This window comes from Lentzea tibetensis, assembly GCF_007845675.1.
In the GTDB taxonomy this organism is placed as follows: domain Bacteria; phylum Actinomycetota; class Actinomycetes; order Mycobacteriales; family Pseudonocardiaceae; genus Lentzea; species Lentzea tibetensis.
In genome coordinates this window covers 100,611-141,938 of the sequence record NZ_VOBR01000025.1, presented here as the reverse complement: position 1 = coordinate 141,938, position 41,328 = coordinate 100,611, and the positions used below count along the sequence as shown (strand labels likewise).

General features: G+C 71.8%; 32 protein-coding genes (1 of these 32 cut by a window edge). 17 read left to right on the top strand and 15 right to left on the bottom strand.

All coding sequences use genetic code 11. The features are described 5' to 3' along the window. Positions 1-767 precede the first annotated feature (767 nt). Complete coding sequence (locus tag FKR81_RS32075) at positions 768-3,512, bottom strand: sensor domain-containing protein (RefSeq protein WP_235921879.1); 2,745 nt, start codon at positions 3,510-3,512, stop codon at positions 768-770. A gap of 236 nt (positions 3,513-3,748) precedes the next feature. Between FKR81_RS32075 and FKR81_RS32070 the strand changes: the two genes are divergently transcribed. After that, a complete protein-coding gene (locus FKR81_RS32070) occupies positions 3,749-4,909 on the top strand; it encodes a beta-ketoacyl synthase N-terminal-like domain-containing protein (RefSeq protein ID WP_146357714.1) in 1,161 nt (386 codons plus the stop codon). A 15-nt stretch (positions 4,910-4,924) separates the two neighbouring features. Here FKR81_RS32070 and FKR81_RS32065 read toward each other — a convergent pair whose 3' ends face one another. Then, on the bottom strand, positions 4,925-8,182 hold the full coding sequence (locus FKR81_RS32065) for an AfsR/SARP family transcriptional regulator (protein ID WP_146357712.1): 3,258 nt from the start codon (positions 8,180-8,182) through the stop codon (positions 4,925-4,927). A gap of 158 nt (positions 8,183-8,340) precedes the next feature. Between FKR81_RS32065 and FKR81_RS32060 the strand changes: the two genes are divergently transcribed. Genes FKR81_RS32060 through FKR81_RS32050 form a run of 3 tightly spaced genes read left to right on the top strand, consistent with a single transcriptional unit; the run spans position 8,341 to position 10,131 of the window. Further along, positions 8,341-8,769, top strand: coding sequence for a hypothetical protein (locus FKR81_RS32060; protein WP_146357710.1), 429 nt, complete (start codon positions 8,341-8,343; stop codon positions 8,767-8,769). Between the two features lie 52 nt (positions 8,770-8,821). Next, a complete protein-coding gene (locus FKR81_RS32055) occupies positions 8,822-9,652 on the top strand; it encodes a hypothetical protein (protein WP_146357708.1) in 831 nt (276 codons plus the stop codon). Between the two features lie 8 nt (positions 9,653-9,660). Continuing rightward, entirely contained in the window at positions 9,661-10,131 is a 471-nt protein-coding gene (locus FKR81_RS32050) for a GNAT family N-acetyltransferase (protein ID WP_146357706.1), read from the top strand. A 55-nt stretch (positions 10,132-10,186) separates the two neighbouring features. On the opposite strand, the gene FKR81_RS32045 is transcribed toward FKR81_RS32050, so the two are convergent. After that, positions 10,187-13,276: a M14 family metallopeptidase gene (locus FKR81_RS32045; RefSeq protein WP_146357704.1), complete on the bottom strand. Its 3,090-nt coding sequence runs from the start codon at positions 13,274-13,276 to the stop codon at positions 10,187-10,189. 206 nt (positions 13,277-13,482) lie between these two features. On the opposite strand from FKR81_RS32045, the gene FKR81_RS32040 reads away from it, so the two are divergent. The 4 genes from FKR81_RS32040 to FKR81_RS32025 all read left to right on the top strand — a co-directional run bounded on the left by FKR81_RS32040 (position 13,483) and on the right by FKR81_RS32025 (position 18,306). Beyond that, positions 13,483-13,974, top strand: coding sequence for an ankyrin repeat domain-containing protein (locus tag FKR81_RS32040; RefSeq protein ID WP_146357702.1), 492 nt, complete (start codon positions 13,483-13,485; stop codon positions 13,972-13,974). A 35-nt stretch (positions 13,975-14,009) separates the two neighbouring features. Beyond that, positions 14,010-15,881, top strand: a complete 1,872-nt coding sequence (locus tag FKR81_RS32035) for a S9 family peptidase (RefSeq protein ID WP_235921878.1) — start codon at positions 14,010-14,012, stop codon at positions 15,879-15,881. A gap of 93 nt (positions 15,882-15,974) precedes the next feature. Then, on the top strand, positions 15,975-17,345 hold the full coding sequence (gene mycP / locus FKR81_RS32030) for a type VII secretion-associated serine protease mycosin (protein WP_186763291.1): 1,371 nt from the start codon (positions 15,975-15,977) through the stop codon (positions 17,343-17,345). A 76-nt stretch (positions 17,346-17,421) separates the two neighbouring features. Next, complete coding sequence (locus FKR81_RS32025; RefSeq protein ID WP_146357698.1) at positions 17,422-18,306, top strand: phosphatase PAP2 family protein; 885 nt, start codon at positions 17,422-17,424, stop codon at positions 18,304-18,306. Here FKR81_RS32025 and FKR81_RS32020 read toward each other — a convergent pair. Continuing rightward, positions 18,210-19,595, bottom strand: a complete 1,386-nt coding sequence (locus FKR81_RS32020; protein WP_146357696.1) for a serine hydroxymethyltransferase — start codon at positions 19,593-19,595, stop codon at positions 18,210-18,212. The genes FKR81_RS32025 and FKR81_RS32020 overlap by 97 nt on opposite strands. Positions 19,596-19,702: 107 nt before the next feature. On the opposite strand from FKR81_RS32020, the gene FKR81_RS32015 reads away from it, so the two are divergent. Next, positions 19,703-20,827, top strand: coding sequence for a PucR family transcriptional regulator (locus FKR81_RS32015; RefSeq protein WP_146357694.1), 1,125 nt, complete (start codon positions 19,703-19,705; stop codon positions 20,825-20,827). 3 nt (positions 20,828-20,830) lie between these two features. On the opposite strand, the gene FKR81_RS32010 is transcribed toward FKR81_RS32015, so the two are convergent. Further along, positions 20,831-23,626: an nSTAND1 domain-containing NTPase gene (locus FKR81_RS32010; protein WP_146357692.1), complete on the bottom strand. Its 2,796-nt coding sequence runs from the start codon at positions 23,624-23,626 to the stop codon at positions 20,831-20,833. A gap of 33 nt (positions 23,627-23,659) precedes the next feature. Here FKR81_RS32010 and FKR81_RS32005 point away from each other — a divergent pair, with 33 nt between their 5' ends. Continuing rightward, positions 23,660-23,866, top strand: a complete 207-nt coding sequence (locus tag FKR81_RS32005; protein WP_146357690.1) for a hypothetical protein — start codon at positions 23,660-23,662, stop codon at positions 23,864-23,866. Positions 23,867-23,876: 10 nt separating this feature from the next. After that, complete coding sequence (locus FKR81_RS32000) at positions 23,877-24,833, top strand: glycosyltransferase (RefSeq protein WP_146357688.1); 957 nt, start codon at positions 23,877-23,879, stop codon at positions 24,831-24,833. 3 nt (positions 24,834-24,836) lie between these two features. Here FKR81_RS32000 and FKR81_RS31995 read toward each other — a convergent pair whose 3' ends face one another. Genes FKR81_RS31995 through FKR81_RS31985 form a run of 3 tightly spaced genes read right to left on the bottom strand, consistent with a single transcriptional unit; the run spans position 24,837 to position 28,623 of the window. Beyond that, positions 24,837-25,610: an ANTAR domain-containing protein gene (locus FKR81_RS31995; protein ID WP_146357686.1), complete on the bottom strand. Its 774-nt coding sequence runs from the start codon at positions 25,608-25,610 to the stop codon at positions 24,837-24,839. Between the two features lie 13 nt (positions 25,611-25,623). Further along, positions 25,624-28,257 (bottom strand): LuxR C-terminal-related transcriptional regulator, encoded by a 2,634-nt coding sequence (locus tag FKR81_RS31990; RefSeq protein ID WP_186763290.1) that lies wholly within the window; start codon positions 28,255-28,257, stop codon positions 25,624-25,626. Between the two features lie 42 nt (positions 28,258-28,299). Then, on the bottom strand, positions 28,300-28,623 hold the full coding sequence (locus FKR81_RS31985; RefSeq protein ID WP_146357682.1) for a hypothetical protein: 324 nt from the start codon (positions 28,621-28,623) through the stop codon (positions 28,300-28,302). 176 nt (positions 28,624-28,799) lie between these two features. Between FKR81_RS31985 and FKR81_RS31980 the strand changes: the two genes are divergently transcribed. Genes FKR81_RS31980 through FKR81_RS31965 form a run of 4 tightly spaced genes read left to right on the top strand, consistent with a single transcriptional unit; the run spans position 28,800 to position 32,074 of the window. Then, positions 28,800-29,858 carry a baeRF2 domain-containing protein gene (locus FKR81_RS31980; RefSeq protein ID WP_146357680.1) on the top strand — a complete coding sequence of 353 codons (1,059 nt, stop codon included), beginning with the start codon at positions 28,800-28,802 and terminating at the stop codon, positions 29,856-29,858. Next, positions 29,855-30,805 (top strand): coiled-coil domain-containing protein, encoded by a 951-nt coding sequence (locus tag FKR81_RS31975; RefSeq protein ID WP_146357678.1) that lies wholly within the window; start codon positions 29,855-29,857, stop codon positions 30,803-30,805. Before FKR81_RS31980 ends, FKR81_RS31975 begins: the two co-directional genes overlap by 4 nt. Continuing rightward, positions 30,747-31,205 carry a DUF7144 family membrane protein gene (locus tag FKR81_RS31970; protein ID WP_146357676.1) on the top strand — a complete coding sequence of 153 codons (459 nt, stop codon included), beginning with the start codon at positions 30,747-30,749 and terminating at the stop codon, positions 31,203-31,205. The genes FKR81_RS31975 and FKR81_RS31970 overlap by 59 nt, the downstream gene beginning before the upstream one ends. Positions 31,206-31,252: 47 nt before the next feature. Further along, positions 31,253-32,074: a patatin-like phospholipase family protein gene (locus FKR81_RS31965; protein ID WP_146357674.1), complete on the top strand. Its 822-nt coding sequence runs from the start codon at positions 31,253-31,255 to the stop codon at positions 32,072-32,074. A 3-nt stretch (positions 32,075-32,077) separates the two neighbouring features. Here the strand turns inward: FKR81_RS31965 and FKR81_RS31960 are convergent, their stop codons facing one another. Together FKR81_RS31960 and FKR81_RS31955 are read right to left on the bottom strand one after the other, a co-directional pair. Then, entirely contained in the window at positions 32,078-32,353 is a 276-nt protein-coding gene (locus FKR81_RS31960) for a hypothetical protein (protein WP_146357672.1), read from the bottom strand. A gap of 113 nt (positions 32,354-32,466) precedes the next feature. Further along, entirely contained in the window at positions 32,467-32,973 is a 507-nt protein-coding gene (locus FKR81_RS31955; protein ID WP_146357670.1) for a CGNR zinc finger domain-containing protein, read from the bottom strand. A 90-nt stretch (positions 32,974-33,063) separates the two neighbouring features. Here FKR81_RS31955 and FKR81_RS31950 point away from each other — a divergent pair, with 90 nt between their 5' ends. Then, positions 33,064-34,278 carry an MFS transporter gene (locus FKR81_RS31950; RefSeq protein WP_146357668.1) on the top strand — a complete coding sequence of 405 codons (1,215 nt, stop codon included), beginning with the start codon at positions 33,064-33,066 and terminating at the stop codon, positions 34,276-34,278. On the opposite strand, the gene FKR81_RS31945 is transcribed toward FKR81_RS31950, so the two are convergent. The 5 genes from FKR81_RS31945 to FKR81_RS31925 form a co-directional block, all read right to left on the bottom strand. Beyond that, positions 34,279-35,034, bottom strand: coding sequence for an FHA domain-containing protein (locus FKR81_RS31945; RefSeq protein ID WP_146357666.1), 756 nt, complete (start codon positions 35,032-35,034; stop codon positions 34,279-34,281). 96 nt (positions 35,035-35,130) lie between these two features. After that, entirely contained in the window at positions 35,131-35,943 is an 813-nt protein-coding gene (locus FKR81_RS31940) for an SAM-dependent methyltransferase (RefSeq protein ID WP_146357664.1), read from the bottom strand. Between the two features lie 68 nt (positions 35,944-36,011). Next, positions 36,012-36,584, bottom strand: coding sequence for a helix-turn-helix transcriptional regulator (locus FKR81_RS31935; protein WP_146357662.1), 573 nt, complete (start codon positions 36,582-36,584; stop codon positions 36,012-36,014). 22 nt (positions 36,585-36,606) lie between these two features. Continuing rightward, positions 36,607-38,184: an AfsR/SARP family transcriptional regulator gene (locus FKR81_RS31930; protein ID WP_186763289.1), complete on the bottom strand. Its 1,578-nt coding sequence runs from the start codon at positions 38,182-38,184 to the stop codon at positions 36,607-36,609. Positions 38,185-38,267: 83 nt separating this feature from the next. Next, on the bottom strand, positions 38,268-38,936 hold the full coding sequence (locus FKR81_RS31925; protein WP_146357659.1) for a CHAP domain-containing protein: 669 nt from the start codon (positions 38,934-38,936) through the stop codon (positions 38,268-38,270). 87 nt (positions 38,937-39,023) lie between these two features. Here FKR81_RS31925 and FKR81_RS31920 point away from each other — a divergent pair, with 87 nt between their 5' ends. Continuing rightward, positions 39,024-41,328, top strand: partial view of an AAA family ATPase gene (locus FKR81_RS31920; protein ID WP_186763288.1) — the 5' portion only. It continues 221 nt past the right edge of the window; only the first 2,305 of its 2,526 coding nucleotides appear in the window; it begins with the start codon at positions 39,024-39,026; the stop codon falls past the right edge of the window.

Below are 41,328 nucleotides of genomic sequence, written 5' to 3'. Positions count from 1 at the left end.
GGGCCTTGACATGGGGCCCCTCGCGGCGTGGTGGGCCGGCTCCGCCGGCAGGGAAGGGAACCTGCCGGCCGTTGAGGTGTACCACGCCGCACCCCATGTCAAGGCCCAATCGCGCGGTGCCCACCACGAGGTGACTGCGGATACGCACACTCCTTGCCTGATCACACCGGCCCGCCTGCCGCCGGGCCCGCCAGCCCGGCCCACCTGCGGCTGGGCCTGCCTTCCGCCCGATGCGACACACCCCTGGCCCTGCCGGGCCGCCGCTCGCGGCCGCGAGTGTGCTCACGCGGGCGTCCCCCCGCACCCGAGAACCCCCCGAACCGATGCTGCCAGCCAACACCGACAATCCCCGGCCCCACCGGCAAGTCAGCCGCGAAAACCGGGGGTGCGACAGCCCGCAACATCCACAGCGCAGCGTGGACCCGGCGAGCGAAGCGACGCCGGCACACCAAGCAGCCCACCACGAAACCGGCAGCAACGAAGGCGGGCCACACCCCGACCGGCAGGTACCAAAGAAAGAGCGCCCGCCGCACTCCCAACCCCCGCACTGCCAACCGAGCGCGGCCCCCGAACACAAACCGGCAGCCGAACAATCCCAAGCATCCGGACGGCCGGGGGTGGGGAGGGGCTCGCGGATCAGGCGCAGCCTTGCCATATTTTCGGTTGGGGGTCAAGACGTCTTTTTGTCTTGACCCCCAACCGAAAATATGGCCACCGTGAGGTGATCCGCGGGCCCCTCCCCACCCCACACCGCAAAGCCCCGACGCTCAAAAAGACCGCCGCAACACCAGATCCACCTCAGCAGCGGGAACAGGCCGCCCCACGAGATACCCCTGAGCCTGGTCGCACTTCAACCCGCGCAGGATGTCGAGCTGGAACTCCTGCTCAACCCCTTCAGCCACCACGGTCAGATCAACGGCGTGGGCCATCGCGATGATGCTGGTGACAATCGCTTTGGCGTCCTCGGACTCGCCGAGCCCGGCGATGAACGACCGGTCGATCTTGAGCATGTCCAACGGCAACGTGAGCAACTGGGCGAGCGACGAGTACCCGGTACCGAAGTCGTCGATCGCGAGCTGCACACCGAGCTCGCGCAACGCGGCGAGCGTGCGCCCGGCGACCACGGGGTCTCGCATGAGTGCGCTTTCGGTGATCTCCAGGCACACGGCCTGAGCGGGCAGGCCGGTGGACCGCAGCACGTTGCGCACGGTGTGCACCAGCAGGGGATCGTCGAGCTGCCGGGCGGACAGGTTGACGGTGAGCTGGAGGTCGGGAAGTCCCGCGCGCAGGGCGACGATCTCGCACGCCGCGGTGTGCAGCATGTGGACGCCGATGCGGTTGATGAGGTCGCTCTCCTCGGCGATCGGGATGAACTCGGCCGGCGAGATCAGCCCGTGCTCGGGATGCGCCCAGCGGAGCAGGCCCTCGACGGTGGACGTGGTGCCCGTGCGCAGGTCGGTGATCGGCTGGTAGGCCATCCACAGCTGGCCGGTGCGCGGCGCCTCGCGCAGGTCCTGTTCGAGGCGCAGCCTGCGGTGGGTGCGTTCGCGCAGGTCGACGTCGAAGAACGCGTGGCGTCCGCGGCCCTGGGTCTTCGCCTGGTACATGGCCAGGTCGGCGTCGCGCAGCAGGTCGGCGCCGTCGCGGGTGTCGTGCTGGTCGGCGATCACGATGCCGATGCTCGCGTCGACGTAGAGGTTGCGGCCGTCGGCGCTGATGGGCTTGTTCAGCTCGCTGCGGATGTGGTCGGCGAGCGCGGTGGCCTCGTCGGTGGTGGTGATGCCGTACGCGACGACGACGAACTCGTCGCCGCCGAGTCTGCCGACCACGTCGCCGCGGCGCGCGCTGTTGCTCAACCGGGTGCCGACGACCTTCAGCACCTCGTCGCCCGCGCTGTGGCCGAGCGAGTCGTTGATGACCTTGAACTTGTCCAGGTCGATGAACAGCACGGCGGTGTGGCCCGAGCGGTGGCCGCGGGCGGTCGGGCTGAGCCGGTCGATGGTGACGGTGCGGTTGAACAACCCGGTGAGCGCGTCGTGCGTCGCCTCGTGCTCCAGTTGCCCGTCGATCATGCGGCGCTCGGTGATGTCGGTGAACGACACGACCACGGCCGTCGGTGGCGTGCCGTCGGCGTTGATGGCGCGGCTGCTCACCGAGAGCCAGATGCTGGGCTTGTGCGCCCGGTCGACGCGGACGATCCGGCCGTGCTGCGGCTCGCCGGTGAGCCGGGTGTGCGCCGACGGGTAGTCCGCCTCCGGGATGCGGCCACCGGCCTCGTCGAAGAACTGCGCGGCGGTGATGGGCGTGCCGACCGCGACGTGCTCCTGGATGGTGAGGATCCGCTCGGCGGCCGGGTTGACGGACTCGACCAGGCCGCTGGGCCCGATCACCATGACGCCCTCTTCGATGGCCGCGACCACCGCGGTGAAGTGCTGCTCGGCACGTCTGCGCGCGGTCTCGTCCGCGCAGATCAGCACGTACCCGTCGGTCATCGGGGCCACCGACACCCGCACCGCGAGCGCGCTGCCGTCGGATCTGTAGTGCACGGCCTGCGCCACGCCGCCGGACTCGAGGATGGCCGCCGGGTCGAGTGACGCGCCGACGGCGTGCTGGATCGGCTGGCCGATCGCGTCCGCCGCCGAGCGGCTGTAGACCGTCTCCGCGCTCGGGTTCCAGCTGGTGACGACGCCGTCCGCGGTGGTCGCGATCAACGCGTCGCTGACGTGCGCGACCAGCGTGGCCTGGTAGTTCACCGCCGCGGCGGCGGCCTTCTGCTCGGTGACGTCCCGCATGATCACCTGGAACGCGGGACGACCCTCCCAGGTGGTGCGGACGGACACGGACTCGACCTCGACCGTGCCGCCGTCGAACCGCAGCAGGACCGCGTCGGCGGGTTCGCTCGCCGCGCCCGGCTCGCCCAGCTCCGCGATGCGGCGCTGCATCGCGATCACCGAGTCCGGGTGCACGAAGTCCGTGATGGGACGGTGCAGGATCTCGGCGTCCGACGACGCGCGCACGAACCGGACCGCGGCGGGGTTCGCGTAGACGACGCGCCCGGCTTCGTGGACCACGATCGCGTCGGGGGACAGGTCGACGAGCAACCGGTACCGGTCGGCCAGGTCCGTCATGGCCTGTTGCTGGAGGTGCTGGCCCGTCACGTCTATCGCGACGCCGACGAGGCTGCGGCCGCCGTTCTGCTCGGAGACGCGGGCCCGCAGCTGGATCCAGCGGATGTCACCGGTGGCGAGCCGGCACGGTTGTTCGAGCTCGAAGTCCTGCCACACGGGCGCCGCCTGCGCGGCGACGGTCAGCGGAGCGATCAGCTCCGCGATGCTGCTGCGCAGCTGTTCCTCGTCCGCACCGGCCATGCCCAGCATCTGGTCCAGACCGGACAACCAGGCGAAATTGCCGGTGGCGAAGTCGAACCACCACACGACAGCTGCCCCGACCGACAGCGCGAGGTCGACCACCAACTCGTGGTCGAACTCGGCGTCGCCCATGAGCTCCTTCACGACGACAGGTCCGTTTCGCGGTGGCGCCACCGTGGAGTCCTACTACATCTGCGACGTAATTCCCACCCGTCTGATGCACACACGGTGTGCCGTTATATCGGATCACGTCCACCGTGGACCATGTTTCGATCCTGTTACCCGGTGGCGGCGGAAGGCGGTTTCCGCAGCAGATCCGCCCATTACGATGGTGGTGCCGCTGTCGTGACTCGGCTCTCGAGTTGGAGGGGAGCGAAAATATGGCTGCGAAAGGCGTGGCGATCTGCGGGATCGGCGTCGTCAGCGGGTACGGCTGGGGCCGCGAAGCCTTGTGGGACGGGCTGATGAGCGGTAAACCAGCCGCCACGGTGGTGTCCGGGCTCGGGCAGCACCCCGGTGACGAGGTCTGGGCCGCGTGCGTGTCGGACGCGGGCAACCCCGCGGACGGACCCAGCAGATTCGCCAGAGCCATGCGCGCGGCCGCCCGCGAGGCGATCGGTGACGCCGGCGACCGCGGCTGGCAGCCGGGTCGCCGAGTCGGTCTGCTGCACGCCGTTGTACTGGGCGAAGTCGACCTGTGGCGCGACTTCTACCGGGCCCGCGGCGGTGCGCTGCCGATGCGCGACTACCTCGCGATGATGCCGTCCACGCCGATGTCGACGGTGATGCAGGAATACGGTTTCCACGGCCCTGCGATGAACGTTTCGGCCATGTGCGCGTCCGGGAACGCGGGGTTGATCACCGCGAAGTCCTGGCTGGACGCGGGCATCGTCGACGACGTCGTGTTCGTGGCGACCGACCTGTCGCTCACGCCCGAGAACGTCTCGCACTTCGTCCGGCTCGGCGTCGCGATCGTCGACGCGGAACCGCTGGACGCGTGCCGTCCGTTCCAAAGCGGCAGCAGGGGCTTCATCATGGGTGAAGCGTCTGTGGCATTCGTACTGTCCTCCAGGGCCGAACGGCCGTACGCGCTGACGCTCGGTGGCGCCATGTCGCACGACGCGTACCACGTGACGTCCATCGACCCGGACCTCGGACAGATCACCGGCTGCTTCCAGGACGCACTGGCCAACGCGGGCGTCCCCGCCTCCGCCGTGCGCTACCTCAACGCGCACGGACCGGGCACCGTGCAGTGCGACCGCGCCGAAGCCGCGGTGCTCGACCACCTGTTCCCGGCGAACACCGAGGTGTACTCGGTGAAACCGCTCACCGGGCACTGCCAGGGCGCGGCGTCCGCGGTGGAGGTGGCGGTGACCGCACTGGGCTACGACCGCGGTCTGGTGCCCGCACCACCCGTGGTCGCGACCGGCCACCCGCGGCTGCTGGACGGCCCCTCCCGGATCACCGACGGCATCACCATCAAGTCGTCGCTGGGCATGGGCGGGCACAACTCGGCGGTGGTGCTCGCACCGCCCGCATGAGTCCGATGTGGACGGTCAGCGCGGGCTGCGCGTCCGCTGGGTGAGGAGCGCGCGGACCTCCGCGGTTTCGGGTGCGCCGATGTCGGCGAACAGGTCGAGCGCGTCGCGGAACCGCGCACAGGCGGTGGCGGGATCGGCCTTGCCCAGCACCACGAGCGTGCGCGCCTCGCCGAGGCGGTGCCCGGTCTCGCGGTGGATCGCGAGCGCCAGCCGCGCGTCGTGGATCGCCTCGTCCACCCGGTTCAGCGCGAGCCGCAGCCGGGCGAGCGCGGTGAGCGCCTGGCCCTTCAGCAGCAGGTAGCCGTGCTGGCAGGCCATCGCGACCGCCTGTTCGGCGTGACAGACGGCGCTGTCGAACGACCTCAGGTGCCCGTGCGCGACCGCGAGTCCGATCATCGCCTCGATCTGCGGGTCGGGCGCACCGATGTGCCTGCCGATCCGCAACGCCCGCGTGGCCTGCTCCACCGCCTGCTCGTGCTGCCCCAGGTGGTCGTGGATGGTCGCCGCCGTCGCGAGTGCGATGGCCTCGAGCAACCGGTTGCCGGTCTCGCGGGTCAGCGGCAGTGCCGCGCGCGCCGCGTCCAGCGCGTCGGCGTAGCGGCCGGCGTCGCGGTGGACCACCGCGAGCTGGCGCAGCGTGGCGCCCTCCAGGTGCCTGTTGCCGAGCGCGCGCTGGATCGCCAGCCCCTCGGTGTGCAGGGCGAGCGCGGTGTCGAGCCGCCCTCGCAGGCACGCGACCAGGCCGATGTGGACCAGGTCGACGCCTTCGCTGGCGTGCATCCCGAGCTCCCGGTCCATCGCCAGCGCCCTGGTGAACAGCTCCTCGGCCCGCTCGAACCGCCCGAGCTGCCGGTACGTGAGGCCCAGGTTGCTCAGCTTCGACGCGTACCCGGCGCGCCATCCGTGCCGTTGGTCGATCTCGGCCGCGCGGGTGAAGTGCTCGGCGGCGCGTTCGAGGCAGCCCATCTCCCAGTGCGTGACGCCCAGGTTCCCGAGCGCGGCCGCTTCGCCTTCCAGCCAGCCGGTCTGCCCGCTCAGCGCGATCGAGCGGGTGTAGAGCTCGACGGCACGCGGGTAGACGTTGCGGCACCGGTACGCGTCGGCCAGACCGAAGTACGCGCACGCCATCGCTTGCCGGTCACCGGTCGCTTCGGCGGCGGCGAGGCCGGCCTCTGCGGTCGTCATCCAGTCCGCCCGGTGGCCGCAACCCCAGAAGTAGCCGCGCAGCGCGTCGGCCAGCTGCCACGCGTTGACCAGTGGCCCGTGGGCGGCGGCGTGCCGGATCGCGGCGACGAGGCACGCCCGCTCGGCGTCCAGCCAGCGCACCGCTGCCGAGTCGTCGGCGAACGAGGTCACCGGTAGCGCGGCGGTGTCGATCGCGGGCAGCGGCACGCGCAGCTTCTCGGGGTACAGCTGGTGGGCCGCGCGATCGGCGGTGACCAGGTACCAGTCGTGCAGGCGCTGGAGCGTGGCGCGCCGCTCGGCGGCAGGCAGGCACGCCTCGGCGCGTTCGGCGGCGTAGGCGCGCAGCAGGTCGTGGAACGCGTACCTGCCCGCGGTGTGCTCCTCGACGAGGTGCGCGGCGGTGAGCCGGTGCAGCAGCAGGCGTGCGTCGCCGATGGTGGTGCCCGCGATCGCGGCCGCCGACTCGACGGTCACCTCGGGGCCGGGCACCAGGCCGAGCAGGCAGAACATCCGCCGCGCCTGCGGGGCGAGCGCGGCGCAGGACAGGTCGAACGTGGCGCGCACCCCGGTCTGCTCGTCACCGTCCACGGCGAGCGAGCTCAACCGGTCGGCGCCGGTGAGAGTCGTGACGTACCAGGCGATCGGGCGGTGCGGCGCGTCGGTGACGGCCGCGGCGGCGATGCGCAGCGCCAGCGGCAGCCACCCGCACGCCCGGCCCAGCTCGGTCGCGGGCTCGCGTTCGGCGCGCACCCGTCGCGTGCCGACGACCTGTTCGAGCAACGTCATCGCCTCGTCCGGCGTGAGCACGCCGAGGGTCAGCCTGCGGGCCCCGTCGCGGGCGACCAGCCCGCTCAGCCGGTCCCGGCTGGTGACCAGCACCAGGCAGCCGGGTCCGGCCGGGAGCAGCGGCCGGACCTGCTCGGCGGTGGCCGCGTTGTCCAGCAGGACCAGCATCCGCCGATCGGCCAGCAGGCTCCGGTACTGACAGGCCGCTTGGTCGGCGTCGAGCGGGAGCTGCCGCGCGGGCACCCCGAGCGCCCGGAGGAACCCGGTGAGCGCCTCGATCGGGCTCACCGGCCGGCACGGCGCGAAGCCGCGCAGGTTGAGGTACAGCTGGCCGTCGGGGAACCGCTCACGCACCCGGTGCGCCCACCGGACGGCCAGCGCGGTCTTGCCGACCCCGGCCATCCCGTCGATGAGGGTGACCACCGGACTCGGGTCGCGCAGCCGCGCGTCCAGCTCCTCCAGGTGCTCGTCGCGGCCGGTGAACGCGGCCACCATCGCGGGCAGCTGGGCGGGTGCGATCGGCGCGGCGGCGTCGTGCGCCGACCGGTACGCCTCCATCGCGTCGCCGCCCGCGAGTATCGCGCTCTCGATGCCGCGCAGCGTGGCGTTGGGCTCGACGCCGAGCTGGTCGACCAGCGTGGCCCTGAGCTCGCGGTACGCCGCCAGCGCGTCCGCCTGCCGGTCGGCGCCGTGCAGCGCCAGCATCAGCTGCGCCCACGGTCGTTCCCGCAGCGGATGCGCCCGGACGTGCGCGCGCAGCTCACCGACGAGCTCCGCGTGGCGGCCGCGGAGCAGGTCGACGTCGACGCGGTCCTCGAGCACCGCCTGCCTGCGTTCGTCCCAGCGCCGCGCGTGCGTCTGGCAGGTGTCCGTGCCGATGCCGTCCAGCGCGGGTCCCCGCCACAGCGCCAGCGCGTCGGCCAGCAGCACGGCGGCCTGCTCGAGCGCGCCGGCGGAATGCTTGCCCAGCAACGGCTCCGCGTCGGCCACGAGCTCGTCGAACCGGTCGGCGTCCAGCTCGCCGGGGCGCACCTCCAGCAGGTAGCCGGGTGGGCGCGTGACGAGCGGCTGGCGCTCACCGGCCAGCGCGCGGCGCAGCCGGACCACGCAGCCCTGGAGCAGCCTGCGCGCCGCGGGTGGCGGCTCGTCGCTCCACAGCTCGCTCATCAGCCGATCCGCTGACACCACGTGGTTCGCGTTGAGCAACAGCACCGCGAGCAGCGCGCGCTGCTGCGGCCCCCCGACGGCCACCGGCCTGCCGTCGTCCCAGACCTCGAGAGGTCCGAGGATCCCGAAACGCATCGGGCCGAGTATTCAGCACCGTTCCGGGCTCATGTACCTGCTTTCGCAGGCATGCGACGCCTACCCGCGAACCGGGTTCCAGCTTTGTTCCAGCCGTCTTCCAACAGGAGGTCGGTTGACTCCCGCCCGACATCGCCACATCAGGTGGAGGACTCAACATGAGGTTCAGGAAGCTCACCGCAGTCGCGAGTGCCGCCGTCGGCATCGCGGCGTGCGTGCTCGTGGCGCCGGCGGCGAACGCGGCGCCGCCGGTGGCCGCTGCCGGATCCGGCGCGTTCGTCATCTGGCGCGACACCAACTTCACGGGGCTGTCCGCCAGCATGAACAACCACCTGCCCCGCTACGGCAACCTCGTCTACGCGGGCACGTCCGTCAAGATCGACGACAGCGCCAGCAGTGCCGCGAACTACGCCCCGGACTTCGTGCTCATGGCGTTCCGCGACGGGTTGGACGCCTGCGACCACACCGCGCCGCTGCTGCTGTTCTTGCGCCAGGGGCAGGTCAGCGCACAGGAGAGCTGGTTCTACGCGAACCTCGGGTCCAAGGGGTTCGACAACAAGATCAGCGGCCACTGCTTCCGCGGCTGACGGATGCGGGGGTGGTCCGGCGGTGCCCGGACCACCCCTGGAGGAGGTGGACATGACGACCGTCCGGTGGTGCGGCGTGCTGCTGGTGCTCACCGCGTGCGCTTCCGGCTCAGCCGAGCCGCCGGTCGGCGCGATCCCGGTGGTGCGCACCGGCGCCGACATCGTGCTCCCGCTGGACCGGTTCCAGCAGACCAGCGACCGCCGCGAGTTGTTGTCCAAGGCGGTCGACGTCGTCGGTGACCGGTGCATGCGGCGGTTCGGTCTCGAGTGGAAGAGCGACCCGGCTCCTCAGCCGTCCCTCTCCAACACCGGCCGGTACACCAACCTGGATCCCGCGGTCGCGTCGGCCGACGGCTACCACTCGCGTGCCGCCGGTGGCCCGCCTCCGTCGGCGCTGCCCGCCGACGCCAAGGCGGTGTGGCTGGGCGAGGGCGTGACCGCCTATCGCGGTGTGCCCGTGCCCAGCGGTGGCTGCGTCGGCGAGGCGATGCGTCAGCTGAAACCGGGGATCGAGCAGATCGAGGCCGGGCTGCCGCAGAAGCTGCAGTGGCAGTCGTTCGCACTCACCAGGCAGGACAGCCGGGTCACCGCGGCCTTCGCCAGGTGGGCGTCGTGCATGCAGGACAAGGGTTTCCGCTACCCCGACCCGCCCACCGCCGCGAACGACCCGCGCTGGCGGACCGAACGGCCGAGCCCGCAGGAGACCGCGACCGCAGTCGCCGACGTCGACTGCAAGCTGCGGACCAACGTGGCCGGCGTGATGCTCGCCGTGGAAACCGCCTACCAGCAGCGCTTGGCCGACGAGAACGCCGGCGCGCTCGCCGCCGTGATGGCGTACGCCGACCGGGAACTCGCGATCGCCCGGCAGGTCGTCCAGGGTTGAATGGCGGCATGACCACGCACCTCCGCGAGATCACCGACGCCAACCGCGACGCGGTGTGCGCGTTGCGCGTTCGCCCCGACCAGGAGCAGTTCGTCGCCTCCGTGGCCAAGTCGCTCGAGCACGCCGCCACGACGCCCGAGGGCGAGCCCTGGTACCGGGCCGTGTACTCGGGCGACGAGCCGGTCGGGTTCGTGATGCTCAGCTGGAACGTGCCGCCCGGCCGTCCCGGCATCCTCGGGCCGTTCTTCCTGTGGCGGCTGCTCATCGACGAACGCCACCAGGGCCGCGGGTTCGGCCGGGAGGTGGTCGCGCTGGTCGTCGACCTCATCCGCGCGGACGGCGCCACCGAGCTGCTCACCAGCTACCACCCCGGCGAAGGTGAGCCCTGGCCGTTCTACCGGGGGCTCGGGTTCGAGCCCACCGGCGAGATCGAGGACGGCGAGATCGTCCTGCGGCTCGCGCTCAGCGGTCGTGAGTGATCAGGAGGCCTATGGCACACCAAATCACTCACGACCTCTGACCAGCGGCTCCCGCTCAGCCGAGCAGGTAGCTCATCGCCCTCTGCATCACCTGGTTGCGCGTAGCCGCGTCACTGATGCCCTCGAAGCCGAACCCGAAGTAGAGGGTGTCGTCGGTCTTGACGACCGCGCCCTCCGGGAACCCGGCCGCGGTGGTGCGCACCCAGTCGTTGGGGTTCGGCGGGCTGCCCGCAGGCGGCCCGGCGACCGTCCAACCATCCAAACCGGACTCGAAGGACGTGGACCCCTCGCCGGTGGTCACGACGACGTCGTCCACGAACACACCGAGCCCCTGCACGGCCCAGTCGCTCGCGTAGGCGATCGACACCTCGACCTGCTTGCCCGCGTAGGCGGCCAGGTTCACCGACCACTGCTGCCAGCCGCCGGACCCGCCGGACGCCGCGTTCCACACGCCGGTGGTACCGGTCGCCGTGCACGTGTTGTCCGGGTTGAGGGTCTGGTAGTGGTCGAGGTGCGGGTGCAGATCGCGCCAGCCGGCCGCGCAGCTGTCGCCGGGCGTCGTCGTGGTGTTGCCGTTCTGGTCGGGCAGCGTCGTCCAGTCGGCGCCGCCCGCCGTGCGCGCCTCCACGAACAGGTGGTCCCACGCGGGTTCGGTGTCGTAGGACGTCCAGAACGACATCTGGGCGCCGCCTGCCGGGACGGTGATCGTCCTGGTCAGCCGCTTGTACGCCACGTCACCGATCTGCGAGTACGCGTAGTATTCGCCGGTGTGCGGTGCGAACGGGCCGCCAGGGCGGTCCCATGCGCCGGCGACGGAGCTCTCGAACTGCGGGTACACCGCGACCGGTAGCAGGCCGCTGGTCGTCAGGAACGACGCGCTGTGGTCCTGGTTCTGCGCGCTGTCCGCACCGTTGAAGCCCCACGACATCCCGCCGTACGGTGCCGCGAGTCCGTTGACGTCGAACAGGTCTCCGTTCTCGTCGGTGCCCGAGTCCTCGCTGACGACCCCGGCGCCGAACCAGTACTCGATGACGTCGTTGACGTTGTCACCGGAACCGCTGAGCGGACGGCACCGCGCCGTGATGGCCGGATCGCTGCACTGCTTGTTCTCGAACGGGTCGTAGAGCTGCGTGCCGTGGCCCGTGGCGTACTGGTGCCCGGCGTACTTGCCGGTGTAGAGCACCTTTCCGCCCTCGTTGAGGTAGTCGCGGACCTCGAACAGCTCGGTCTGCGCGAGGCTGGAGGCGTTGCCCGGACCCCAGCCCGCTTCGCGCGTGACGACGTCGTCGCCGGTGTACCAGACGACCGCCTGGTAGTGGCTGAGCACGCCGAGTGCGTCGGGTGCCTTGCGGCCGTTGGCATCCACGTCGTAGACGTCGTGGCTCACGCCGGCCGCGGTCAGCGCGTTCGTGTAGTACGACAGGTACTTCGGCGCAGTCACGCCGGGCATCGCGGGCGACGCGCCGGTGTAGTCCTCCGCGGAGAGCACGAGCACCTTGTCGCCGGTGTCGGAGACGGCCTTGTACGTGAACGAGCTGCTGGTCTGGCCGCCGCCCTCGAACCACACCTTGACCGTGTCACCGGGTTGCGTCCCGGTCACCACGCCGCTGACGACGTGGTAGTAGTTCGAGTTGCCGACGCCGTACCGCTCGCCGCCCTGCCACTCCTTCGTCGACGTGCTCTGCACCGGCCCGGTGCCGATCTGCCACTTGGCCTGCACCGCGCCGAGCGACTTCTTCGCCAGCACGCGGACCTCCTGCGGGTCACCGTAGGAGACGTCGAAGGTGAAGTCCATCATGGACAGAGGGCTGTTCTCCTGGTCCAGGTCGGCCTGGTCGAGGTAGAACGGCTTGACGGTGATGCCGACCGCGGACTTCGGGTTCGCCGGGTCGGTCGCGGACCGCGCGAGCGACAGCGAGAACGGCAGCGTCTTCTGGAACTCGGCCTCGACGAGCGCCTCGTCGTCGGGGAACACGAAGCCGCAGCCGTCGCAGCCCTCGCTGAGCTCCGGCGTCATCGACACGGTCCCGTTGCGCGCGTCGGCGTAGTCGGTGGTCTCACCGTTGGTCACGTACAGCTCGTCGGAGCTGATGCCGGGGTCGAACCCGGCGATCGCGGGCGTGGCGTCCGTGCCCGCCAGCGCGACGTAGATCGGGTTGTCCGCCTCGGGCGACCCGGTCTGCCAGCCCTGCGGGTAGAGGATCCACTGACCCGCGGAGTGCCAGTTGGACTGGAACTTCGGCTTGATCCGGTCCAGCAGGCCCTGCATGGCCCTGGTCTCCGGCTCGGACGTCGCGCCGGGCCCGCGGTAGGTGTCGCTGGCGGCCGCCGACGACGAGCCCTCGTTGTCGTAGTTGAAGTGCTCGTCGAAGTTGCGGTTCGGGTCGACGCCATCGCCGACGTTGGCCTGGCCGTTGCCGTCGTTGTCGCGGAGGTTCTTGCGCCACAGCCGTTCCGCGTCGAACGTGTACTGGTAGCCGTCCGGGTTGGCGACCAGCACGAACCACAGCTCGGTGTCCTTGAGCAGGTTCTTGATCTCCTTGTCGCCCGCCTTGAAGCGGTCGACGTAGTGGTTCAGCAGCCGCCGGTTGACCTCGGTGCTGATCCACTCCCGCGCGTGCTGCGTCGACGAGTACAGGACTGCGGGCCTGCTGCCGTCCCGGACGCCGTTCGCGCCCTGCGTCACCTTGACCGCGATGATCTCGCGCCCCTGCCCGGTCTTGCCGAGCACCTCCAGCTTGACGAGGTTCCTGTTGTCGCGCGCCAGCGCGTACAGCTGGTCCCTGATTCCGCCCGCCTCGTCGTATGATCGCCACACGGTGAACCCGTTGACGGCCTGGTCGGCCGCGAGTTGCCTGGTCGTCTTGCCGTCCTTGGTGCGCTTGAGCTTCGCGTCCACCCCGCGTCCGGCGAGCGTGGCGCGTTCGGTCTCGGACAGGACGAGCTCGACCTGGACCTGATCACCGACCGTTCTGCTCTCGACGACGTCAACGCCTTGTCTGGACAGCTCACCAGCCTTCTCCGGGGTCACCTCGGCGATGTAGACGTCGAGCGGATCGGCGCTCGGAGCGGCCTGGGCGGGCGACACCACCACGCCGGCGAGCACGAGTGCCAAAGAGGACAGGACTGCTGCGGACCGCTTCATGGCGTTCCTCCGGGACGTGCGTGGTCAACGCAAGACGGCAGAGGACGTTACGCCGATCGGCCGTTACATCCACGGGCCATTAGGCCTGACATTCATACGTGGAACGCATGAACGGCGCGTCACCGAACAGACGCATCAAGTTAGCATTGGACGTAGTCGTTCCGATGTCGTGCCGCCGAAGGACAGGAACTGCATAAGATCCGCCGATGGACTTGGTGACAGCCGTATCCCGGCGTCGCGCCGACATCGCCGTGGTGCGGCGGTTGCTGGACGAGGGCGCGGATCCCGGCCAGTCCCGAGAGGACGGTGCGCCGGTGCTCACGATCGCCGCGGGCCACTTCAACGCGGAGCTCGTCGAGCTGCTGCTCGCCCGGCTCCCCTCGACGCCGCCCGACGGTCCGGTCGTGAAGCTGACCGAGGACCGGTTCCTGGTGCGGGGAGACCTCGCCGACTGGGTGTGGGTGCTGCGTCAGGCGTTCGGGCGGTGGGGCGACATCTCCTTCGAGGACATGTGCGGGCTGCTGCCCGACGGGCTCCCCCTGCTCGCCGAGCGGTTCGAGCGCGCGGGCGGCTCGATCGTCATCGACGACGAGGACCTCGCGATGGCCTACTCCGCCGCCGGGTACCTGGCCTCGGTCGCGCACGTGCAGGACCCGCGGGTCGACCTGGTGCACGACGCGATCGAACCGATCGACTGAGCTGTCCCGCGATGGACTCTGCGATGGACTCTGCGATGGACTCTGCGATGGACTCCGTGCTGACGGCCGAACTGGTGGTCGACGGGCTGGTGCCGAAGGTGCCTCGGGTGTCCCCGGACGGCCGTTGGGTGGCGTACGTGACGGCTCCCGTCGGGCACGCGGGGGAGCGGCCCACCGGGGACCTGTGGGTCGTGCCCGGTGCCGGTGGTGAGGCCCGGAAGCTGGCTTCGGGCAACGACCTGGGCTCGCCGCGGTGGGCTCCGGACTCGCGGTCCGTCTACTACCTCGTCGGTGCGCAGGTGCATCGCGCCGGTGTGCTCGGTGGTGCGCCCGAGGTGCTCACCTCGTGGTCGGGCGGGGTGGACGAGTGCCTCCCGCTCGACGCCGGCCGCGTTGTCGTGATCGCGCCCGACGGGCCGACCGAGGAGGACCGGCGCCGGGAAGCGGAACGCGACGACGCCGGGGTGCGGGGCGAACGGGCGCGGCTGTCCCGGTTGCGCACGCTCGACCCGCGGACCGGGGAGATCCGCACGCCGGACGTGCTCGGCGGCAGGCACGTCGTGGAGGTGGCCGCGCGGAGCGACGGGCTGCTGGCGGTCGTGACGTGGCCGGTGCCCGACCTGGATCCCGGTGTGCTGCACCCCGAGCTGCACGTCGTGGACCTGGCGGGCGGAACGGTGCGGGACCTCGGCAGCGCCGCGGTGGAGGCACGCAGGCCGGTGTGGTGGCGGGGCGACGACGGCTGGCACGTGAGCTACCTCGGCGTGGTGCCACCCGGTCTCGTCGGCGGGTGCGCGGTGTTCGACGTGACCGAAGACGGTGTGCACCGCGACCTGACCACCGGTATGACGAGCTGTCCCGCCGACCTGGCGACCGGTCCGCTCGCACTGTTCGCGGACGGGCTCGACACCGTGCTGCGCCAACTCGACCCGGCGACGCTCGAGTTCGTCGAGGTGTCCCGGATCGAAGGGCAGGCCGAGTCGTTGTCCGTCAGCCGAAACGGTGACGTCGTGGCCGCGGTCGTCAGCACCGCGTACGAGCCGAAGAACATCCACATCGGACAACCGGGTGGGCTCGCACAGGTCACGGACACGAGGCCCGAGCTGCGTGGTGTGCGATGGGGCGTTCAGGAACGCCTCGCGCACCAGGCGGATGACGGTCTGGCATTGGACGGTCTGCTGGTGCTGCCGCCGGGAAGGACGCGGGAGGACGGGCCTTTCCCGTTGGTGACCCTGGTGCACGGCGGACCTTACGACAGACACGCGGACCGGTTGATGCTCGACTGGTACCCGTCCGCGCAGTGGCTGGCCGCCGCCGGGCTCGCCGTCTTTCTGCCGAACGCCCGTGGCGGCAAGGGGCACGGCCACGACTTCGCCGCGTGCGTGGCCGGAGCGGTCGGCCTGGACGAGTGGACGGACGTCCTCGCAGGCCTGGATCTCCTGGTGGCACAAGGGGTTGCCGATCCGGAGCGGCTGGGAATCGGCGGCTGGAGCCACGGCGGTTTCGTGGCGGCGTGGGCGGTCGGGCAGACGGATCGCTTCCAGGCGGCCGTGATGGGAGCGGGTGTGAGCGACTGGGGCATGCTCGCCGCCACCGGCGAAAGCGGGCCGTTCGAGGCGGCGCTCGGCGGCAGCGCGGGCTGGGAGGGCATCGGCCCGCACCCGCACGACCGGCTCAGCCCGATCTCGTTCGCCGCCAACGTCCGCACCCCGGTGCTGATGCTGCACGGAGCGGACGACACCAACGTTCCGCTGTCCCAGTCGGAGGCGTTCCACCGCGCGCTGCGCCGGTTCGGTGCGATGCACGAGTTCGTCGTCTACCCGCGTGAGGGTCACTCCATCCGGGAGCGGAACCACCAGCTCGACGTGCTCAGGCGCACGCGCGACTGGTTCTGCCGGTGGTTGTAGCCGGAAGTCGTTCCTCTTCCTGAAATTCGCTACAGGCCTCGAACCGGCTTTTGTGGTCATACTGCGCCACAGGGGAAGCCGAAGGGGGTCGGTGTGATCAGGATTTGTGCTGCCGCGGTGCTGCTCGTGCTGTCCGGACAGGTGCCTGCGTTCGCCGCGCCGAAGGAGTACGAGCCACCGCCGTTGCCCGCGAACGCGCAGTTGCCGCCGCGGGGAACGGAAGGCGCGCCCGCGCCGGACGTGCCGTACGTGAGCAACGGCCAGCAGTGCATCGGGTCGAGCGCCAAGGGCAAGACCGTCGAGGACATCCCGTACGGGCAGCTGCGGCTGAACCTCGAGCAGGCACACAGGTTCGCGACCGGCAAGGGGGTGAAGGTCGCGGTCATCGACACCGGTGTCGTCGAGCACCCGCTGCTCAAGGGGCGAGTGGCCGGTGGCGGTGACTTCGTCGAGAGGTCCAACGGCAAGGTGGACTGCGACGGTCACGGCACCGAGGTCGCCGGTGTGCTCGCGTCGAGCGAGGACGCGAGCGGTTTCGTCGGCGCGGCACCGGAAGCGGAGATCCTGTCGATCCGGCACACCAGCGACCGCTTCGAGTTCAAGGGCACCGCCTCCGAACCGGCACGCCCCAGGGCGGGCAATCTCAGCACGCTGGCGAAGGCGATCGTGCACGCGGCCAGGTCCGGCGCCGAGGTCATCAACATCTCGGTGACGAACTGCGTTGCCCCGCAAGAGTTCTCGGCCAACGACCAGATGCTGCAGGCGGCGATCCGGTTCGCCGTGGACAAAGAGGACGTCGTGATCGTGACGGCTGCGGGCAACCTCGGCCCGACCGGGTGCCCCGACCAGAACGACAATCCGGATCCGCGGGACGTGAAGGTCGTCGCGTCGCCGCCCTTGTTCGCCGACGACGTGCTGTCGGTGGCGTCGATCGGGGAGAACGGGACCGTGTCGCAGTTCAGCGTGTGGGGGCCGTGGGTGAGCATCGCCGGGCCGGGCGAGGGCATCGTGACCCTGGACCCCGGCGGCCCCGGACTGGTCAACGCCGGCATCAGCCCGGAGGCCAAGGAGCAGCAGCCGATCGTCGGCACGAGCTTCGCGTCGCCGTACGTCGCGGGCGTGGCCGCGCTCGTGCGCGAGCGGTTCCCGGCGCTGACCGCGCGGCAGGTCATGGCGCGGCTGAAGGCGACCGCGCAGCACCCCGGCAACACCGACGGGCGTGACCACAAGGTCGGGCACGGCATGGTCAACCCGGTCGCCGCGCTGACCGCCGTGATCCCGGCCGAACGACCGGGCGCGACGCCGCCGAGGATCACGCCGATCCACACCGTGGTCAACCCGCCCGCCGAGAGGAACTGGCGGTCGCTGGGGTTCGCGCTGGGCGGCGCGGGGACGGGTTTCGCGCTCCTGCTGTTCACCCTGTTCGTGGTGCACGCGGTGCGTCGCAGCAGGGCGCAAGCCTGACGAGGGAGTCACCCGGTCCGGTGGCGATCCGTCCTGAAAGGACCGAACCGGCTGCTGACGCACGACACTCGATGTCGTGCTGCTGGATCAACGCGCTGAGACGACGGAAGTCACCGCACGCCGCTGGCTGGTGATCGCGATCGCCGCCGCGGCGGTGGCGGTGCTGGTGTACGTGCTGGCGGTGTGGACGACCGCGGGCCAGCAACTGGAGAACGCGGCCCTGCGCGGCGCGGACGAGGCGAACGCGGGCGAGTCCGGGCAGGCCTGGCACGCGCTGGGGCAGATCACGGTCTACTCGCTCGCGCTGGCCGTGGTGGCGGTGGCGCTCGTCGGCGTGCTGCGCAGGCGGTGGGACCTGGCCCTCGCCGCGGTGGGGGTCGTGGTCGGCGGGCAGGTGGTCGTGCAGGTGCTCAAGCGGTTCGTGCTCGTGCGGCCGCACCTCGTCGAGGTCACCGGCGACTACGCGCACAACAGCCTGCCCAGCGGGCACACCACGATCGCGATGACGGTGCTGTTCGCCGCGCTGATCGTGGTGCCGTACCGGTGGCGCGGCGTGCTCCTGTTCTTCGTGCTGCCGTGGGCGGTCGGCATCGGGCAGTACACGCTGACCGCGAAGTGGCACCGGCTCAGCGACACGCTCGCGGCCGACGCCATCGCGCTCGCGCTGGCCGCGCTGGCGTCGTGGTGGCTGGCCCGGCGCGGCGCGCTGCACCGGCACACCGGGCGCAGGCGCACGGGCCGGGTCGTGCTCATCGTGTTCTGGGCGTGCTCCGGCGTGCTCACGTTCGCGCTCGGCGTGTTCCTCTGCCTCGTGCCGCTGTTCCGGGAAGGGCTGGGCGCGGTGAGCGGCTACGAGTGGGTGATCTACCTGGGCGCCGGGTCGCTGGCCTCCGCGGGGTCGATCTGCGCGGCACTGGTGTTCACGGCCAGCTGGCGACGAGTGGACACCGAGGCCGTGTAGTGCACGCCGGAGAACTGCCTGCGCCACGCGCTGACGTCCGCGGTTACCTCCAGCGGCTCCACCAGACCGCGGGCGACGAACCCGGCCAGGTCGGGCATGTCCTGCGGCTTCATCCCGATGCGGACGATCTCCGGGGTGCCGAGGCGCAGACCGTTCACGTCGCCGTCGACCGACGGTGCGGGCAGACCGATGCCGCACGTCAGGATGTTGGCCTCGCGCAACGTGCGCGCGGCGTGCTGCCCGCCGCCCCACCGCTGGGCGCTCAGCGCGAACTGGTGTGACGTCGTGCCGCCGTACAGCGGCAGGCCCAGCGCGGCCAGCTCGTCGGCTAGGCGTGCGGCGGTCTCGACCATCGCGGCCGCGTAGGCGCGTCCCGCGACCTGCCAGTCGATCATCGTGACGGCCAGCGCCGCGGACTTGGCGACGTCGAAGTTCGCGGTCAGGCCGGGGAACGCGATGCGGTCGACGCGTTCGGCGAGCTCGGCGTCGTTCGTGACGACGGCACCGCCCGCCGGTCCGCCGAGGCTCTTGTAGGTGCTGAACGTCATCAGGTGTGCGCCCTCCTCCAGCGGCTGCTGCCACGCGTGCCCGGCGATCAGGCCGCACAGGTGCGCCGCGTCGAACAGGACCTTCGCGCCCACCTCGTCGGCGATCTCGCGGATCTTCGAGACGGGATGCGGAACCAGGTTCAGGCTGCTGCCGATCGTGATCAGCTTCGGCCGCACCTCGTGCGCCAGCACGCGCAGCGCGTCCACGTCGACGGTGTAGCGGTGCGGGTCGACGGGCGCGGGAACGGTGTTCAGCCGGTACTGCCCCGCCGAGCCGCCGGTGTGGTGGGTGACGTGCCCGCCGATCGACGGCGGGGGCGCGATGATCGTGTCGCCGGGCTCGCACGTCGCCATGAACGCGTAGAGGTTGGCGACCGCGCCGGACGGCACCCGGATCTCGGCGTAGCGGGCGCCGAAGACCTCGGCGACCAGCTCGGCGGCGATGACCTCGATCTGCTCGATCGCCTCGAGGCCCATCTCGTACTTGTCGCCGGGGTGCCCGAGCGACGGCCGCGAGCCCAGCCCGGCGGACAGCATGGCCTCGGCGCGCGGGTTCATCACGTTCGTCGCCGGGTTCAGGTTGACCGAGTCGACGTCGTGGATGCGGCGGTTCTCCGTGACCAGCCGGTCCAGCTCCGCGAGCTGGGCCGCCGGCGTTCGCTGGGCCGTTGCCGCCGCGATGGCGCGCACGCGGTGCTCGGACGGCTCGGCGACCCAGGGGCGGTGAGCGAGTGCGGCCATCAGGTGCTCCTCCGGTGACGTGGTGCGAGAACGGTAGGCACTCCGGCCGCACGCCCGCACCGGTCGAACGCTCGGACTGGCGCCCCGCGTCTCGTACATTTGTCGGAGTGGTGCTCGAACAGGTCCAGCAGGAGCTCGACGCGCTCGCCGTGCGGCTGGGACGCAGCCTCACGATCGACGGCGTGCACGGCGACCTCATCGCCTACAGCACGCAGCGCGACGACGTCGACGCGGCGCGCGTCTCCACGATCCTGCTGCGCCGGGTCGCCCCCGAGATCAGGGAGTGGGAGCAGCGGCACGTCGCCGCCGACGCCACCGACCCGGTCCCGGTGCCCGCGAACCCGCGGCTCGGCCTGTCCGCCCGCTTCTGCCTGCCGCTGCGCAGGCGCGGCCGTCACCTCGGCTACCTGTGGATTCTCGGGTCCGAGCTGTCTGGCGAAGATCGGGATGCCTTGCGGCGAGCTGATGCGCTGGCCGACCTGCTGGACGTCCGGTCACGCGTCGGCTCCGCACCCGGCCGGGAGGTCGACGAACTGGTCGGGCGGCTGTTCGGCGAGAGCCGGACCGAGGCCGGTGCGCAGCTCGCGGCCGCGGTGCCGGGGCTGGTCGACGGGACGATCACCGTGGTGGCGGCCGTCGCGGCACGGCCGGGGCGCGGTGGTGCGCGGCCGTTGAGCGCGGCGGAGTTCAGCGCGCTGGCCGGTGCACTGACGCCCGTCCTCCGCGCCGAGACCGCCTACGTCGGTGCACACGTCACGCCCGCCCACGCGATGGTCGTTCTGCACCGGCGGGGGCTGCTCGGCGAGATCGACGAGGTGGTGGGGAAGTGCCTCGCGGGCGAGGTCGTGCTGGGGGTGAGCGAGCCCCGGCCGTTGGACGCGGCTCTCGAAGCTCGCGACCAGGCGCTCGCCGCCGCCGAGCTCGCCGCGCTCGACCCGGCGCTCGACCGGCACTGCGACTGGTCGGGGCTCGGGCCCTATCGGGGGTTGATCGGCGGCCAGGACGATCCGCTGGCGCCGCTGGACACCCCGATGCTCGTCGAGACGCTGGAGACCTACCTCGACCTGGGCGGGGACGTGCAGGCCACGTCGGCGCGGCTGAACCTGCACCGGAGCAGCCTGTACTACCGGCTCGACCGGATCTCCCGGCTGCTCGGGCGCGACCTGTCCGACGGATTGGTGCGGCTCGACCTGCACCTCGCGCTCAAGATCAGACGGCTGCGCCGACGCTGACCACTACGGGCACGGTGGCTGGAAGTCCAGGTCGGGGAAGTGCTCCGCCCACTCGGCCTCGGTCATCCGCGGCGGAGGCAGCGCGCACACCGATGCCGCCCCCTTGTCCGGGTCGAGGTCCTGGATCTGCGCCGTCCGGTCGGTGCTGGACGTGGCGAGCCGGGTGCCGTCCGGGCTGAACCGCACGGACTGCACCGACCCGCTGTGCCCGGTGATCACGGCGCGCACCACGGCGTGCGCGGGGTCGGACACGTGCCACAGCCGCGCGGTGCTGTCGTCCGCGCCGCTGGCCAGCGTGCGGCTGTCCGGGCTGAACCCGACGGCCATGACCACGGCACCGTGCCCGGTGAGCGTGGTGAGCAGCTTGGGGGCGGCGCGGTCGGTCACGTCCCACAGCCGGATCGTGCGGTCGTCGCTGCCGGTCGCGAGCAGCTTGCCGTCCGGGCTGAACGTCAGCGACGGGACCATGTCCGAGTGGCCGGTCTTCAGCACCGTGACCAGCTTGGTCTGCCGCGGGTTCGTGGTGTCCCACAGGTGCACCGTGCGGTCGTCGGCCCCGGCCGCGAACGTCCGGCCGTCGGGGCTGAACGCGACCTGCTTGACGATGGACCCGTAGTCGGTGAGGTGGGCGATTTCCGTTGGGGCGGAAAGGGTGCTGACGTCCCACAGCCGGGAAGTCTGGTCGTAGCTGCCCGAACCCAGCGTCCTGCCGTCCGGGCTGAACGCGACGGAGTAGACGACGTTGGTGTGACCGGTCAGTGAGGTGATCTTGCGCGGGGCGCGCGGGTCGGTGATGTCCCACAGCTGCACGGTGCGGTCGACGCCCGCGGTGGCGAACGTCCTGCCGTCGGGGCTGATCGCGACCCCGTACACGGCGCCGGTCTGCGCGGTCGCGAGCTCGACCGGCTCGGCGGGATCGTTGACGTCCCACGTCTTCACGGTCTTGTCCGCGCTTCCGGTGACGAGCAGGCGCCCGTCGGGTGCGTAGACCGCGGCGTTGACGGTGCCGGTGTGCGCGGTGATCGGGTGGGCGAGGACGCTGAGCAGGCTGTCGCGCGCCTCGGCCGTGGGGGAGAGGCGGTACGCGGCGAGGCTCAGCTGCGCGGCCAGCGGGCGGTTCACCGTGCGCAGTGCGACCGCCTCGGCGCTGACCTTCTGCGACAGCACGGCGTTGCGCTGCACGGTCATCTGGCTGCTCGCGCGTCCCGCGTAGACGGTCGCGACCGTGCTGACCACGAGCAGCACCACCAGCAACGCGGTCAGGTACCGCGACCGCCGGACGCGCCGCTTGCCGGCCGCCACGCTGGCGTCGAGGAACGCGCGTTCCCGGCGGCTCAGGTGTGCGGGCGGGATCTCGCGCGCGAGGTCGAGCCGGGTGCCCCGGTACAGCGCGCCCTGGTCGTGGTCGAGCGACTCCCACGCGGTGGTGGCCTCGGTGAGCTGGCGGTGGCGGCACAGGTTCTCGCGGTCGTCGTCGAGCCAGCCGCGCAGCTGCGGCCAGCAGCGGATGAGCGCCTCGTGGGTGATCTCGACGGTGTCGCGGTCGAGCGTGACCAGCCTGGCCCCGGCGAGCTGCTCCAGCACCGGCTCGACCTCGGGATCGAGCTCGGCGCGCTGGACGCGGCGCTTGGTGTCCTCGGTGCCCTCGCCGAGCTCGCACAGCCGCACGAAGACCTCGCGCGCCAGCCGTCGCTGGTCTTCGTTCAGCGCGTCGTAGACACCCTCGGCGGTGTGGGCGATGGCCTGCGCCATCCCGCCCGCCGCCTCGTACCCGGCGAGCGTCATGGTCGAGCCGCGCCGTCGCCGCCACGTCTCCAGCAGCGCGTGCGACATCAGCGGCAGCACACCCGGCCTGCCGGTCGCGTCCGCCACCACCTGCGACACCAGCTCGGCCTCCGCCTGGCCGCCCACCCGCAGCGCCGGTTCGGTGACGGCGCTGCGCAGCTCCGCCGTGGTCATCGGGCCGACGACGACCTGGGCGTCGCGCAGCACCCCGACCAGCTCGTGGTGCTGGGCGCAGTGCGCGTAGAAGTCGGCGCGCACGCCGATGACGATCCGCACCTTCGCGGCGGTGTCGAGGAGGCTGAGGAACCGGGCGCGCTCGGCCGCGTCGCGGCAGACGGTGAACAGCTCCTCGAACTGGTCGATCACCAGCAGCAGGCCGTCCGGGGCAGGCAGCACGCCGTCGTTCCTCAGCTCGGCGAGCACCGCGGCCGCGGAACCTCCGCTGAGCCTGGCCAGCCGGATCGCCAGCTCTTCCAACGGGTGCGCACCTGGCGCCATGACCAGCACCGGACCGGTCGCCAGCCCGCGCAGCCCTGTGGCGCGGGCGTGCAGCAGCCCGGCGCGCAGCAGCGACGACTTGCCCGAGCCCGACGGCCCGACCACGGCGACGAACCGGTGTTCGCGCACCCGCTCGCACAGCTCGTCGACGAGCCGGTCCCGGCCGAAGAACCACTCGGCGTCCTCTTCGCCGAACGCCGCCAGCCCGGCGTACGGGCCCTCGTCCGGCGCCTCGGCGACCTCCGGTGCGTTGATCTCCCCGACGACCTCGTGCCAGCGGCTCTCCCACTCGTCCACGTCGCCTTCGCAGGCGCGCACGTACGCTAGCGCCACGGGCAACGTCGGCAGCTTGCGCCCGGCTGCGGCGTCGGACAGCGCCCCGCTCGAGTAGTGCGCTCGCTTGCTCAGCTCGCGGTACGGCGGGGTGCCCGCCTTCTGCCGCAGTTTCCGCAGGTCCTCCGCGAACCGGAGAACTGGGCCGTCCTCGCCGTCCAGCGGACGTTCGGTACGCGCCACGTGACACCTCCCCCGACAACCACACCTCCCCAGGTGGGTGCGGGTCCCATCATGCCCAACGGCGGTGTGCGACCGCGCAACGAGATCCGCGCGCCGGGCGTTGAGGAACCGGACGAGGGGCCTGTGAAGATCGCGTTGGTGCTCGCGCTGTTCGCCTGCTTCGTGACGAACGTGGCCCGCCGCGGCCAGCAGCCCGAACGCGCTGTCCCGCCCAGCGGGGCGCGGACCCGCCGCGCGTAGGTTCGTCGGCATGCGCGTGTTGTTCGCCAGCCTGGCGTCGGTCGGCCACACCTACCCGCTGATCCCGCTCGCGGTCGCCGCGCGCGAGGCCGGGCACGAGGTGCACTTCGCCGCGGGCGAGAACGTGCACGCCCCGCTCGCCGCGAACGGGCTGCGGCCGTTCCGGCCCGCCGACTCGTTCTACGAGATCTACGCCGAGGACCTCGAACCCGAGCTGGCGCGGCTGCGGCCCGACCTCGTCGTGCACGAGTGGGGTCTGCCGGGCGCGGCCGTCGCGGCGCGGCGGGCCGGGATTCCCGGTGTGTGGCACGGGTTCGGACGCATGATCCCCGCCGGCATCGGGCTCGAGCTGCCCGCGCTGGACGTGCCGCACATCGACATCTGCCCGTCTTCGTTGCAGGACGAGAACTTTCTCCCGGCAGTCCGCATCGGACTCCGGCCGGTGCCGTTCTCCCCGCCCGGTGAGCTGCCCGCACTGGGCGCTCCGCTCGTCTACCTGACGCTCGGCACCGCGTTCGGCACGCCGGAACTGCTCGCCACGGCCATCCGGGGCCTGGCGGGTGTGGGACGCGTGGTGGTCGCCGCCGGACGGGTGCCGCTCGCCGAGCTCGGCGACGTGCCGGCGAACGTCACCGTGCACGAGTGGGTGCCGCAGGCGGAACTGCTGCCGCACGCGGACCTGGTCGTGCACCACGGCGGCAGCGGCACCACGCTCGGCGCGCTGGCCGTCGGCGCCCCGCAGCTGGTGCTGCCGCAGGGCGCCGACCAGTTCGCCAACGCGGACGCCGTGTGCGCCGCCGGTGCCGGCCTGCGGCTCGACGACCCGAGCGCGGACGCCATCACCGAGCAGGCCCGGAAGTTGCTGGCGCACAACGGACATCGCGACGCGGCCCGTGCGATCGCGGACGAGATCGCCCGGATGCCCGCGCCGGACGAGGTCGCCCGCCGCCTGCCCGACTTCGCCTAGACCTCAGCCGTTCCTGCTGAGCGCCGACCACAGCTCGACCGCGATCCGCCGGGCCCTGGGGTCGGGAGCGGGTGCGGCCCCCGGTTTCTCACCGGGATCGCCGGCCATCCGCACCAGCTCGGCAGCCAGCGCGTCCGGCCGCACATCAGCCCGCAGCCCGATGTCGTGCAACAACCGTCCGGCGGTGACGGGGTCGGTCCGGCACAGGCTCATGACGATCCCGGTCGCCTGCTGCACGTCGTCGCGTGACTGGAGGATCGCGAGCGCCCGCCCGGTCCGGCGCGGCGGTCCGGTGAACGCGGACGTGGTGACGATGGCGGAGGCCACCAGCCGCTCGTAGCGCGACAGGATGGAAACCGCGCCCGTCCCCGGTGCCTCGGCGAGGTAGGCGGACAGCACGACGACGCTTCCGTTGTCGTGCAACCCAGGGAGCGAGACCACGCCGCGCGTCTCGTGCAGTACCCGTGACTGGTCGGGGAACTGGGTGCAGGCCTGTTTGAGCCGCAGTTCCGGCCATCGCTCGTCGTGCCACAGGTCCTCGCTCACCACCGGGCCGTCCGCTGTCGCGGCCACCCGGATCGGGCCGCGCACCGCGCGCAGCTGGATCTCGTGCAACGTCAGCGAGACGCCGTGCGCCGCGAGCACCACCGGGCTGTGGTGCGGCTGGCGCGGGCGCAGGGCGGCGATGTCCGTGCCGAGCAGGCCCGGCAGGTCGCGCGCCACGCCGCGCACGACCATGCCGAGGAACTCGTCCAGTGAGAAGTGCTGTGCTGTCATGGGTTCTCCCTGATCAGATGAGTCCGCGCTGGCGCGCCACGATCACGGCGTCACGCCGCTGGTTGACGCCGAGCTTGCGGTAGATGCCGCGCAGGTGGGTCTTGACGGTGTTGACGGACACGAAGAGCGAGTCGGCGATCTCCTCAGTCGTCCGCATGGACGGCAGCTCCACCAGCAGGTCCCGCTCGCGGGTCGTCAGCACGTCGGTCGACGTCGTGGACGTGGCGGGCAGGGCGGTCATCGTGGCCGTCGCGAACGGGTCGAGCCTGCCGAACCGGCCCGCGCCGCGGGCCAGCAGATCGCGGATCGGCTTGCCCGCGTTGAGGAACGGGCGGATGGCGTCGATCGGCTCCGCCGCGGCCAGCGCCTGGCAGATGGCGTGGTGCGCCTGCTGCGCGCTGCCCGCCCGGTCGACCAGCGTCGCCTCCACCAGCCACGCGTCGACGACGGTGTTGGCCACCACCGCGCGCAGCTCGCCGGTCAGGATCGGCGCGACGAGCTTGCGCGCCTGACCCGCGCGGGCGTGGTGCATGTGCACGACCGCCCGCAGGAGCGCCGGTTCCGCGCACGTGCCGAGCACCTTGTCCACGTGCTCGGCCATCTCCGCCGCCCACTGCTGCTCGCCGACGTGCAACGCCATCCGTTGCGCGGTTGGCGTCACGAACGCCACCAACGGCGGCGCGACCTGCCGCCGGTCCAGCTCCCGCAAACGTTTCCACATCGCCCCGACGACGGCGTGCGGCTCGTCGGTCTCGCCGAACGTCACGATGGCGTCCAAACAGGACGCGGCCAGTTCGGTCGTGGGATCCGTCCGCCTGGTCAGCACCTCGACCGCCCGTGACGCCAGTGCGCGCGCCTGGTCGTCCTCCATGCGCTGGTACGCGTGGACACCGAGCAACGCGTACGCGAGCGAGCACTCCGGCTTCGACTCCCAGCCGCGTTCCGCGGCGAACTCGAGCGCCGCGGTGGCGCGGTGGTGCATGGCGCGGTGATCACCGCACCCGGTTTCCAGCGCGGCGAGGTGCACCTGGCAGTCCAGCACCGCGTGGTCGAAACCCTCGTGCCGCGCCAGGTCGGACGCGCGCGACAGATCCGCCTCCGCCGTGCGGTGGTCACCGCGCCACAGCGCCGCGATGCCCCGGTTCATCAACGCCGCGCCGTCCAGGTCCGCCGCGCCGGTGCGGCCCGCGGTCGTTCGGCTCAGGTTGCGCAACGACTCGCCGAGGTCGCCGTCGAACCGCGCGCGGTGCACGAGGACCGTGGCGTGCAGCGCGCGGAGCTCGTCCGATCTCAACGGGTGCGCCGACCGGTTCACCTGGTCGAGCAACTGGTCGGCGGTGGCCGGGTCACCGGCGTCGAGCGCGGCCAGCGCGGCGACGAGCCCGATGACCGGCCGGGCGAGCAGGTGGTGCGGCACGGTGGTGAGCAGTTCGTGCAGTCGTTCGCCGCCGCTGCTCAGGATCTCCCGCAGCCCAGCTCCCTCGACGAGCTCGGCCGTCAGCTCACCCTGTTCGGCGTGGATCGCGTGCTCGAGCGCGGCGACGGGCATGCCGCGCTCGGAGTACCAGCGCGCGGCCGTGCGGTGCAGTCCGCGCTGCCGTTTCGGCCACGTGCGGCCCAGCTCGGCCCGCAGGTGGCCGCGCAGGATCGGGTGGAAGCGGTACCACTCGTCGAGCCGGGTCACGAACGAGTTCGTGCGCTCCAACAGGTCCAGCACCTCACCCGCGTTGGGGTGCTCGGACACCGCGGCGGCGAGATCCGCGCTGAGCACGTCGCAGATGCTGGTGGACACCAGGAACCGGCGGACGTCGTCGGGGTGCTGCGCCAGCACCTCCTCGTTGAGGTAGGCGGACGCGATCTCGTCGTGACCGGTGAACAACGGCAGCTCGGCGGGCGACGTCGTCGTGCCCGCCATGGCCATCGCGGCGAACCGCAGCCCGCCGATCCACCCCCCGGTCTGCCGCAGCAGCACACCGATTCCGTCCGGGGTGAGCTGAATTCGCTGCTGTGCGAACAGGGCTTCGGCCTCGGTGCGGGTGAACGCCAGCTCGGTCGTGCCGATCTCGCGCAGCCTTCCCTCCAGCCGGAGGCGGGACAGGTGCAGCCCAGGGGTGAACCGGCCTGCCAGCACCAAGCGCAACCGCTCCGGCAAGTGGCGGACGAGGATGTCCAATGTTCGCAAGACTTCCGCGGCGCGCAGCTCGTGGACGTTGTCGAGCACGAGGCACACCGGCGCGGTCGCGTGGTCGAACGCGGCGACGACGTCCACCGCGAACGCGGGTGCCTGCAACGTCACCGATTCCAGGCGAGCGGGGTCGGTCCACCCACCGCTGAGCAGCAACGCGTCCCGAATGGCCGTCCACAGGTACGCGGGTGTGTTGTCGTGCGCGTCCAGGGTGATCCAGGCGATCCTCGGCGCGTTCTGGCCCCTTGCGCATCGTCTCGCCCATTCCGCGAGCACCGTCGTCTTTCCTGTTCCCGCTGGTCCGCTGACCAATGTCACCGCTGGTGGTGACGCGCCGACCATGTTGTCCAATGTGGATAGCAGTCGATCGCGTGGCACGAGTGGCACGGCCGAGACGGGGACGCGCAGCTTCGACGGCACGACGGGCGACTCGCCGTCAGCTGGCTCCTGGCTGTCGGGCATGTGAGGCATCTCCTGTTTTCGGATCACGATTCTGCGTGGGCGTCAGATGTGCTCCGATAGCAGTGACTCGCGGGACGAACCAGGAGTGGGCGATCCGTTGGCACGCGGGCCATCGGTGGGCGCAACGCCCGAGGGCCGAACCGCGCAGTGTGGCTCTGTCGCGTCGAATGGCTTGGACAGGAACAGGAGTGCGCGGACGAACGGCGCCAGCAACCGCGGCACACCCAGCGGCGCGAGTACGGCCGCGGCGAGCACTCCGGTGTCCGCTTCACACGGATCGTCGTCCGCGGTGGACGCGATGAGCATCAGGGTGAGGCAGACGAGTACGACTCGTCGTGATCTCCGCCGATCGGGTTGCCGGCTCATGTGGTCTGCCTCCTCTGCTGGCCCCGTCGATCGTCTCGGGTGGAGGCGCGCCGCCACTTCCTCCGCGTCGGGCGAGTGACGTCCAGCCGTGGCAGCGAGTTCACCTGAGCTGGGTGACGTCGCGCACGTGATCCGGTCGGCAGTCTGCTGGAGCCCCGTTGAGTGAAGGGAGTCCCATGCCCGTGCGCACAACACCGCTGGTCGGTCTGCGCGACCTCGTGGAGGTCCTGCGTCCGCCGCACCCGGTCGCGTCCGTCTACATAGGATCAGGTCCGGCGAGCGCCTGGCCTGCCCGCTGGCGTCGTCTCGTCGACCAGCTGCGGTGCGACGGCGCGGATCCGGCCACGATCAGGGAGGTCGACCTCGCGCTGCTCGCGGCACCGGCGATCACCCAGGCCGGACGCACCGCCGAGCTCGTCGTGTTCGCAGGTCCAGGCCTGTCCCCGCGGGTGTTCCGCACGCCGGGACTGGGCCACCTGGACCTGGCCTGGTTCACCGCGCCCGCGCACGTGCTGCCGCTGCTGGCGTGGTTCCAGGACCGTCCGCCGTGCGTCGTCGTGGTGGCCGAGCGGTCCGGTGCGGACGTCCACATGGCGCCCGGCGGGAACAACACGATCAGCCGCGCGCAGCTGCGCTTCGGGGAGGAGTCGTGGGAGCGCAACACCAGGACCGTCGCGAAGGCCTGCGAGGCGGCGCTCGCGCAGATCGGCGCGCGCCTGCTGGTGATCGCGGGCGAGCCGGACACGGCGCGGGTGCTGCGCGAAGGACTGACACCCGCGACGCGCGCGAAGGTGACCATCCGGCGGCTGCGCGGCACCCGGACGACCGAGGTGCCGATCGTCTCGCTCGCCTCGTCCAGCGCGCAGCTGTGGACGGCCGAGGTGCTGTCCGACTTCACCGAGCGCTGCCGGGAACGAGGGCTCGGCGTCGAAGGCGCCCACGAGACTTTGGCCGCGCTCTCACGGGGACGGGTGGAGCAGCTGCTGGTGGAGCATCCGGAGGACGTCAGCGCCACCGCGTGGTTCGGCCCTCAGCCGACCGACGTCATCCCCGGCGACCGGGTGCCGCCGTTCGCCTGGTCCGCACGGCATTCCGGTCTGCTGGCTGACGTCGCGGTGCGCGCGGCGCTGCTGAGCGGCGGTCGCGTCCGGGTGGTCTCGCCGGGTGCGCCCGGTGCGCCGGACGGCGGGATCGGCGGGGTGTGCCGGTCGGACCTGGCGGTGGTGCGGCCGTGACCGCCGAGCTGGTGCCGCTGCGGACCGGGTTCGACCTCGCGTGGACCGGATTCCGGCGCGACCAGGTGCGGCACTACGTGCGGCACGTGGAAGAGGAGCTGCGGATCCTGGCCGTGGACAGGGACGCCGCGCGGTCGGAGGCGGCCAGCCTGGTGGCCCAGCTGGAAGGCGCGCGCACGGAGAACCGCCGGTTGCGCGCGCGGATCGACCGCGTGTGCCGCACACCGATCACGGTCGACGGTGCAGGCGAACGTTTGCGGCACATGGTGGATCTCGCGCACGCCGAGGCCGAGGAGGTCGTCGTGCGGGCGCGGGCGCTGGGGGAGCAGAGCTGGCACGCGGCCCGCGTGGCGGAGGCGGGCCTGCGACGCAGGCACTCCTGGCTCGTCGGCGAGGTCGAGGCCAGGCACCGCGAGATGCGCGCCGAGCACGAGGAGCTGATGCGCGAGGCGCACGAGCGGGTCGCCGAGCTGGTCGGCCAGGCGGAGACCAGGCGCCGCGAGCTGGACGAAGAGGCGGCGCGGCAACGGCAACGCGTGCTCGCGGACTTCGAGCTCGCCATGACCACCCGCAGGGCCGAGGCCACCCGCCGGTTGGCGGAACAGGAGTCGGCCGCGCGGGACCGGGTCGCGCGGATGATCGGCGACGCGACACGTCGAGTGGAAATCCTGTGCGAGCACCGGGACCGGGTGGCCGACGTGCTGCGCACCGTGCAGGAACTGCTGACCCGCGCGGCGGGGCACGTTGGGTTGCCGCCGGTTCCCGAGCAGCGCGCCTTCGTTCGTGGCGGAACTGCTGATCCGCGCTGTGCGCCTTCGCCCGCCGCGGATGAAGACCGTCCCGTCGCCGGCGTGGAACGGTTCTGGCCACACCGAAATGGAGGCAGAGATGGTCGAGGAGGAACATCGCCGCAGGAACCAGTGGGACAGCCCGGTTCGCGGTCGTGACGTCACGGCGTGGGTGGGCTGGATCTGGTTCGCGGGCGTCATGATGATCGTCATGGGCTCGTTCAACGCGATCGAGGGCCTGGTCGCGTTGTTCCGCAGCGACGTTTACGTCGCGGCGCCGGGGTCACTGCTCGTGTTCGATCTGACCGGGTGGGGCTGGATCACGCTGCTGCTCGGCGTTCTGGTGGCGCTCGCCGGGATCGCGCTGTTCTCCGGTGCGGCGTGGGCGCGGGTGGTCGCGGTGCTGCTGGCGGTCGTGAACGCGGTCGCGCAGCTGGCGTTCGTCACCGTGCACCCGATCTGGTCGACGATAGTGATCGCACTGTGCGTCGTCGTGATCTGGGCCGTCGTCGTCCACGGCGCGGAGGCCGCCGAGGCGCAGGAGCTGTCCCACCGCTGAAAAACGGCCACTCGCCGTGCACCCGCGTGGCAGCGAATACTGCGGTCATGACGACCGCGTTCGTGCTCGCCGGTGGAGGCAGTCTCGGTGCGGTCGAGGTCGGCATGCTGGCCGCGCTGGAGGACGCGGACGTGCGGCCGGACCTGGTCGTCGGTACCTCGGTCGGTGCGGTGAACGCCGCCTGGCTGGGATCGGGCGCCGCGGTCGGCGGGCTCATCGAGGTGTGGAACTCGTTGTCCCGCAACGACATCTTCCCGATCCGCCCGGTGCGCGGGCTGCTGGGGTTCGTCGGACTGCGCGACCACCTGGTGCCGAACACCGGGCTGCGCAGGCTGCTGCGGCGGAACCTGTCGTACGAGCGCCTGGAGGACGCCGTGATCGGAGTGCACGTGGGTGCGGCCGACGTGCTCTCCGGCGCCGAGGTGCTGCTCTCCACCGGCGACGCGATCGAGGCGGTGCTCGCCAGCACCGCGGTGCCCGGCGTGTTCCCGCCGGTGCTCATCGACGACCGCCACCTGGTCGACGGTGGCGCGGTGAACAACACGCCCGTCTCGCACGCGGTGGCGCTCGGCGCGGACCCGGTGTGGGTGCTGCCGACCGGCTACGCGTGCGCGCTGCCCGCACCGCCGTCCAGCGCGCTGGGGATGGCGTTGCAGGCGTTGACGTTGCTGGTGAACCACCGGCTCGCGCTCGACGTCGAGCGGTACGCCGACGCGGTCACCCTGCGGGTGGTGCCGACGCTGTGCCCGCTGCACACGTCACCCGCGGACTTCAGCCAGTCCCGCGAGCTGATCGACCGGGCGCGGGAGCAGACGCGGGAGTGGCTGGCGGCGGGCGCGGACCCCGTTGGGGCGCACCGGCATTCGTGACGCTCAGGCCGTTTCGAGGGCCGCTTCGAGCAGCCGGGCGACCTCATCGGGGTGCGCGGCCGGGCCCGCCGAGCGCGTGCCGGAGGTCCACCCGAGGTCCTCGCGCCACCGCAGCACGGGGCCGCGGCCGGTCATGAGCTGGCCGCGCATCGGCTCGGCGGGAGAGAGGTCGATGGCGACGGAGTCGACGCTGATGCCGGAGCGGACGAGCTGGTCGACGACCTCGTCGAAGTAGCGGGTCACGCGGATGGCGGAGCAGCGAGCGGCGGTGCGAGGCACGGAATGCCTTCCGTTCGGCGGCGTGTGCCTCCACTGTGCGGGTGCCCGCCGTCCGGCTCCAGGGACCGAGGTCCCGCCGAGGGTCCTTTCCGGACGGCCCACAGGTCCCGTGCTCAGTGGCCCTTCTGCCGGGCCGAGTAGGCCCGCGCCTTCGCCCGGTTCCCGCACACGCGCATGGTGCACCAGCGCCTGCTGTGGTTGCGCGAGACGTCCCAGAACACCCAGCCGCAGGTGTCGTCCGCGCAGCGCTTCAGCCGCTGCGCCTCGCCGGTCACCACGAGCGCCGACCACGCGATCGCCAGTTCGGCCAGCGCGCGGTGCACGGGGGAGAGCGCGGGTGACGGCGTCAGCACGCGGCCGCTGAAGCTCACGAGCACCGGCAACTCGTCGAGCACGCCAGCTTCGGGAACGCCAGCGAGCGCCGCGCGCAGCCCGGTCCGCAGGCCGAGCAGCTTGCCGTGATCGTCATCGCCGAGCCGTACCCGGTCGCCGATCAGGCCACTGGTCCGCAGCCACGTCGTGGCGTCCGCGGCCGTGGCCAGCGCGTCGGTCTCGTCCTCGAGGTCGACGGTGTTGGCGAACGCCTCGACCAGCTTCGCCTCGGCTGAGGGCTCGATCATCTGCTCACCGGCTAATCCGTTTGATGGTTACGTCGGCTATCGTACATCCTGCCGGTAACCGGCTATCGCTTTAGACGGTTTGGGGAGCGAATGACCGCAGTCGTCGACACGACGAGCAGGAACACCGCCGTGCTGGTGGCGTTCACGGCCGTCACGAACCTCGCGGACGGCGTCACCAAGGTGGCGCTGCCGCTGATGGCGACCGCGCTGACCAGCTCACCGCTGCAGATCTCGGGCGTCTCGCTGACGCTGACGCTGCCGTGGCTGCTGGTCGCGCTGCACGTCGGCGTGCTCGTCGACCGGGTCGACCGGCGCGTGCTGCTGTGGGTCGCGAACGGCATGCGCCTCGCGGTCATCGTCGGGCTGCTGTGCGTCGGCGCGCCCAGCCTCGGGCTCCTGTACCTCAGCGGCGCGACGCTCGGCGTCGCCGAGGTGATCGCGCTGACCGCGGCGTCCGCGCTCCTGCCCGACGCCATCGCGCCCGCCGGCCGGGAGCGGGCCAATGCGTGGATGACGGGTGCGGAGACCGTCTGCAACGAGTTCTGCGGTCCGTTCGTCGGCGGTCTGCTCGTCGCGGCCGGTGCGTCGGTCGCGCTCGGTGCCACGGCCGCCGGCTACGTGCTCGGCGTCGTCGTGCTGCTGTTCCTGGTCGGACGGTTCCGCGTGGCACGTGCCACCGCCGAGCCGGTTTCGGTGCACGCGGACATCGCCGAGGGCCTGAAGCTGTTGTGGCGCAACGACGTGCTGCGGCTGATGGCGCTGGTGCTGACCGTGCTGTGCGCGTGCTGGGGCGCGTGGCTGGCGCTGATGCCGCTGGTCGCGACCGGCGCGATGGGGATGGACGCCGAGGGCTACGGCGTGCTGCTCAGCGCGCTGGGCGTCGGCGGGCTGGTCGGGGCGGTGAGCGTGACGACGCTGAACCGGGTGTTCGGGCGGCGTGCCGTCATGTTCGCCGACATCGTCGGCACGCTCGCGATGGTGGCCGTGCCGGTGGTCACCGGGAACCTGGTCGCGGTGGCGTTCGCGGCGTTCCTCGGCGGGCTCGGCGGTACTTTGTGGTCGGTCAACGCGCGCACGATCGCCCAGCAGCTGGTGCCCGCCGAGATGATGGGCCGGTTCACTGCCGCGGCCAAGCTGTTCAGCTGGGGCGCGTTGCCGATCGGTGCGGCGGTCGTCGGACTGCTGGCCGAGTGGTTCGGCTACCGGCTCGCGTTCGGCGTCTTCGCGGTCGCCACCGCGCTGCTGGTCGTCCCGTTCCTGCGGACGTTCACGCCCGCCATGGTGGTGGGCATGGACCGGCGGTGATCAGTACAGCTCGTCGAGCAGTGCGAGATCCGGCGGCACCAGCGTGGTCGACAGCACGAGCTCCTTGAGCAGGTTGTCGTTGAGCGCGTTGCCGACGGGCTCGCCGACCTCCTCGCGCAGCAACCCGTGCACGCCCGCCGCGGAGAGCCGGGCCCGCACGTCCGCGATCATGTGCTCGACCCGCTTGATGCCCCACGTGCTGTCCGGTTGCAGCTCGGCCATCATCTCCGCGACCTGCTGGCGCGCAACCGGTTGCGGGTTCGACTCGTGCAGCAGGTAGCGCCTGCCGAGCGCCACGAGCAGCAGCCGCTCGTCCTCGGTGAGCCGCCACCGCTTCGGCGGCTGCGTCACCGCGCTGTGCCGCATCGCGGGCCTGCCGCCGTCCTCACCGGCCACGTACACCTCCAGCAGGTGCTCGCGGTCGTGGGAGCCGCGGACGAACAGCGGCGAGTAGCCGTCCGGCAGCGGCACCGGCTCCTCGTCCCTGAACAGCAGCCGGGTCTTCGGCAACCGGATCGGCAGCTGCCCGGTGTTGCTGACCCACCAGTGGCCGCTGCGGCGGGTGAGCACGCCGTGCTGGCGGCTGACCCGCAGGTCGGTCTCGCCGACGCAGATGTCCACCTCGGGGCGGTTGCGGCCGAAGCGGATCGTCCTGCCCTCCACCGGGTCCACGCTGATCTGCCCGGTGACGGCGAGCGCGACCACCGCACCCGGTGCGGTGCCGGGCACGCCGCGCGCCAGGCTCTCGTGGTTCATGCCGGCTCCTCTCGAAGTCGCGGTGCCGGACCAGTCTGACCGGGGTCGCGCGGGACCCCTCCCGGACGGTGCTCGGCGGTGCGGCTTCCGAGCCGGCTACGGCTTGCGGCCCACGGCACCGAACCCGTTGAACCGGTGGGCGTCCTCGCCCACGTCGTCCAGCGACTCGGGGTGCCACAGCGGCAGCCGCGTCACGCCGGGTTCGACGAGCTCGAACCCCTCGAAGAACGCCGTGATCTCCGCGCTGCTGCGGAACGACATCTGCGTGACCTGACGGCTGTAGTGCTCACGGGCCTCGCGAGCACCGGCGGACTCGTCCCCGTCCTCGAACCCGCCCTGCGAGATCGCCAGGTAGCTGCCGGACGGCAACCCGTTGCGGTACCCGCCCACGATCTTGCGCGGCTCGTCCGAGTCCGGCACGAAGTGCAGCAGCGCGATCATCAGCACCGCGATCGGCTGGTCGAAGTCGAGCGTCCCGGTCACCTCGGGCGCGCGCAGCACCGAGTCCACGTCGCGGATGTCCTTCTGCACCACGTTGACCTGAGGATGGTCGACGAGGATCGTCCGGCTGTGCGCCACCGCGACGGGGTCGATGTCGACGTAAACGACGCGCGCGTCCGGATCGGTCTGCAGCGCGATCTCGTGGACGTTCCCCACCGTGGGAATGCCGGACCCGAGGTCGAGGAACTGCCGCACCCCGGCCGCGAGCAGGTGGTTCACCACCCGCCGCAGGAAGCTCCGGTTGGTCCGGATCACGTGCCGCAGCTCGGGCATCGTCTCGAGCGCCTTGGCCCCGACCTCCCGGTCGACGGCGAAGTTGTGCGCCCCGCCGAGCCAGTAGTCGTAGATCCGAGCAGGGCTCGGGCTCGTGGCGTCGATGTCCCCAGGTGCCCAGTTCGGCCGGTCCACGTGCTCACCTCGTCCTCGTCAGGATCGGCGGTCTGGACCATCATGGCCCACACCCGTGCGGCCCGCCCTCACCCCGCCTGCTCCATCAGCCAGCCGCGGTCCGCCGCCCGCACACCCGCCTGGAACCTGCTGCGCGCCCCGAGCCGGTCCATCAGCACCGCCACCATGCGCCGCACGGTGCGCACGGACACGCCGAGCCGCGCGGCGGCCGACTCGTCCGTGCTGCCCGTGCACAGCAACGACAACAGCTCGCGTTCGCGCGTGCAGAGCTCAGCCGGGCAGCCGGACTCCAGCGGCACACCGGTCGGCCACACGCGTTCGAACAGCTCGACGGCCGTGGCGACCACGCCGCGCAGCCGCAGCACCGCGACGCCGGACCCGGACGGGAGCAGCGCCAGCGCGCCGTCGACGACCAGCACGTCGGACGGCACGGACGGCACGGTGCGCGCGTCGGCGCCCGCCAGCGCGAGCACCCCCAGGTCGGTGCGCGCGGCGTGCGACAACAGGACGCGGTAGCGCACGCCGCGGCGCAGGTTCAGGTGGTCGACCCGCCGCATCGCGCCCGGCAGGCGGGTCATCACCAGCACCTCGTTCCGCGCGCCCGCGAGCAGGCTGTCGGCCGTTGTGCGGGGTGTGATCATCCTGAACACCTCCGAGACGCGATCACCGCTGAGTGTCGGGCGCCGCGTTCGGGAGGGGTCCCTGCTCGGCGGCCACGCGCCCGGCCTCGCACGGAGGAGGGCGACTGCGGCGCTGGTCGTGCCAGGTGACCGGTGCGGGCAGGCGCGCTGCGGGGACGGCGATCGCGGCGTCGAGATCGCCGGCGGTCAGCTCGTCGAGCAACGCGCGCTGGCCGACCAGCCGGTCGCGCAGCCGGGCGATGATCGGGTCGGAACCGGCGGCCAGCCGACCCGCGACGACGCTCAACGCGAGCGGCAGCCGTCCGCACAACGAGGCGCTCGCCGCGTCCTCACTGCCGGCCGCGTCGAGCAGCATGGTGGCGGCATCGCGTTCGTCCAGCGCGGGAACGACGTGGCGCGCGGCGTCGCGCAACGCCGCCAGCGAGCGCCGGGACGTGATCAGCAGCGTCGAGCCGGGGTAGCCGGGGAGCAGCGGCTGGATCTGCTGCGCGGACGCGGCGTCGTCCAGCAGCACGAGCACACGCCGGGACGCGAGCAACGTCCGGTAGGTGGCCGTCCGCTCGTCCGCATCCGCGGGCACGTCGGACGGAGCGACGCCCAGCGCACGCAGGAAACGGCCGAGCACGTCGAAAGCGGTGGTGTGCGAGAGGTCCGCGTAGAGCTGGCCGCCGGGGTAGCGCGCCGCGAGCTGGTGCGCGACGTGTGCGGCGAGCGCCGACTTGCCCGCACCGTCCGGCCCGCTCAGCACGACCGGGCCGTCGGTGAGGTCGGCGGAGATCTGCTCCACCAGCTCGGCACGTCCACGCAGGTCACGCGGTGCGGGCGGCAGCTGGCGGGGGATCAGGTGCTCGGCGGCGGGCGCGGCGCTGAGCGCGGGGTCCTGGCGCAGGATGCGTTCGTAGAGGTCGCGCACCGGCTGGCCGGGTTCGACGCCCAGTTCCTCGTCGAGCAGCGTGCGCAGCCGGTGGTAGGCGGCGAGCGCGTCGGCCTGGCGGCCGGCGAGGTAGTGGGCGCGCATGAGGTGGGCGACCAGTCCTTCCCGGAACGGGTGCTGCTCGGCCACTGCGCTCACCTCCTCCAGCACGTCGGCGCCGCCGTTCAGGTCGATCTCCAGCCCGAACCGGCGTTCCAGCGCGGTGAGCCGCCGCTCGTCGAGCACGCGGGCCGCGGTCCGCAGCGGCTCGCTGCGCAGGCCGTTCAACGCGGGGCCGCGCCACAGCGCGAGCGCGTGGCACAGCTCGACCAGTGCGTCGGGGCCGGTCAGGTGCTGGGCGGTGGCGAGGCGCTGCTCGAACGCGCTGACGTCCGACCAGCAGTCGGTCAGGTCGAGCAGGAAGCCGGGGCCGCCGGCGGTGATCACGCTCGCCGGTGCGCCCTGTGCGACGAGGTCGCGGCGCAGCTCGGTCGTGGTGTTGCGGATCTGCCGGGCCGCGGTGGCGGGCGGGTCCAGCTCCCACACCGCATCGACCAGCTGGTCGACGGTGACCACGCGCCCCGCGTTGAGCACCAGCGACGCGAGGATCTTCTGCTTGCGGGGACCCCGCGGCGTGCACAGGCCGTCTGCCTGCACTTCCAGCGAACCGAGTACCCGAAACCGCACGGTCGCGGACCGTAGCAGCGGCGATGCACAGACGGTGCACACGTGATGCACACCGCCTGCACCCTCCCCTTGTGCGTTGCTGCCTACAGGCTGCGGAACCCGCGGAACGTCTTGTCGCTCATCGTGCCGCCCATGTTCCGCCAGTAGCCGCTGTGCTCGACGATCTTCTCGCCGCCCTCGTTGCCGCCGATCCACGTGATCGCACGGGTCGAGGTGTTCACGTACGTGACGATCGCGACGTGGCCGCCGCCCGCGCCCCGGTTCGTCCACACGATCGCGTCACCGGCCTTCGGGAGCGCCCCAGCCGCGCTGAACGCGTGGAAGCGGCTGCCGTTGAGCCAGTTCTGCGAGCCGGGGTAGCCCGACGGCACGGCCGGGTTGGGGTTCGCGCCGCCCAGCGTCCACATGAAGCGGACGAAGTGGCCGCACCACTCGTCACCGTTGTAGCCGTTGTAGATGTTGCAGTTGGCGTTCGACCCGTTGCGGCTCAGGTTGTTCGACCGCGGCGAGGTCTTGTGCGGCACGCTCTGGTAGATCGTCGCGCCACTCGTGCACGACGTCTTGAACCCCCGCGGGTTCGTGAGGTTCCAGTTGGCCGCGTTGACGATCTGCGCGCGGGTCGGCACCGGCTTGGCCGCCTCGTCGGCCTGTGCGGTCGTTCCGGCGAATCCCGCGGTGACGGTGAGCGCCGCCAGAGTCAGCGTCAGTCCCGTGGCGAGTTTGCGAACCAGTGAAGAGGCCTTGGCATGCATTCCGATTTCCTTTCCGAGCTGTCCTGGCAGAAGGCTGGCAGTGGCGGGGTTCGCGTCGCTACGAGGGAAAACCCTCGGGTGCCCCTGGTGGGCAGGTCGGGTGAGGAGGCGGTGCTCGAGGGGTGCATCGCGTCCGGGACCGGCGTCGTGGCGGTGTCCGGTGATCCCGGCATGGGCAAGTCGACGCTGCTCGCGTGGGCCGCGGAACGTGCGGCCGCCGCGGGGATGACGGTGCTGGCCGGCCGGGTCGGCGAGTTCGAGCGGAGCATCCCGTTCGGCGTGTTCGCCGACGCGCTCGCCGACCACTGGACCGCCGGTGCCGACCTGTCCGCGGCTGGGCGGCACGCGCTGCACCGCGAGGTCCGCGCACTGCTCGAACGGCTCGGCGCGGACGGCGGCCTGCTGCTCGTGCTGGACGACCTGCACTGGGCGGACACCGCGTCGATCGAGCTGGTGCACCACCTGGTGCGCCATCGGCCGCGCGGCGTGCTCGTCGCGTGCGCCTACCGGCCTCGCCAGCTGCGGCTGGACTGCGCGTCGGTCGTGCACATCGAACTGGGCCCGCTCGCATTGGACGACGCGGCCGCGTTGCTCGGCGTGCCCGCAGGCCAGTGCGGTGCGCTGTTCGAGGCGGCCGGCGGCAACCCGTTCTACCTGGAGGCGTTGTCGGGCGGGTCGGCGTCGGTGGACGCGGCGCTGCGCGGTGAGATGGACGCGTTGAGACCCCAGACGCGCAGGCTGCTGCAGATCGCGGCGGTCACCGCCGACCCGTTCGAACCGGACCTGGTGGCCGAGGTCGCGAACCTCAGCGTCGAGGAAACCCTTGGCGCACTGGACGAACTGATGACCGCGGACCTGGTGCGCCCGGAGAACGACCTGCGCACCTACCGGTTCCGCCATCCGACCGTGCGCAACGTCGCGTACCACTCGGCGCCCGCGGCCGTCCGGCACAGCACGCACTCGCGCGCAGCGCTGGTGCTCGAACGCCTTGGCGCGCCTGCGGAAACGCGGGCGCACCACGTGGAGCACGCCGCTCGCCGCGGTGATCACGGCGCGGTGGCGGTGTTGTCGTCGGCCGCGCACGACGTCGTGCACCGCGCGCCCGCCACGGCGGCACACTGGTTCGCGACCGCGCTGGAACTGAGCGACGAGGAGCGCTGGGAGCTGCGCTGGGGCCACGCCCGCGCGCTCGGGCTTTCCGGCAGGCTGCCGGAAAGCCGTGCGGCGCTGCACGGTTTGCTCGCGGTGCTGCCCGCCGACCACCCTGATCGACTGCGCGTCGTGGCGTTCTGCGCGCACGTCGAACGCGCGCTCGGCAAGCACGCCGAGGTGCGCGCGCTGGCCGCGCGCGAGCTGGCGATCATGACGCACGACACCGCGTCCGCCGCCGTGCTGAAGCTCGTGCTCGCCGTGTCGCTGCTGCAGGTGCTCGAGTCGGCGGACGTGATCACGACGCTGCTCGACGACGTCCGCGCGCAGGCCCGCGCGTCCGGCGACACCGTGCTCGAAGCGGGCGCGAACGGCGTGACCGCGCTGGTCGGTGGCGACGCTCGCCACCTCGGCCCGGCCGCTTCGGCCGTGGACGGCGCGACCGACCAGGCCGTCGCGGAACGCCTGGAGTCGGTGGTGTGGGTGGCGTGGAGCGAGCTGCGCCTCGGCCGCAACCGCGATGCCTTGCGCCACTACGAACGCGCTTTGTCCGTCGCGCTGTCGACCGGCCAGCACCACATGCTCGGCAACCTGCTGCTGGGCCGCGCGAACTCGTTGCGGTGGCTGGGATGTCTCGCCGAGGCCGAGGCGGGCGCCGAGGAGTCGGCCGAGGTCGCGTACCTCAGCGGCAGCGCCGACCTGCACGCGTTGACGCTCGCCGTGCACTCGTGGCTGTTGACCCTGCGTGGTGACCACGTGCGCGGGCTGGAGGTCGCGCGGCAGGCGGTGGACGTGGCGCGCGCGTTCGAGGGCTGGCACCCGACCATCGCCCGCCTGCGCGTCGGTCACGCGCTGCTGGCCGCGGGCTCGCACGAGGCCGCGTTGTTCGAGCTGACCTCGGCGGGCGGCGGCCTCGAGCTGCCACGGGTTCCGCTCGCGTACCGGCCGGAGATGTACGAGCTGATCGTGCGGGCCGCGATCGGTGCGGGTGAGGACGCGGTTCCGTGGGCGACTCAGGCTTCCGTCGCCGCGGAGTCGTTGGGGCTGCCCGGTTGTCTCGGGTTCGCCGACCTCGCGTGGGCGCACGTGCACGCGGCGCGCGGCGAGTCGGCTACTGCGCGCGCCTCCGCTGCGGTTTCCCGGTTTTCCTCTGCGGGACAACGGCTTGAGGAAGCGCAGGCGTACCTCGCGCTCGGCGGTGAGGCCGGTGCGCGGCGGGCGCGGGCGTTGTTCGCCGAATGTG

Excerpts from the sequence above, each read along its gene's own strand:
- FKR81_RS31980 (WP_146357680.1), top strand. The coding sequence starts at position 28,800 with ATGCCCGTGCGCACAACACCGCTGGTCGGTCTGCGCGACCTCGTGGAG.
- FKR81_RS32020 (WP_146357696.1), bottom strand. The coding sequence starts at position 19,595 with ATGGCCGCACTCGCTCACCGCCCCTGGGTCGCCGAGCCGTCCGAGCAC.
- FKR81_RS32045 (WP_146357704.1), bottom strand. The coding sequence starts at position 13,276 with ATGAAGCGGTCCGCAGCAGTCCTGTCCTCTTTGGCACTCGTGCTCGCC.
- FKR81_RS31945 (WP_146357666.1), bottom strand. The coding sequence starts at position 35,034 with ATGAACCACGAGAGCCTGGCGCGCGGCGTGCCCGGCACCGCACCGGGT.
- FKR81_RS31955 (WP_146357670.1), bottom strand. The coding sequence starts at position 32,973 with ATGATCGAGCCCTCAGCCGAGGCGAAGCTGGTCGAGGCGTTCGCCAAC.
- FKR81_RS32055 (WP_146357708.1), top strand. The coding sequence starts at position 8,822 with ATGACGACCGTCCGGTGGTGCGGCGTGCTGCTGGTGCTCACCGCGTGC.
- FKR81_RS31950 (WP_146357668.1), top strand. The coding sequence starts at position 33,064 with ATGACCGCAGTCGTCGACACGACGAGCAGGAACACCGCCGTGCTGGTG.
- FKR81_RS32065 (WP_146357712.1), bottom strand. The coding sequence starts at position 8,182 with ATGCGTTTCGGGATCCTCGGACCTCTCGAGGTCTGGGACGACGGCAGG.
- FKR81_RS32070 (WP_146357714.1), top strand. The coding sequence starts at position 3,749 with ATGGCTGCGAAAGGCGTGGCGATCTGCGGGATCGGCGTCGTCAGCGGG.
- FKR81_RS31935 (WP_146357662.1), bottom strand. The coding sequence starts at position 36,584 with ATGATCACACCCCGCACAACGGCCGACAGCCTGCTCGCGGGCGCGCGG.
- FKR81_RS31985 (WP_146357682.1), bottom strand. The coding sequence starts at position 28,623 with ATGAGCCGGCAACCCGATCGGCGGAGATCACGACGAGTCGTACTCGTC.
- FKR81_RS31965 (WP_146357674.1), top strand. The coding sequence starts at position 31,253 with ATGACGACCGCGTTCGTGCTCGCCGGTGGAGGCAGTCTCGGTGCGGTC.
- FKR81_RS32050 (WP_146357706.1), top strand. The coding sequence starts at position 9,661 with ATGACCACGCACCTCCGCGAGATCACCGACGCCAACCGCGACGCGGTG.
- FKR81_RS32060 (WP_146357710.1), top strand. The coding sequence starts at position 8,341 with ATGAGGTTCAGGAAGCTCACCGCAGTCGCGAGTGCCGCCGTCGGCATC.
- FKR81_RS31925 (WP_146357659.1), bottom strand. The coding sequence starts at position 38,936 with ATGCATGCCAAGGCCTCTTCACTGGTTCGCAAACTCGCCACGGGACTG.
- FKR81_RS31995 (WP_146357686.1), bottom strand. The coding sequence starts at position 25,610 with ATGACAGCACAGCACTTCTCACTGGACGAGTTCCTCGGCATGGTCGTG.
- FKR81_RS31970 (WP_146357676.1), top strand. The coding sequence starts at position 30,747 with ATGGTCGAGGAGGAACATCGCCGCAGGAACCAGTGGGACAGCCCGGTT.
- FKR81_RS31990 (WP_186763290.1), bottom strand. The coding sequence starts at position 28,257 with ATGCCCGACAGCCAGGAGCCAGCTGACGGCGAGTCGCCCGTCGTGCCG.
- FKR81_RS32040 (WP_146357702.1), top strand. The coding sequence starts at position 13,483 with ATGGACTTGGTGACAGCCGTATCCCGGCGTCGCGCCGACATCGCCGTG.
- FKR81_RS32000 (WP_146357688.1), top strand. The coding sequence starts at position 23,877 with ATGCGCGTGTTGTTCGCCAGCCTGGCGTCGGTCGGCCACACCTACCCG.
- FKR81_RS32035 (WP_235921878.1), top strand. The coding sequence starts at position 14,010 with ATGGACTCTGCGATGGACTCCGTGCTGACGGCCGAACTGGTGGTCGAC.